The following is a 57,671-nucleotide window of genomic DNA, read 5'->3' as shown; positions in this document are numbered from 1 at the left end:
ATTCCATATCCGTTTTAACGCTTGCTGCCGAGCCTAATGTTCCAGTGCTGCCATGACAAACTTGGCAATCCTGAGCCTCAAGTGAAGGTTTGCTACCTGGTAAGGCACCGATATTCTCTCCTTGATGGGCACGGTTTAGCAGTTCGACCAGGTAATACGCCATGGAAGCTGATAGGCGATAACAGCGTTCACCTTTTTTAGCAAAGGGTAGGCCTGATGCCCTAGACCAGTTACTAATAGAAGAGTGGCACAATACGCTCATGGCTTTTGATGAACTACCAACCAGAGCCGTTTTTTCTGCGGTTGAGCCTATGCCTGCAATAAATTCAGGGGAAGATAAAGGTAGCGTTGTATTTTCATAATAACGGAATGTGTTAGCAATCACTGCGCTGTTCTGACCATTAATATCATCTAAGATATTGACTAACATACCGATAGCGTTGAGGTTTCCACATAAGGTGCCTTGGCCTGTGACCCCTGCAAAACCATAACCGGCAAGCGCGGTTGGGATAGTTTTAAACTTATCAGCATCGGCACTATTAGATTGCGCTAGCATAGTGACGACAGAGTGAAAGACTTGGTGCATACAGCCACCACCAGTCTCGTAGGCGAGTTTGGCGGTTGCCATGGGATCTAGTGGTGCGTATTTGAGTTTTTCGCCGAGCGCTAATTGATATTGACCGTCGGCATTGGTCGCCGCAAAGGCTGACGTACCCATTAATGTTGCGCCCGCTGCCGCTGTGCTGATACCGATAATACGAGTTAATGCTTGGCGTCGATTAATGCTCATCATAAATTCCTCTTTAGTAATTGCTTTTATTTATCAATCAGAAAACTGGTTTGATGAAAGCCATTCTAGGGAGCTAAAAGATAAATAATGTGATTTGCCAGAGAGGATATTTCCCTTATTAGTGAAGAAGGTGTCGTTGAATTTTTAATTGCTTTATAAGGTTGAATTTTGGGTAATAATTCGTTTTTTTAGATTGTAATTTGTGCTGACACACATTATTTGTGATATTTATGTAAATTTGTAAGCATTTATCAGCCAACGTTATTGTTTGCAAATACCATTTACATCTGTGAACTAAAGCAGATTTTTATTTTATACACCCAACCTGCGGCTTATCTCACGAAATGTAATTATTTGCCGCCTTGGGTTAACAGGATCACAGTAATCATTAGAAGCCTTGCATAGACTTAATTCCATGATTTTATAGGCTTGGGGTTTTATTTATGCAAGTGGGGAGCTGTTGGTTTGACAAAGAGCGTGGTTTGCTCGTCGAACAAGCTCGGAATGAATCTTGGCACCTTCCTCGTGCTGAGTTACAGGTGTTGACCTTATTGGTTGAACATCAAGGTAAACTGGTCTCAAAGCATGAGCTTAAGACTGGTGATGGTGAGCACCCACCGCTAACAGATACTTCACTCGCTCGCGCAGTATTTATGATCCGCTCTTTTCTTGGTCCGCAGTATGAAGGGCTGATTGAAACCGTCAAAGGCCAAGGTTATTTGCTACACAATACCCAAGGGCAGCGGTTAAAAAGCTTTCATTATCCTCGATTACAGTCACTACCTTGGTGGAGTGCGCTACTGGTTTTTGGTTTTATGCTGGCGATTTCGGGTTTTTATCTTAGCCGAATTGATCATAGTGTGCCGACTGAACCCTTGTTATCGACAGAACTTCCTTTGGCATCAGGACAACATATTCGCTTGCACCTTTACGCTAATTCTAAAACGAACAATACCTTATTGTTTGAGTTAGGCGATCGATTGGGTCAGGGACTAAGCCGCTGCGGACAGAGTGATTGGTCCGAGGTTTATTCTTCTCTTTCACATGATAAACAAGTGCTTAACATTACTTTGCGCGGCCATAAGCTCGGGCAGTCCGTTATTCGAAACTTAAAGATAAGTGATTTTAGACGCCCTAAAGAGTTTATTGATGCACAGTGGCTACAGGAGATTGGGATCTGTGGCTAAGTGGCTAAAGTGGACGATAAATCTCACGATTCTCACTGCGCTGATTGTGGCTTGCGGGGTGATTTATCTGCAATCAGTCTCAAATAAGGCGGTAATCCTCAATTGCAGCTCCGAACTTTTTGACCGTCATGCTCAACGGGTTGAAGATGGTAAATACTATCTTTTAGTCGATGTGCTGATCTCCGCGGGCAATGCACAGATTAATTATCGATATTTTAACCTCGATGGCTCCAGTGCAGGCACCATTCTGATGCAGGGCGAAGTGCAAAATATGGAGCTCAATCGTATGGCCTACAACGTGTCGGTTAAGACCAAGACAGAATCTGAGGAGGTCGATAAAAAACATTGGCCAGAGCATATGAAGTATCTGTCTTATATTAGTAGCTTACATTTTAGTGAGTCAGGCAGACATAACCTTAGCATTGAGGTGCTTGATAGTGACCCAGACCAAGACTACGCCGTGGTATTGTTTCAGCCCAGTAATACGGTTTGTGGTTGTCGAATCGTCAATAGCCGAATTTAATCAGTGAATTTAGCGCGCTTTCGGTTTAGATTGTATTTTCGATGGTGTTAATGCTGACTCTTTGGCTCCAATCATTAAGGTTTTTGTGTTTAAGATACGTGTCAAACAAGAAGAATCCCTGTCGATTAAGTTCAGCCACCAGATGGAAAAGGGCGATAATCGTCAGCTTGACCTCTATTTCTTTTTACCTAAGGAAATGGGCATAGGTGCGCACACCTTAAACGAAGAAGAATATTATCATAGCGCCATTGTTGGCCGCCGTTCTTACTATTCCGAAGGTTTGCATTTACCGCTCGTACAAGGCCGTTTTGCCAGTATGAATCGCCGCACTGTGGAAGAGTTTAGGCTGTACTTAAACTTGTTTGCCTACCAATTTGCGGTAGCGGTTGAAAACGATGTCAAAGAACTCAATCGGATTGCTGATGTTGAGCATTTTTATCTCGCGCTCGATGAGTTGTGTGAACAGATAACCCAATTGCTAAAAAAGTTTCGCCGTAATGAACCAGGCGATGCTAAATGGAAATCCTATTTTGAAAATGCGGATAACTATCTGTCTTGGTTTTGTGAGCAGCAACTGCTAAAAGTATTAGCCCACGCTACCCGTACCAGTGACTTTTCCGACATTCAAGAGCGAGTGCTGACTCTTTGTCGAAATGAATCAGCCTATCGTGATGCCAATAACTATAACTCGGCACAGACAAAACAAGATCCTAATCGAATTTCGAATAAGATGCTGTTATTACGGCGTTTGATTCAGCAAGGGGTCGTACTTAAAGAAGAGTTAAAACCGCTGGGGATCGGCCTTAAAAAGTTCACAACGGGGCTTGCCACGGCATTAGTGATGTTGGTGGTGTCGGCGCTGATTATTGAAGCGCAGGGCGTTTTTAGCGGTTTTACTATTGCCCTCGTATTGACCTTAGCGGTGATATACGGATTTAGGGAAATCTTTAAGGACGATGTGCGTAATGCTCTTTGGCGCTTTATCCAGCGTGGTCGGCCGCGGTGGAGCCGTATCTTAAGGGATACCACTAGCCAGGCTGTTATTGCTAAACAATTGGTGTGGTTGGAGTTTATGCGGCCACAGGATTTACCCGAAAAGGTAAACGAAATCCTAAAACACCGACATAGCCAGAACAAAGTCGATGCCGAGATCCTCCATTACAAAATTGCGACTCGGGTAAACCAAGGCGAGTTTCAGGCCGGCTATTCAACAATTCAAGAGCAAGTCAACTTTAGTTTTGTGCCGTTTGCCCGCTACTTAGAGCGGGGCAAAGCCAAGATTTACAAGGAGCTTGAGGGCAAAATCAGCCATGAGTCGGTCGAGCGTCGTTACCAGGTTAATCTGATTTTAGTGCTACGTGATGGCCGTGAAGAGCCGGAATATGCTCGCTATAAAATCACGATGAACCGCTCTGCTATTATCGAAATCACCCAAAGCCAACTGCCAGATTCTTTTAATCCGCCCGTTAAGACGGATGGCGAGTAAAAGCCTGGCCGATATTCTGGTCGTTATTCTGTTTTGCCCGTTTGAGTGCAACCTCGGCATTGCTGAGGTATTGCTCCAGACTTTGTCCTTCTTGATAGCTAGCTATGCCGATGCTGATCCCTTCACCTAAACCGTTGCTGTTAAGTTTTTCTATGGTATTAAGGGCAAAGTGATGTGCCGCTGTTGCATCAGTATCTGGAAGTAATAACAACAGCTTACCCAGTTGCCAATGGAGTATTTGATAGTGGGTTGGTATCTCAAGTAATAGCTGAATTTCCACTTCTTGCTGGCGATTTTCGAGTTGATCGATATCGCTCATGTGGCTCAGTAATCCCTCTGGATTAATGTCCATCACGAGTAGACTCGAGTGGTTGCGGCTTTGGGGCGAAAGTGAAGCAAAATAGCGTTCTAAATCTGACAGGTGCTGCAAAATCGTGCTGCGATGTGGCACAAAACTGCGGGGTTCTGCGCCACGTTGGCCATCGATAGCTTGTTCTAAGGTACAGATGATGTAATCAATCTCACCGTCAGTCGCGACATGTCCCTTGAGGGTGGCCTGTAAACAATTTGAGTGACGTAGATTGGGTGAGCAAAGGATCTGGCCTTGCCATTGGCCTTGCATGCTGATTTGGGCAGTGATCCGTTGCCATTGATTACCTAAATCGTTAGACAGCAATGACGCTAAATCATGATTCAGATCGCCGTTGAGTTGCATGAGCTGATCAAATACTGGGTTAATTTTTATCAACTTACCATTGGCATCCGTCAGTGCGGTCGCCACCGTGGTATCACACAGCAGCTCACTTAAGAATGCTTGGTTCTGACTGTTAATAATGGCGCTGATATCTTCAAGCGTGATCAACATATGGGGTAAACCTCGCCCTAATCGCGGGGCTTGTCGTACGTTGACTCTTAGTGTTGAACCCGCTTCATTGTCGAGCGACAAGTGACCAGACCATTCTCCCAATCGGTGCACTTGTTCGAGGATTTGCGTGTGCGTTAGATCATCGAGATTTAAGGCTCGTTGCAGACTTCGATCAGTTAGTTCATCTTGGGGAACTCGAGTCGCTTCGGCCGCTTTAGGGTTGGCACTGATAATGCGCGCCTGTTCATTGGCTAATATAAAGCCTATTTCACTGTTAAACAGTGAGTTTGCAACGTCAATGCTGTATTGGCGCGAGCGATACTGTAACCGATACATGTGGCTAAGTAGAATGACCCAAGCGGCCAGTAACGTCAGAACTAAAGATGCGACGATAACGATGTTCTGCCACTGCGAAAACTTTGAGGCAATATCGTCGTTACGGATATAAGAGAGTAAAAAATATTCCCGGCGCAGCTCGGGTTGGTTAGTGAGTTCAACTTTAAGGTAAACAAACGTCGCATCTTCACCGTGAAACTGGCCAAAGTTGCTCATCGACATTTCGCGCCATAGTGCCGGATAACTTTGGCGTAAACTCGCGCCTAAGGTATCAGGAATATGGGTTAACGGTGCAAGATCGCTTACCCCTGCATAGAGTAATCCTTGGGTATCCAGTACTAACATGGGGGATTTATTGCTTGAGAAAGCAGGTTTTATCGCCTCTAACATCTGTACCATTGAATTGTAGGTTACGAGATAACCTAAAGAGCTTTGATCGGGTTTTTCTAACCAAGTCATTTGATACATGTAGGGTTCGAGCATGCCATTGAGTGGCACAAACTCTAAAGGTGAGGTGAACACTTCTTTTCCACCTAAATTACGGCTAGAACCAAGAAGGGTCGCCGGAAGTGCATCCTGACTAAAGTTAGCCGGTGTTGCAAATTTATAATTTCCCTGAGGGTCGAAGAGGGCAATCCCTAGTAGTTCGGGAATATGCTCAACGAGTTCTTGCCAACTTGCCTGTAATTTTTGCTCTGCTGCAGGAGTTGGATTTTTAAGATATTGATTGAGTAGTTCATCCTTGGCGAACAACTGAGTGCGAAACTGCTGAAAGGCAACCTTATCTGTGATCAGCGTGCCTATCGTTTGTAATTCGCTATATCTTTGAGTTGCCCATTCTTCCTGTAACCTACGCTCACCTAAGGTAATGATTAAATTAGTTAAAATGATCATACCTATCACAAGCATCGATAACTGACTCGCAACAGCCAACAGGCGTTGGTGAGACCAATGCAGCCCTTGGGTCAATGAAAGTAATGGTGCGAGTGGATGTAGGCTTGATTTGTTCTTCAGCATGGGCCGATTTTGAGTTGATGATCTGTTAATTTGGCTATGTTAACACGAATGAAATGTTACGACAGTGGCAAGTTGCTCGGTGATGGCGTTATCCCGAGCAAGAGATTCAATCTAGTGGAGAGTCAAGGAGCTTGCTAGCCGAGTGTGCCGAGTACTCTGTGTTTAAACTCGCAGCCAGTTGCGAGCACTTGCTCACGGCAAAGGTCGATATCTACTCCATCTAATCCTTCAATCGCTGAGACTTGCACTCGCTCAATATAGTGGGGTGCGAGGGCGATAAAGGCATTTACCGCGGCATAGGAGTCTGCAAGTTTAGGTCGGCAATGTTGGTTATAGGCCGCCTCATTATCGGCATTGAGTGAGATAGATAAGCCATCAACACATTCAGCCAGTTCGGGCAGGATGTTACGTCGATGCACAAGATTACCCAATCCATCGGTATTGACCCTAACTCGACCGCCACGACGTTTAATTTCCTTGGCGACGGCAAGCAGCGTTGGAAGATTCATGGTCGGCTCGCCATAGCCACAAAACACATATTCCTCAAAGTCTTCCACATTGCCTAACAGCGGGATAATTTCCTCCGGTTTGGGCTGGTGGGTTAGTGCCAATTGATATTCATGGATTTGCTTGCTGCCATTGTGTTTCGGACAAAAGATACAACGCAGAGTACAGCGGCCAGTGATGTTGAGATAACGGCTTTTACGAATGTCGTAGACCAGGGTTTCGGTTGCGCAGGTCTCATTGGTACAGACTTCTGCGGTAGTATGGCCATTGGCTAAGGTCTCAGTGGCGATGAGCGGTTCAGGTTTGGCTCTAGCAGTGTGTGAGTTTGGCATACAACGACTTTATTTGGGTCTAAGCGATAACTTAAGGTGAGTGTAACCAATGCCCACAGGGATAACTGCCACTTAGATCGCACTACGCGTTTTAGAATGACGCACTGCAAAAGCAAAAGAGAGCCTAAGCTCTCTTTTTATGGGATTCTCATAGATTACAGACGATAACTAATCCCGCTTATAGTCTGACTCATGTATGGCATCCAAGGAGATACTGTGGCTCTCGTTGATATGCAATGGAGTATCCTGTGTTTTTTTCGGACGCCACCACCAATGGTAGAAGCGGCTACCAACGCGCTTTGCATCATCAAGTATGATATACAGTAGCGGCACTAGGATTAAGGTCACCACAGTCGAGAATAGAATACCGAAGGCGAGTGAGGTCGCCATGGGGATCACTATCTGCGCCTGTAAGCTGCGCTCAAGAATAATAGGCACTAGACCGACAAAGGTGGTCAATGAGGTCAAGATAATCGCCCTAAAACGATAACATCCTGAATCGACCGCTGCTTGCCTCACCGATTGACCTTGTTCACGAGCTCGGTTAACAAAGTCAACTAAGATCAGCGAATCGTTCACCACGACCCCTGCAAGTGCAACGATACCACAAAGACTCAACACACTCATGGCAAGCCCTTGGATCAAATGCCCAAACAGGGCGCCGATAATCCCAAAAGGGATCACTGACATAATGATCAGTGGCTGGCTGTAGGATTTAAGCGGCACAGCCATCAAGGCATAAATGGTAAACAGTGCAAAGAAGAAACCTTGTATCAATCCGACCATGGCATTCTGTTCATCCAAACTGCCACCATCGAGAGCCGTTTGAATCTTAGGATATTTTGCCTGAAGTTGCGGCAAGTAATCTTTCTGGATTTCATTAACGACTTTAGAAGGTTCAACCTTGTTTTTATTCGCATTAGCGTTAATGGTTATCGCTCGTTTACCATCGACACGGGTAATAGACGCATAAGATTCACCCTTTTCGACTTCAGCAACGGTGGAGAAAGGTACCGACTTACCTTGCGGCGTTCGGATCAACATATTCTCCAGATAGCCAACTGTACGGCGCTGTTCTAAGGGATAGCGAACCATGACTTTGATTTCTTCTTTATTACGTAAAATACGTTGTGCTTCATAACCGTAGAAGCCGTAACGGACTTGGCGTGCTAAATCGGATAAGGTTAAACCTAATGCTTCCGCCTCGGGGCGGATTTTTAAACGGATCTCATGGCTGCCCGAGGAAAAGTTATCGGCGATATCATACACTCCCTCGTAGGTCGCTAGCTTTTGCTTAAGTTCGCGAGCCGCAGCTGATAATTCTTCTAAATCGCTTGAGGTTAATCTAAAAGAAATATCGCCACCACCGCCGCCACCGTTACCTCTAGCGTTAAAGTCGAGTTTCTTGACTGACAATAACTCGGGCAATTGTTCACGCCACTCGGTAGCAATGGTTTCACCGTCGACATTCCGATCTTCACCCTTAGTTAGTTCGGCAAAAATAAAGGCAGAGGTGCGCGAGCTCATGTTGATAAAGCTGTGTTTCACTACTTCGCTGCCGTTATCTTTCTCCATTTTGGCGTTCATTTTGTACAGGGCTTCTTCAATCTCCTGTACCACTTTAAGGGTGTTTTGTTCTGAGCTTCCCTCATCCATTTCTAATTGAACTTGGATAAAGTCGGAAGGAATATCAGGGAAGAACACCCAGCGCACTTTCCCGCTTGCCACTAAAGCGACAGACAAAATCAGCACACCTATAAAGACTGCTACTACGTTATAGCGATGCTGGATACAGCGCTCGAGGAAGTTGCGGTAACTGTGGTGAATAAAGTGTTGAACACGATTGTTAAATTTTTCTTTAAAGCGCCCAAAGAAACCCGTAGGTTCCCCTGGCTTTTTAAACTTCATATGGGCCAAGTGTGCTGGGAGAATAAATTTAGATTCAACCAGTGAAAATGCCAGGCACATGATGACGATCATGCCGATGGATTTCCAAATAATTCCCATCGGACCTGAGACCATTAGCATAGGGATAAAGGCGGCGATGGTGGTTAATACCCCAAAGGTGGCGGGCATGGCGACCTTTTGCGCACCGCGGATCACATTGTCAATCGAATGTCCGTGGCGTTCGACCTCACTGTAAGCGCTTTCCCCTATAACAATTGCGTCATCGACCACTATCCCCAAGACCAAAATAAAGGCAAACAGTGTCAGCATGTTGATGGTCATGGAGAAAGGTTCAAGCGGCATGATCAGCATTGTACCGAGGAAGCACACGGGGATGCCCATCATCACCCAGAAAGCGAGTTTAAGATCGAGGAACAACGCCAAAATCACAAACACTAACAGTGCGCCATAAAACATGTTCGACATCATCATGTTTAAACGGCCCTTGAGGTAGTGAGTTAAGTCGCCCCAAGTATCCAATTGAGCATTCGCAGGTAGGGTTGCACGACGTTTCTCGACGTAGTCTTTTACCTGCTGAGCAATATCGAGGGCATTTTGATCGTTGACGCTGGTGACTTCGATAATCGCGGCGGGTTTGCCGTTAAAACGGGTGTACTCTAGACGCTCTTCAAAATCGTCCTTAATGGTGGCAACTTGCGGTAACATCACCCGGCTACCGTCGGCACGGGTAGTGACAACGATATTGGCAAAATCATCGCCCGTATAGGCTTGACCTTTAGTGCGCAGCAGAATGTCGCCATCTTCGGCGCGTATCGAGCCGCCTGGTAAGTCGATGGAGGAGTTTTGTACCGCCGTTGCGACTTGTGAGAAAGTTAAGCCGTATTCCCGCAGCTTATCTTCCGAGACTTCGATACCGATTTCATAGTCGCGAACTCCCGTGACTTTAGCACGGGTTACGGCGGGGAGCTGGGTCAAATCATCACGCACCGATTTGGCTAGCTCCTTCATATCGTGCAGTGACATATCTCCGTACACCGACACCCAAATCACGTTGTTTTCGGGCTCGATTTTAAAGATTTGTGGTTTTTCGATGTTCACCGGGAAGGTGGAAATCGCATCCAGTCGTAACTTGGCTTCATCGAGTACGATTTGGACGTCGTAGTCGTCTTCCACTTCTACCGTGATTGAGCCAACACCTTCACTGGCAACCGAGGTGACTTTTTTAATGCCGTTGATATCTTGAATGGCTTCTTCAATCTTGATGTTGATGCCTTCTTCGATTTCCTGTGGCGCAGCACCTGGGTAAGCAACGGTAATACTCAATAAATTCAGGTTGAAAGAGGGAAATACCTCTTTATTGATCAGCACTGTGCTAAACATCCCGCCAATCAGCAGTGCCCACATTAACAGGTTAGCTGCCACGCTATTACGGGCAAACCAAGCTAAGATCCCTTTTTGCGTATCCATTATTTTACTCCAGTGGCCGCAAGACTCGACTCAGGAGCATCTTCCTTAGGCGTCTGCACTGGTTTTGTTTCTTCGCCTATCACTTTGACTAATTGGCCATTGGCCATGTTATTAAAGTGAGTGATAGCAACCCGCTCACCGGTTTTTAAGCTGTCCTTGATAAATACGTTTTCAAGATCGCTACGCACGACATTCACATGGCGCATTTCGACGATATTGTTATTGTTAATCAAGGCGACATGCTCATTGCGTACCACATGGCGAGGTAGTTTGACTATGCCATCGACGGTGCGGCCCTTAATCACGGCGTTGACAAAACTGCCGTATTTCAGTGGTAAACTGCCTTGGGTTTTGTGCTCTCGCAGGTAAGGATCTTTTATCTCGGCGACGAGGTAAACCATGCGGTTATCGGCATCAATCACCCCTTCGCTGCGGATGATATTGCCTATCCAGGTATTTTCCTTGCCTGCCAATGAGGCGCTCAAGGTGACTTGGGTATCGGGATTATCGACGGATTCCAAATAGGCCAAATCATCGTTAGAGATAGGTAGGCGAATTTCCGCAATGCGGGTGTCATACAGTTCACCAAGATTTGTACCTAGGGTAACGTATTGTCCTAAGTCGACATTTCTTGCCTTGATAATGCCATCAAAGGGCGCACGAATAACGGTACGTTCTAAGTTACGCTGGGCGCGAGCTAAAGCCGCCTGCGCATATTTAACGTTAGCTTGTTCTTTTTTCAATTGAGGTATGCGCAAACCGAGTTCAGGCGGCAATCCTTTGTCGTAACCCTTAAACTCAATTTTGGCAACTTCGCCGCGGGCGATTTCCTCATTGAGTGCTGCGGTTGCTTGAGCCAATGTCGCTTCGGCTTGCATTAAGTCGGCTTCATAATCTGAAGGTTCGATCTGGGCAAGTTGGTCGCCTTTTTTCACTATGCCACCGGCAACAAATTGAGGTGAAATCGTCAGCATCCGCCCTTGGACTTCAGTCACCAGTTGCGTTTTATATTTGGGCGTGACAACACCGTAGGAGGGTAAGTTAAGCGAAACCGTTTGTTGCTCAACCCGGGTGACATCCACTATCGGGATCGGCATTTCTTCGGGTTTCTGCTCAGGTGTCTCCTTGGTTTTCATCAGCAAACCAGCGCCAACAATAAAGAGCAGTAAGATAAAAAAAGGAGATAATCTCCTTAGTAAGGTTTTGATCATATGATTGTTACATCCGTGCTAAATCGCTTAATGCGCCTAAAGTATCAGAGTCAGGCTGCGCAATAAATTTATTTTTGTAAATAAAATGTGTCTAAAGATGATGCTATCGAGTTTGTGTCCTGTTACCGCGTCGGTTTAGTTTGCTGAGGATACAATTGCGTAGGAGTAGAGTGTTTTTTGTCATATAGGGTTCCACCCCGTACAAAAATATTTGCTAGGTCAATGAGCATAAAAAAAGCCGCAATTTTGCGGCTTTTAGGCGGAAGTAAGTATCAGCTTATTCCAAGATTAGAAAACCTAGGACTGTTTTTTGCGGGCAATTTTGCTAGCTTTTTTTGCCGCTTCTTTTTTGCTGGTTTTTTTCGCCGCTTCTTTGGCTTTTAATTTTGCCTTTTTCTTGGATGGAACTCGCGCCTCTTTGTGCTTAGGACGTAATTCCTCAATGATTCGGCGTTTAAGGGGTTGCTCAATATAACGCTCAATCTTACCAACGATGCGCATATCATGGGCCTCAGCCAGAGAAATTGCCGTACCTTTGGCACCCGCGCGGCCAGTACGACCAATACGGTGGATGTAGGTATCGGCTGAACGTGGCATATCGAAGTTAATCACGTGGGTGATATCATCAATATCGATACCGCGGGCAGCCACATCGGTCGCCAGCAATACATTCACTTCGCCCTTAGTAAAACGACTTAAGGCTTGGAAACGTTTCTTCTGTTCCATATCTCCGCGCATAAAAGCACAAGGGATGCCGGCTTGGAGTAACTGACCTTCGAGGCTAGAGACCACATCGCGAGTCTTCACGAATACGATGGCGCGTTTTACTTCTTCCTGTTTTAACAAATGGCAAAGCAGGGCAAATTTATGGTCTTTATCATCGGCGAGATGGATCCATTGGTGGATCTTGGCTTTCTCTTTGCGCGGTGCATCAACATCGATTTCGATAGGATCATTAAGCACTTCGCGGGCAAAGCGGATAACACCACTGCCTTCAAGGGTGGCTGAAAACAGCATATTCTGCTTGCGGCCTTGGGCTTCGAGTGCAATGGCTTTTACCACGGCTGAGAATCCCATATCGAGCATACGGTCAGCTTCATCGATGATCAGTATGTCGACGGATTCTGCACTGAATTTACCTTTATCTAAATATTCCATCAGGCGACCCGGTGTCGCGACCAGAATATCGATATTGCCCTTTAGCGCTTCTTCTTGAGGTGCATAGGGCACTCCACCCGTGATAATGGCAATATTTAGCCCTTGGTCTGTGGCTAAATGGCAGGCATAGCGGTGAATTTGGCTCGCCAATTCACGGGTTGGGGTAAGAATTAATACACGCGCTTGACCCGAGTAACGACGCGGGAAGTCGATTAGATGTTGTAGCGCGGGTAATAAGAAACTGGCGGTTTTACCTGTACCCGTCGGGGCGCGCGCCAAAATATCCCGTTGCTCTAAAGCATGCGGCAACGTTTCTTGTTGGATTGTGGTGGGCGTATTGTGCCCCATGGCTTTAAGTGACTCTAATAAGCTAGGGTCAAGCTGGAAATCTTCAAATTGCATGCGCAGCGTCTCGACGAATAATAGCCCAGCATTATAAAGCTTATGCCTGTTAACTTAAATAACTTAATCCCAATGGCTTCGCTTTTCGGTGACGGAGTTGATAGAAAGGCCTCTTTTACTCTGAACCCCACAGATAAATTCGCAGTGATAATGTGATTTGTCGCATTTTGAGGCAGACAATTGGTAAAACTTGTATAAGATAAAAGTGATTTTTGTAACAAATGTCTGGCGTTTATTCAGAGTGTTGGATGGATTGTATCCGCGTGGTTTGGCGTTTAAGCAATAAATCGATGCCATTTATAGACCATACTCATCATTTTATGGCCCCTAAGCGTTAGCCCTACTTGAATTGGCAAAACATTTCGGCGTGATTCTATTTATCTAATATGGGCTTGAATATTATGATTTTTAATTGGTTATCATCTTTTTTTACTTCATCTCAAGATAGCCTGTTACTCAATGTTTATTACGACCCTTTATTGGTCACTATTTCTATTTTTATTGCTATTTTTTCTGCCTTTATGGCGTTTCAAGTTGCGACACAAGCTGCACGAACCCAATCTAAATCGCGACAGCAAATTATGTTATTCACTGGCAGTCTTGTCCTCGGTGGGGGCGTATGGTCAATGCATTTTATTGGCATGCTGGCCTTTAATTTATGCACTCCAGTTTCTTATCAGTTTGGTCTTACTGCCTTATCGGTGTTACCCAGTATTGCGGCCTCGTGGGTGGCGCTTAGCCTACTATCTCAACCACGTATTCGGTTTCCCCAAGTATTGATTGGCGGTGTTTTAGTGGGTGTCGGTATTGGGGTAATGCATTATGTGGGGATGGCTGCCATGGATATGGCGCCATTATTGCGTTACGACCCTCTAATATTTGCTCTGTCGATTATCGTTGCGGTGATTTTAGCCATTATTGCACTTTGGGTTCGTACCGGACTGAATCAGTTTATCTCATCCAGCATGAGCACTATTACGAGTAATTTTATTGCCAGTATCGTGATGGGATTGGCTATTGCAGGTATGCATTACACGGGTATGGCGGCGGCGCGTTTTGTTAAACCCGCTGGACTAGAGCTTAGCGAACAAACGTCTGAAATTTCGTTTTATCTTGCGCTCGGGGTATCGATTATTACCGTCGTCATTATCTGCTTAGTGCTGATTGTGAATGTGATCTTTAAATATAAAGATCTGTCTTTACTCGCTAAATCAAACGAAGATCGAATGCTGGCTATGATGGATACCGCAGTGGATGGCATTATCACCATCGATGGTCAAGGTATTATCGTTAGCGTAAACCAAGCGGTGACGCGTATCTTGGGGTGGCCCTCGACAGAGTTACTTGGTAGCAATGTCAAAAAAATTGTGCCTGCCTCCATTCGCCCCCAGCATGATAGTTATATCGCTCAATATGTTAAAACCCGTGAGGCACAGATTATTGGTACGGGGCGAGAGGTGCTGGCGCAGCATAAAAATGGCCATTTAGTGCCCGTCCGCCTCGGTATTGGGCATATGATGCAAGGCAAATCCCATTACTTTGTCGGTTTTATTTCCGATCTCAGCCAGCGAAATGAGATGGAGCAAGAGCTGAAAAATAATGAGGCAAAGCTGAGATCGTTGATCAGTAATATCCCCGGGGTGGCCTATCGCTGTATGAATACTCAAGGCTGGCCCATGGTTTACATCAGCGATGCGGTATTTAATATCACGGGATACCCAGCTTCAGATTTTGAGCTTCCTAACGCTAAACGTTTATTCTCTTCGCTTTATTATCCCGATGATGTCGATACTATTTACGCACAAGCACAGCCACCAACCTTTTCAATGGAATACCGTATTATCCGTGCCGATGGTGAGGTGCGTTGGCTGTTTGAGCATGGAAATTATATTTTTGATGAGCAAAATCCAGACGGGTGGATTGATGGTTTTATCATGGATATTACTGAACGTAAGGTAATGGAGCAGGATCTGGTGGCCGCGAAGAATACTGCGGAACAAGCTGCCGCCGCTCGCTCAGCCTTCTTGGCCAATATGAGCCATGAGATCCGTACCCCAATGAATGCCATCATAGGTTTTAGCGATATTTTGTTAGAGTCATCCTTGGATTATGAGCAACAAAAGCAATTATCAACCATTAATCGTTCGGCCAAATCATTATTGCATTTACTCAATGATGTTTTAGACAGTGCCAAACTCGACAAAGGCAAGCTGGAACTTGAAACTCGGGTTTTCTCTTTAACGGCTGAAATCGACACTGTGATCTCAACCTTGTGGTTACAGGCCCAAAAGCAGCATTTATTACTGGAAGTGGATATCGCGCCAACGATGGGAACCCACTTTATGGGGTCGCCTGAGCGGATACGCCAAGTGCTGCTCAACTTAATAGGTAATGCTGTTAAATTCACCGCTGAAGGAAAAGTGACCGTAAGAGTTTTCTCTCCGTTAGACAATCAAGTGACATTTGAAGTTATCGATACTGGGATTGGCATGTCGCCAGAGCAGCTTGAGCGAGTGTTTGATGCCTTTTCCCAGGCGGATGCCTCTATGAGCCGTAAATACGGTGGTACTGGCTTAGGTACTACTATCAGCAAACAATTAGTAGAGTTAATGGGCGGGCATATTGAGGTTGAAAGCCGCTTAGGTTTGGGCAGTACCTTCCGATTTACAATTCCTCTCATTCAAAGTGTTGAAAACTTGACTCTACCGAGTTATGACAAGGTGTCACTGCCTCCATTAACAATACTGGTAGTTGATGATATTCAACAAAATATTGATCTGCTTTCAGTATATTTAACTCGACATGGACATCGAGTGATTACTGCCCGTGATGGTGAGCAGGCTCTATTACGAATGCAAAGGCATGATATTGATATCACCTTAATTGACTTACAGATGCCAGTAATGGATGGCTTAACCGCAGCAAGGCGTAGACGCCAACAGGAGCTTGAATCCGGGTTAACCTACATGCCGATGATTGCGTTAACAGCGAGTGTGCTTGAGCAGGATAAACTCGAGACACAACAAGTAGGAATGGATGGTTTTGCTAATAAACCCATTGATTTTTATTTATTAAATGTCGAAATCGCCCGCGTATTAAACCTTGAACTGTCCACACAGTCATTCAATAAAAATGAGCCCGATCTCAATGCCATCATCGATGAGCAAAGAGGGATACAACTCTGGGGAAGTAAAGCAAAGTTTATCCAAGAATTAGAAAAGTTTATCGCTCAATGGCCCGAAAAGTCTCGGCAGCTTGAGCAGGCAATTAACCAATCGGATCGGGATGCGATTGTCCAGCAAGGTCATGGATTAAAAGGCATTTCTGGCAATTTAGGCTTATTCCGTTGCATGGCCTTGTTTGCGGCATTAGAGCAAATGGCTGACTCAGAGCCACAGGTTTTAGTGGCTAGACAGCAGTTATTCAATGAACTTGAATCAACCATAGTGCAGATCACTCGTTATGTGCAGCAACTCGCTCACTATAAAGACGTGCAGATATCTACTCCTCAGACTGATCCAAACCAAGCTTTACCGCATATTGATGCTTTAATTGCGGCAGTACAACACCACTCCTTTGAAGAAGCTGATTTAACCGCCATTGAAAATCTATCGGTCCATCAACCCATGGTAAACACCATTGTTGATGCCCTCGATAATTTTGATTTTGATATTGCCCATACTGAATTAGTTAAGTTGCGGCTTGTCATTAGCTCACATAAGGAATAGCTATGCAGATTGCGACTGACGATAAGAAGACCTTATTACTGGTAGACGATGAGCCAGTTAATTTGCGGGTTTTGAAACAAATATTGCATCAAGACTATCGTTTGATTTTTGCTAAAAGTGGTGAAGAAGCATTGCATCTTGCCAAGGTTGAGCTGCCGGCTTTAATTTTACTCGACATCATGATGCCTGATATGACGGGTTTAGAAGTATGCCAAGCACTTAAAAGCATGCCTGAAACCCTGCCGATTCCAGTGATCTTTGTGACTGCGCTTAACGACGAGCATGATGAGGCGGCAGGTTTTGATGTAGGTGGCGTTGATTACATAGTCAAACCTGTGTCACCAACCATAGTTAAGGCTCGCGTTAAAACCCATCTCTCCCTTGTGCAGGCAGATGAATTACGTCGAACACGTCTGCAAGTTATTCAACGCTTAGGTCGCGCCGCCGAATATAAGGACAACGAAACCGGCACCCATGTAATGCGCATGAGCCACTATGCTCAAATCTTGGCGTTGGCCTATGGTCTTAGTGAGGCACAGGCGGATGACTTATTACATGCAGCACCTATGCATGATATTGGTAAGATTGGTATTCCCGATAGCATTATGCTTAAGCCTGCTAAACTCACCAAAGACGAGTTTGCTATTATGAAAACTCACCCCCATATCGGTGCTGAAATTATCGGTGAAGCCGATTCTGAGTTGTTACGGTTAGCAAAATCAGTGGCACTTACCCATCACGAAAAATGGGATGGTACGGGTTATCCAAATGGCCTAAAGGGAAAAGACATCCCGCTTGAGGGGCGCATCGTTGCCCTTGCTGATGTGTTTGATGCGCTCACTAGCAAACGTCCTTACAAAGAAGCTTGGTCGATTGCAGAAACGATGGCGTATCTTCATGAACAGAGTGGCTCCCATTTTGACCCTGAATTAGTGCAGTTATTTACCGAAAATTTAGATAAAGTGATTGAAATTAAAAATAAATGGATAGATAAGTAGCCATTGGTTTATCAGGTGCCTAACTAGCATGCCTATAGCTTAAGATAGAAATCCTTTGTCAGTTCGACCATTTGATTCGTGTAACTTCCCTCTAATCCACGGATGGTGAATATGGTTTGTAGGCACTGGCTCCCCTGTGTTTTAGTCAATAACAGCAAAATGCGATTGGCGGCTTTATTCTCCACACTTTTAACCTGTACCTCTTGCCTGAGATAAAGTGCGAACTGATTTAGGCAGACTTTAAAGCGTATAAGACTTTGAATCGGCAATATAAGACTTGCAGAACCCTCAGGTGATAAGCATTGGGAGATTGCTTTTAGCAATGGCTCAAATCCTAATGTATCGGTATGGCGCGCCATCGCTCTATGCTGGTCGTTCGCCTTGGGGCCATGTTCGAAGTAAGGCGGGTTGCAGATGATATGGTCAAAATATCCGTAATACTGAGTTTGCTGGCAAAAGTCTTGAATATCGCTATGGATAATACTGAGCCTGTCCGCCCAAGGACTTTGCACCATATTGAATTGGCATGCGGCGGCGGCTTTTTCCTCAAGCTCCACCGCGGTGATCTGCCCAAGGCTTCGCTGCGCCGCCATTAAACTCAATAATCCACTTCCGGCCCCTATATCTAGAATGTGTTTTGCCTGAGCAAGCGGTGCCCATGCGCCTAATATCACGCCGTCGGTGCTAACGGGCATGCCACAATTAAGATCATCAATGTGGAATTGTTTAAAGGTAAAAGCCATGAAAACTCATTTATCCGATGAATAAGGGAATGCGATTTAAGATCGTGGCTATTTTAAAGGGCGAGTTGTGCTTTCGCTAAGATTTTTATGGTTATGAGTCGGGCGCATTGATGTTTAAAGATTCGTCCTGAAACGCCAACATGCCCTAATCGCTCTATTCTTCCTATGAGATCGCGTTTTTGTATTTTTGTGCTGTTTTGAGTCTAAGTTCACTTAATTGGCGGTTTAATTTATTACCTTGGTAACTCATTGTTAGCAGTTAATTAGCATTGGAACGCTTTTTTCGATAAAAACTATCTTACCTGTTGTATTGATTTTTGAATTCTGATATTAGTTTCGCCCCCATTTTTAATCAATTTTATGATTAACGGATAGGTGAACGGGTTTTTAGGTGAATAAATCGGCAATGAAGCCAATTTTTAGTTCATTTTTGTTTATAAACTCAGCAGATATCGCACATATTTACCACGGAATTGTGTAAACATAGATTTGCACTCCGGATGGGCTTTGTTTTAGCTATGGCTAATCGACACATAATCACTTAAGTTTATTAAAAACAATAAGACAAGATGGGGCTTTCCGTGCAAGACAATCAGATGAGTATTGGGGATACATTAGGCTTAGGTTTTATGACCTTCGCGTTTTTTTTGGGGGCGGGTAACTTAATTTTTCCTCCCTTTGCGGGGATGTTAGCTGGGGAGAACATGCTCCTTGCAATGCTAGGGTTTCTCATCACTGCCGTAGGTTTACCTTTGGTCGGGCTCATTGCTGTTGCTAAGGCTCAAGGTAAGGTTATGGCGATGTTGCCTGTGTTTGCGGCAACGGCATTAGCCATTGCGATTTATATCATCATCGGGCCTGCATTTGCTGCGCCGCGTACCGGTCTAGTGGCCTATGAAATCGGTGCTAAGCCCTTTATTGATAACACCACAGCAACCATTATGCTTGGCAGTTTATCGCTTAATCTGTCGCAACTAATTTATACCTTGTGCTTCTTTACTGTGACTATGCTGCTGGCATTGTTCCCCGGGAAATTACTCGACAGCGTCGGTAAAGTATTAACCCCTATCCTATTGTTATTACTAGTAGGTTTAGCCTTGTCTGTGGTGTTTTTACCCGCTTCTGATGTTGGTGCGGCCGTAGGTGATTACAAGAACCATCCGCTGACTAAAGGTATCCTTGAAGGCTATAACACTATGGATACTTTGGCATCTTTGATGTTCGGTATGTTGATTATCGATCTGCTGCGTAAAAAGGGCATCGAGCAGCCTAGCGCACAGACTAAGTACCTTATTCGCGCTGCCTTTATTGCCGCAGCGGGTCTTGCCTTTGTTTATGTGTCATTGTTCTTTTTAGGTGCCACGGCGGGTGATATTGCCGCAGGTGCTAAAAATGGCGGTGAAATTTTAACTAACTATGTGACCCGTGAGTTTGGCAATTTAGGCACTGTGTTGTTATCGGCAGTGGTAACGCTAGCCTGTTTAACTACGGCGGTGGGATTAGTGAGTGCATGCTCTGAGTTTTTCAATGAGCTAATGCCAAAGCTGTCTTATCGTTTTCTGGTGATTATATTAAGCGCTATCTGTGCTGTGATTGCGAACGTTGGGCTGTCACAACTGATTAATATCAGTATTCCGGTATTAATGACGGTTTACCCTGTGGCTATTGCACTGGTCGCGGTAACCTTTTTAACTGAATATTTCCCTCGTCCGCAGTTTGCTCACCGTGCGACCCTGTCTGTGGCACTCCTGTTTGGCATCTTTGACGGTATGAAGGTTGCCGCAAAAAGCCTCACGGGTGAAGACGGTAAAGGCGTGACTGAAGCGGCGCAAAGCTTTATCGATCTGGTCAGTGGTATGTCTCCCACCCTGTCTCTCCTACCGCTGTATGAAGAGGGAATGGCGTGGTTATTGCCAACCTTAGTTGTCATTGTGCTGTGTTTAATGATTCGCGGTGGCGGTGCAAAAGCAGTCACTGCCGCCTAAATAAAGGCGACTGCCAGTCGCGGAGAAATTAAGTTAATATCAACGGCGTATCTACCATACGCCGTTTTTTATGGAGTTTTCGTGGCTAAAACCTATCAGTGTGATCCGCTTATTGATGCATTTCTTGATGATCTTTGGTCTAGTAAGGGCTTAAGTGATAATACCTTGAGTGCCTATCGCACCGATTTACGCCATTTTGATCGCTATCTGCAAAGCCAAGGATTGGGTTTGTGCGATGTGGGTCAAGCTGACGTTCGTGCTTACTTAGCTTATCGGGTCGAGCAACAATTTGCCCGCACTAGTAGTGCACGTTTGCTGAGTAGTTTACGGCGTTTTTACACATATTTATTGCAGACCAAACAGATTGCAGGCGATCCCATGGCACTGATTGAATCGCCTAAGTTAAGTCGGCATTTACCTGATTCTCTAAGCGAGTCACAGGTTGATAGGTTACTGGCTGAGCCCAATGTGGACGACCCCGTTGAATGCCGTGATAAAGCTATGCTTGAGTTGTTATATGCCACCGGACTGCGGGTGAGCGAGCTGGTGGGATTAACCATGGAGCAGATGAGCCTTCGCCAAGGCTTAGTGCGGATTGTGGGGAAGGGCGGTAAAGAGCGTTTAGTGCCAATGGGTGAGGTAGCAATAACCGCCGTAGAACATTATTTAACTTCGGCGCGGCATGAACTCTTAGGCTATGTTCAATCTGACGTGGTGTTCCCTTCAAAGCGCTCGCAGATGATGACGCGGCAAACCTTTTGGCATCGTATTAAGCTCTACGCGAGCCGAGCTGGAATTGAAACTGAACTTTCACCCCATACCTTGCGTCATGCCTTCGCCACCCATTTACTCAACCATGGCGCCGATCTTAGGGTTGTACAATTACTTTTAGGTCACAGTGACTTATCGACAACTCAAATCTATACCCATGTGGCCCGAGCGAGATTACAAGAGTTACATCAGCAGCATCATCCACGGGGATAGGCTTTGTGGATCACAAAACCGTGAATGGTTGAATTTAGTTACAGTATAAATTTGCATTCTATTTGGCTTGTCTGTAACTTTTTGCCCCCATACAGGGTCTATTAACCTGACCCATATGTCGCAGTAGCGATTTACTTAATAGGAAGTCCCCATGAAGTTGACCCGAGCATTATCTTTAGTTTTCGCGCTTGTTGTTGCGCCTCTGGCCAGCGCCGCAACGGCGACCACTCCAGACACTGCTGCGATTAAGCAAAAACTCAGTGAAATGTTAGATGTTGAAGTGATTTCAATGCAGGATTCGCCCATCGAAGGTTTATATCAAGCGATGACTAATCGCGGCGTGCTCTATATCAGCCGTGATGGCTCAAAAATGTTCCACGGTAATTTATACGATCTTGATAAAGGGATGAAAAACCTGACAGAAGCGGCACTTGCAGGCCCACGTTTGGCGATGATGAAACCGCTTGAAGATCATATGTTGGTGTATAAAGCGAAAGATGAAAAACACGTTGTAACTGTGTTTACTGATGTGAGCTGTGGTTATTGCCGCAAGTTACATAGCCAAATGGCTGAGTATAACAAGTTGGGTATTACCGTACGTTACTTAGCCTTCCCACGTGCGGGTGTGCCATCTGCCAATGCCGATGAAATGCAGGCCATTTGGTGTGCTAAGGATCCATTAAAAGCCATGACAGAAGCCAAGGCGGGTAAAAAAGTCTCTGCCGCGACCTGTGATGCTAAAATCGCCGAACAATATGAATTAGGTACCAGCTTTGGTGTTAACGGCACGCCTGCTATCGTGTTAGAAGATGGCAATATGATCCCAGGATATCAACCACCTGCGGATTTATTACGTACTTTAGAAGCGCGCCAATAGTCGCAATTCGGCTAAACTTATCCCATTAAAGGTGAGCCTAAAGCTCACCTTTTTGTTATCTTAGCCCCATGATTGTTTAAGAGTTTGTTCCCTTGATCCATAAAATAATCCGTCGTCCAACCGTTGATGATAGCCATTTACCCGCTCACCTTCCGCCGCTGTTAAGACAGCTCTATGCTCGCCGTGGAGTCATGTCCGCCGAATGCGAACTGGTACTTAAGGGCTTGTTAAGGCCCGATACCATGAAGGGCTTAGATCACGCCGCCAAGTTGATTGCCGATGCGATGCAGCTTGATCAGTCGATTCTGATCGTTGGCGATTTTGATGCCGATGGCGCCACTTCGACAAGTGTGTGTATCCTCGCGCTACGAATGATGGGCGCGAGTAAAGTCGATTATCTGATCCCCAATCGCTTTGACTACGGTTATGGCCTGAGTCCTGAGATTGTCGCCGTGGCGGCAACCAAACAGGCAGAATTACTTATTACTGTTGATAACGGTATTTCCTCCATTGAAGGCGTAGCTGCCGCCAAGGCCTTTGGCATGCAGGTGGTGATCACCGACCATCACTTACCCGGCCATGAGTTACCGGCGGCCGATGCCATAGTGAATCCCAATCAGCCCGGTTGTCAGTTTGCCAGTAAATCCATCGCTGGCGTCGGGGTCGCCTTTTATCTGATGACGGCGCTTAGGGCAGAACTGCGCGCTCGTCACTGGTATCAAGCTCGCGGTATTGCCGAGCCTAACCTTGGCACTCTGCTGGATATTGTCGCCCTTGGCACTGTGGCCGACGTGGTATCGCTCGATGCCAACAATCGTATTCTGGTCGAGGCGGGATTGCAGCGGGTACGCAGTGGCCGTTGCCGTGTGGGCATTACTGCTCTACTTGAAGTCGCAAAACGTAATCCAGCTCGGATTGTCGCCTCGGACTTTGGCTTTGCCGTAGGGCCAAGGCTCAATGCCGCCGGCAGGCTGGATGAAATGGCGCTCGGGGTCGAAACCCTGCTGTGCGAAGACATCATGTATGCAAGGCGGATGGCGGCAGAGCTCGATAGCCTCAACCAAGAGCGACGCGAGCTTGAGGTGGGGATGCAGCAAGAGGCGCTGAAAAGTCTTGAATATCTAAAGCTTAATGAAGAACAGCTCCCATGGGGTATCGCCCTTTTTCAAGAGGATTGGCACCAAGGGGTTATTGGTATTCTGGCCTCGCGAATTAAAGATAAATACCACAGACCCGTTATCGCCTTTGCCGACGCGGGTAATGGCGAAATTAAAGGTTCGGCGCGCTCCATCAAAGGTTTGCATATGCGCGATCTGCTTGAGTTAGTTAACTCCCGCCATCCTGGGCTGATTTGTAAATTTGGCGGCCATGCGATGGCGGCAGGTTTAACCTTAAAGTCCGGTGGCTTTGCAACCTTTGCCAAAGCCTACGATGATGCAGTTCGTGAACTGTTAAAGCCTGAGCAGCTAACGGGCGAGCTTTGGTCCGATGGCGAGTTAACCCCAACCGAGTTAACGCTTGAAATTGCCCAGTTGCTTCGCAATGCAGGGCCTTGGGGGCAATCCTTCGAAGAGCCGTTATTTGATGGTTATTTTAAGATCATCCAGCAGCGGATTGTGGGGGAGCGCCACCTTAAATTAGTGCTTGAAACCCCATGCGGCACTGTGATGCTAGACGCGATTGCCTTTAATGTGGATTTGCACACTTGGCCCGATGCGACAATTCAGCATGCGCGCATTGTCTATAAGCTCGATGTGAACGAATATCGCGGTAATTTCACCCTACAGTTGATGGTCGAGCAAATCGAGCCAATGTGATCCGCGCTGATAGCGGGTAAATAGAGGTGAAAAGGAATTTTAGATTGAAGTCATTATCAGACAAAAAGATTCGTCAGTTACTTAAGCGTTTTGCTTGGATATATGCGGTTTGCCTTTGTATTCCCTGGATTTCGGCGGTTTTGACTACAAAGGCTCAGGGCCAAACCTTGATTATTGGCATTTGGCCCGCGGCCTCATTATTTTATTTTCTTGCTTATCGCCACTTGGCTAAGTCCTTTCGATTTGAGATCAATCGCCATCTTGCTTTTAGCTATCACGGTGGTGGTTCCTTTGCTGGAGCCATGTATTCATTAGCAAAAGTGGTGTTATTAGGCATGGTATTGATGATATTTATGAGTGCAAAACATACCTAGATTAAACGGTATTTAACGCTATATTGGAGCGACAAATGGAATATCGAGTCAGCAGTGAGCTATCGGAAATGGATTTTGATGTTATCCATGGTTTTATTTCCAACAGTTATTGGGCGCAGGGCATGCCTGCTGCGCTGCTGCAAAAGGCGCTTAGCAACAGTTTATGTTTTGGAGTATTTGATAAGGATAATCAACAGCTTGCTTTTGCGCGACTGATTACCGATAAAGCCACCTTTGCCTACCTTGCCGATGTGTTTGTCCTCGAATCCCACCGCGGCTTAGGGTTAAGTAAGATGATGATGGCAGCAATTATGGAACATCCTGATCTGCAAGGATTAAGACGCATAATGCTCGCCACCCGCGATGCCCATGGACTTTATGCGCAATTTGGTTTTGGCGCTGTGGATCATCCTGAAACACTAATGCAAATTCGGTTTGAGAATCCTTATCAATAAAATAGCCAGCGTAAGCTGGCTATTTTATTGGGCGGTTAATTATTAAAGATTAAGCCGCTTTAGTCGCTGTGGTTTTGGTTTCGGTACTGTCATCGCTATGGCGAATTAAGTAATCAAATGCACCCAGTGAGGCATTGGCACCGCTACCCATGGCGATGATGATTTGCTTGTAAGGTGAGTTAGTCACGTCACCTGCGGCAAATACGCCTGGTACAGAGGTTTGGCCGCGCTCATCGACAATGATTTCGCCGCGAGGAGTCAAATCCACAGTGCCTTTTAACCATTCAGCGTTTGGCACTAAACCGATTTGTACGAAGATCCCTGCCAGCGCGATATGGTGGCTTTCACCCGTTGCACGGTCGGTGTAGTTTAGGCCATTCACCCGAGTACCATCGCCTGTCACTTCTGTGGTCATCGCCTGAGTAATGATTTTGATATTACCCATAGAGGCCGCTTTACGTTGCAGCACATCATCGGCGCGCAGTTTGCTGTCGAACTCGAGTACTGTGACATGCTCAACGATGTTGGCTAAGTCGATGGCCGCTTCGATACCTGAGTTACCGCCACCGATAACCGCTACACGTTTGCCTTTAAATAATGGGCCGTCACAGTGTGGGCAGTAGGCTACGCCTTTACCGCGGTATTCTTTCTCGCCGGGGACGTTCATTTCGCGCCAGCGGGCACCGGTTGCCAGTAGTATGGTACGGCTGCGCAGTTTCGCGCCGCTTGCCAGTTCGAGTTCGAATAAACCATCGCTCGCCAGTTTAACGGCTTTTTGGTTATCCATGATATCGACTTCGTAGTCACGCACATGTGCTTCAAGGTTTGCCACTAGTTTTGGACCTTCAGTCGCTTTAACCGATATAAAGTTTTCGATACCAACGGTTTCTGCGACTTGGCCACCGAATTTATCGGCCACCACTCCAGTACGTAGACCTTTACGGGCAGCGTAAATTGCTGCCGCAGCGCCAGCAGGGCCGCCGCCAACGACTAAGACTTCGTATGGGGCTTTTTGGCTAAGTTCTTCCGCTTTACGGCTTGCCGCGCCAGTATCGAGTTTATTTAAAATCTCACCAATGCTGATACGACCCGCGGCAAACACTTCGCCGTTTAAGTACACAGAAGGTACGGCCATAATGTTACGGTTCGCCACTTCATCTTGGAACAGGGCGCCGTCGATCATCACGTTGGTGATGTTCGGGTTGATCGCGGCCATCATATTCAGCGCCTGAATCACATCAGGGCAGTTTTGGCAGGTGAGTGACACATAGGTTTCAAACTCATATTTGCCGGGCAGATTACGGATCTGCTCAATGATGTCGTCGCTGAGTTTGATTGGGTGTCCACCCGTGTGCAGCAGGGCTAACACGAGTGAAGTAAATTCGTGACCCATAGGCAGACCAGCAAAGCTAATCTGAGTATTGAGTTCTGGGTTTACCACTGTCATCGCTGGCGTGCGTTGGCCTTGAGCTTCTTTAAGGCTCACGAACGTTGAAAGGCTAACGATGTCATTGGCTAAGCTTTTTAATTCTTGAGACTTCTTGCTTTCATCTGCTGACACGACAAGTTCAACTGGTCTCTTGAGGTTTTGCAGATAGGTTTGCAGTTGATTTTTTAAATTCGCATCTAACATGATGACTCCAAATCAGCGTAAAAATTGAAAAATATTGAAAAACGCGAGGGGTGCCAATCTGACTCATGCAGGGGGGAGTCAGATTGGCGGGGTTGACCTTTAGGCGAGATTAGATTTTGCCAACGAGGTCTAAAGATGGTGCTAGGGTTTCGTCACCTGGTTGCCATTTAGCTGGGCAAACTTCACCATCGTGAGTCGCAACGTATTGAGCCGCTTGGATCTTACGAACCAGTTCTTGAGCGCTACGGCCGATACCTAAGTCATGGATTTCAGCAACTTTCACTTGGCCTTCTGGGTTGATCACGAAGGTACCACGTAGTGCTAAACCTTCTTCTTCGATCATCACACCGAAGTTACGGCTGATCACACCAGTAGGGTCTGCCAGCATTGGGAAGTTGATCTTCTTAATAGTGTCAGAAGTATCGTGCCATGCTTTGTGAGTGAAGTGAGTGTCAGTCGATACTGAGTAAACTTCAACGCCCATTGATTGTAACTTAGCGTAGTGATCCGCCATGTCGCCTAATTCAGTTGGGCAAACGAAAGTGAAGTCTGCTGGATAGAAGAATACAACTGACCATTTACCTAACAGATCTTGTTCTGTTACAGGCACGAACTCACCATTGTGGTAAGCAGTGGCTTTGAATGGTTTGATGGTGCTGTTGATAATTGATTGAGTCATTTTATGCTTCCATTTAGTTGATTATGGTGAATTTAGTGACGGGCATTAGCTTGTTCCCCCGTCGATGAGAAGTATATTACTGACCTAACGACGATAAATATAACGGATAAAAACTATCATCCTAATCGATTTTATCGAATTTATTGGGTTTGATATGATGGATTAATCGATTTTTCAGCACTGGCGTGTCTTAGCGGCTAATCGATTGTTTAATTTGGTTATGTAGCGTTAGGGAAGGGTAATAAAAAAGGGATATCGACGATATCCCTTTAAACATAAAAACGGTTGCAACAAGCTACTGAAGTTCTAGGTTCTAGGTTCTAGGTTCTAGGTTCTAGGTTCTAGGTTCTAGTTTTGCGCCTTAGGCTGAGTTAACCACGTGCTGAGCAGGCGCACACCATAGCCTGTGGCACCTGCGGGCACAACGGCGGTATCGGTGGCAGTTAAGGCATTACCAGCGATATCGAGGTGAGCCCAAGGTTGCTCACCCGCAAAGCGTTTGAGGAACATGGCGGCTGCTGATGCTCCCGCGCTGCCTTCTTTACCGGTATTCTTTAAGTCGGCGATGGTGGATTTTAGCTCGTCGTCGTAGGCTTGATCTAACGGCAAGCGCCAGACTTTTTCACCCACCTGTTGACCCGCAAAGGTGAGTTGCTGCACTAGCGGCTCTGAATCGGTAAATAACCCCGCATAAACGGTGCCTAGCGCACTGACTTTTGAGCCTGTAAGGGTGGCAACATCAATGATGACCGATGGGCGGTAGTTTTCACGGGCATACCAGAGACCATCGGCGAGCACTAAACGGCCTTCGGCATCGGTGTTGAGCACTTCAACCGTAAGGCCTTGGGCGGTTTTAATCACATCGCCTGGGATCATCGCATGGCCCGATACCATGTTTTCAGCCATGGGCATAATGGCGACAAGGTTAACTGGCGCCTTTTGAATCGCCATCGCCTTGACTGTACCGAGTACAGTTGCCGCGCCCGCCATATCGGACTTCATCCGCGCGATGGAAGTGCCTGTTGCTTTAATGTTGTAACCGCCAGAGTCGAAAGTAATACCTTTACCGACGAGGGCGATAGGTGCTTCTTTGCTGCCGGGCCAGTGGGCGACAACCAGCTTAGGTGGGCGCTCACTGCCTTTACCTACGGCCGCTAAGGCTCCAAGATTTAAGCGTTCAATATCTTTGGCTTCGAGTACTGTGACTTTTACGCCGAGGGCTTTGAGTTTACGCGCCTCGTTAGCAAAGCTTTCGGGATACATATTTCCCGCTGGGGCATTGGTAAGATCGCGAGCTAAAAACACACCTGCTTCGATAGCTTGCAGATTCTTATGATGTTTTTGGTTTTTGCTTAAGTCATCAACGCCGATTTGATAGTTCTTCTCGGCGCGATTGCTGGTTTTAAATTGAGTGTAGCGGTAGCTGCGCAGCTCAATGCCGTGGGCGAGCTCTGAACCAAAGAGAGGTGCGTTACTGAGGCCTTGGGTCAGCACGCGTACCGTGGCTTGTGGCACGGTTTCAAGTTTGGCGGCAATGTTGCCACCTAAGGTATTGATTTCACCAGGTGTTAGGGTTTTAGCATCGCCAATCCCAACCAGTAATACTCGTTTTGCGTCGATTTCGCTCGGGACTAAAATCTCTAAAATTTCTCCGCGTTTACCCGAAAAACTATTATCAGCTACCGCAAGATTGAGTTGATCCTGAGTCGACTGGGGCAAAAAATCGAGACTATAGGTTGTTGAATCAGTACTTTGGAACAGTACTAAGGTATCTGAATTAAGTGAATTACGAGTGTCAAAACTAAAGGTTTCGGCGTTAGCATTGAGAGAGTTAAGGCACGCCAGAGCCATAACGCTTAACAAAAATTTATTCTTATTTTTCATGGTGACAACTCATATCTGTGGAGAGTGAGAAGCATAGCAAAGCTGAGTCTTAGGGTTAACTAATTTACGCCATTTGACTGAGATTAATCTTAAATCCAAGGGCCAAAACGTGTTAGTGAACGCTCAAGGGCAAAATCCAATTGCTGTGACAGGCTTTGGGCTTGGCTCTTAAGTGCGCTGGCGCCAAGTGATTGCGGTATTTGGCTAGCAAAAATCACCCAGTTTCCGCCACTGGTGAGGCAGGCATGTACGTGGGCAAAATGGTGCTGCAAATCGGCGAGTAACTCCCGATTTTGGCTATGTTCCTTCCAGCAGTTCAGCACTAAATAGCCATCGGGTTTAATCCGTTGAGTACATTGCTCAAGGAAGGTCGCCGAGAGTTGCCCGGTGTTAACTCCTTTGGCGCTGTAGATATCAGCAAAAATCACATCGACTTTTTTATGCTCGGCCGATGCCATAAAGACGAGGGCATCATCATTGATAACATTCAGCTTTTTACCTATTGGGAGTTGGAAGTAACGCTTGGCCAGTTCGATAACCGTGGGACGAAGCTCTACTGCGGTTAGCTTGATGGCTGCGTCAAATCGGCGCAGCACATGGATAAGTGCACCGCCACCCAGACCCAATACTATCGCACTTTTGGGTTTACAAAATAACAGAACCAGCATCATGCCCTGTACATAGGTATGCTGTGGAATATGGGGAGCGGTTTTTAGGATTTTGCTTTGTTCATCGTTGTCACCGAAGGAGAGCACGCGCGAATCACCATAGTCGAGCACGCGGATAGGCCCGAATGTATCGTGAGTTTCGTGTAACAAAATTGCGTCGGCCATGGTCATTATTACTCTATTTGCGTTGAGCTGATTTGCGTGCAGGTATAAAAAAGTTAGAATTCAGCTGGTTTCGTTTTTTAAGTGGCTATTATGACAAATCAAATCCTGCTTGCCTGTATTTATCTTGTGGTGTTTATCTTTTTGCAGCGAGCATTAACTCAATGGGTGAAAAAACTCTCATTAATGAAGCAGGTGAGTGCGGCCCGTACCAGCCTGGTCACGCGGTTTATTTCCTATGTGATGTTTTTTATCACTTTGTCGTTAATGGCGGTGTCACTTGGATTAGGTTATCAAGATGTGTCGCTGTTTGTTTCCTCCGCGTTTGCGGTGATGGGTGTCGCCTTAGTCGCTCAATGGTCGATCTTGAGCAACTTAACGGCTGGTGTGCTGATTTTTTTCGTGTTCCCGTATCGGATTGGTGAACGTATTCGGGTGGTGGATAAGGATGAAGATATCAGTGGAGTGATTATTGAAATCGCGCTGTTTCATGTACTTATCCTCAGGGATAATGGCGATACTATCACCTATCCCAACAACTTGATGCTGCAGAAGGCGGTGTTAAAGCTGGCCGATCAGTCACCGCTTGCCGAGCGTCAAGCGTTGCAGGATGGCAAAAAGAAACTCGACCTCGAGTAATCATTCTCCTGTATGTGCGCCATCACTGTACATTTATTAGCAAACTGTTGTCGGCGCACTCGCAAGCACTTAGTTTTATTATCTTGGCGTTAGCTTTCGTTGCTTAATCTGTTTTATATAACAAAATCAGTGTTATTGATTACATTTCCCTCCATTTGTTTACCTTAGATTGTGCCCTGTTGCACGGTTTAGTGCCCACGAATCCGTAGAATCCGCGCTTTTGTTTTTACCTAATGGATCTAATTTAATGAAATCTAAACTTTTAGCTGTGACGATTGGCACGCTACTCGCGACCCAGTTAACCGGTTGTATGGGACAAATGGGTTTAAGTCAAATGGTGACTAAGGGAAATTTAAGTGCGGTGGATAACCGTTATGGTCGTGCAGGCTTGTTTATGCTGTTAAGCCCAGTGTATGGCATCGCGGCGACAGGCGATCTGTTCATCTTTAATACCATTGAGTTTTGGACTGGCAAGAATCCGATTACCGATAAATCACCCGCTGTGGTTGATATGCCAGTTGAGGCGATTTTTAAGATTAATCCACACGTGAGTGATGAGCTTAGATCTGCGCCAGTGAAGCTGACTCAAGCGCAAATTGCCTACCCCGATGAGCATACGGTCACTATGACGTTAGCCTACGAAGACGGTAGCACCCAGTTATTATCGGGCCGTAAAGTTGGCGAAGATGTGGACTTTTTCCTCGATGGTGCTTTTATCACGCGAGTGAGTAACCAAGAACTTGTTGCTTATAGCCAAAGCCGTTTACATGCGCCAGCAACACCTGCTGCTTAAGCTTTTGAATTATCCAACCCATAAAATGGTTTAGATTTATGGGTTGGATAATAACAATATTATCGCAGTACCCTCTGGAAAAACGCCACAGCTTGCTGATACATCTGCAGTGCTAGCGCGGGATCGTAGCGCTCGCCCTCATCACGCATAAAGGCATGCTGAGCATTCACCTCAAGCCAACTGAAGTTGCGGTTTTTAGCCATCAACTGTTGGTGGATCAATACCCGCCCCTCGGGCGATACATGGGGATCTTGCTTACCAAACACTAACACTAATTCCCCTTGAATATCGCCTGTGCGACTCAGCGAGTCATTGCCATAGGCACAGGGTAGGGTATTGGAATGTATGTCGGTGGGATAGAGGCAAAACGCGCCCAAAATCTCGGGATTGAGTGCTGCGCGGTAGGCTAAGTGGCCGCCAATACACACGCCCATACTGCCGACTTTTCCGGTGCAATAACTCTGCTGACGGGCAAAATCGATAAGGGCTTGGGTGTCGCTGTCGTGCTGCTCTAAGGGCTTGGCAAATTTATCGGCATTGCCTTTGTCTTTACCCATCTCATCGTAGGCCAGCACTGTGCCTATCGGATTAAGCTCGTGAAATACCTCTGGCACTAACACCACAAAACCATGGCCTGCGAGTATTGTTGCGGTGCGGGCGATGGGCGCGGTTTGCTGAAATATCTCAGAGTAAAAAATGATACAGGGGAATTGCCCGGTGGCATCTGGGCGGTAGAGGTAAGTACGCATTAGCCCTGAAGGCGTGGAGATATCCTGAGTTTCCTGAGTGACTAACATATTGAGATTCTCTCTGTGAGGCTTCAAACGTTGAAGCCTCACTTTAGCAGTCAGGTATTAATCTGTCAGTTAAAACAGTTCATTACCACAGCGTCCGCCCGCGAGCACGGCTTTCACATTGCTCAGCGTTGTGTTGGCGATCGCGCCCAATGCTTCTTCGGTAAGGAAGGCTTGGTGACCGGTAAAAATCACGTTGTGACAGGCGGATAAGCGACGGAAAACATCGTCCTGAATGATTTGGTTCGACTTATCCTCGAAAAACAGTTCTTTTTCGTTTTCATACACATCTAACCCTAAGGAGCCAATTTGGCCGAGCTTTAAGGCTTCCATCGCATCGAAGGCATTGAGCAGACCGCCGCGGCTAGTGTTGATCACCATGACGCCGGGTTTCATCTTGGCAAAACTTTCTTTATTCAGCAGATGGTGGTTATCGGCGGTTAATGGGCAATGCAGGCTGATAATATCGCTGGTGGCGTAAATGGTATCGAGATCTAAATATTCCACATTGAGCGCTTCTACCGCAGGATTTGGGTAGGGGTCAAAGGCAATCACTTTACAGCCAAAACCGAGCAATACCTTAATGGTGGCGACCCCAATCTTACCAGTACCAATTACACCAACAGTTTTGCCAAACATGTTAAAGCCGACTAACCCCTCGAGTGAAAAGTTAGCATCACGGGTGCGTTGGTAGGCTTTGTGGATTTTGCGGTTTAGGGTCAGCATTAAGGCGACCGTGTGCTCGGCTACGGATTCGGGGGAATAGGCGGGCACGTTGACCACTTGCATACCTAAACGTTTTGCGGCGACTAAATCGACATTGTTAAAGCCTGCACAGCGCATGGCGATGATTTTTGTGCCGCCGTTAGCGAGTTCGACCAACACTTCTTCACAGAGAGAGTCGTTAACAAAGGCGCATACCACCTCAAAACCTTCGGCAAGCTTTACCGTTTGCATGCAGAGACGATAATCGAAATACTCAATTTGCGCACCAAATGCGGCATTAGTACGGTTAAAATGCTGCATGTCATAATGTTTTGCGCTAAAAAATCCAATTCTCATTTCAATCACCTAAGGGTTACATTGTTACTGGCACTGAGTGTATGTGACTCGGCGACATTTGTCCTCTGGTGATGAATTTACCCCGTAAAAAGAGTGAGCTTAGTCATCAATTGCTCAAAAAAGCATAAAAAAAGCGAGCCCCTGACGGCTCGCTTGTGTCGATAAGCTTGAGTGTTCAAGCTTGGCTCTCATGGTCGTGCTATGTGAGCCTAAGGTTAGTCCATTAACCTAGAAAGAATTGATATTAGTGATCTTTCGCGAATTTAGCGGCTGATGCACCTGCGATACGGCCATAGGTCACGATATCAGAGATAGCGTTACCACCTAAGCGGTTAGCACCATGCACACCACCAGTGACTTCGCCCGCAGCGTATAAACCTTCAATAGGTTTACCAGTTTTTTCACTCTTCACTTCGGCTTTAGTATCAATCACGATACCGCCCATAGTGTGGTGAACCGCTGGCGCGATTTCTAAGGCATAGAAAGGTGCGACAACTAACTCACGTGGTAAATCAGGACGTTCGAATTGAGTATCTTTACCTGATTTCACGAAACCATTATAAGCAGTCACTGTTTTTGCCAGTTCAGCTGCTGGTATATCGAGTTGTTTCGCTAACTCTTCGATGGTTTTACCTTCTTTAACGATGTTCAAGTGAACATAACCTTCGATGGCTTTCAAGCTCTTACGGATAGAGTCATCGAATACGAGGTAAGCACTTTCACCTTTTTGTTTCAGGATCGCAGCAGATGCTTTGTCACGGGTAGTGATTTCGTTCATGAAGCGGTCACCATCACGGTTAACCACGATCGCACCGTTACCACGTACGGCTTCGGTGATCATCACACCGCCGGCTGGTGAGTAAGTTGGGTGAGCTTGGATGTATTCTAAGTCACGTGTTGCTGCGCCAGCTTGCAGAGCGACGTCTAAGCCGTCACCGGTAGCACCTGGGTGGTTAGTTGCTTTAAAGCCTTTTAATTTAGGATCGTACTTAGCAACGCGGTCGTTGTTTTTCGCGAAACCACCAGCAGCAATGACTACCGCATCGGCTTTGATTACATAGTAACCAGTGTATTCACCTTTCACTAGAACGCCGGTCACTTTACCGCTCGCATCCTCAAGGATACGTACAACACGGCTGTTTAAACGAATATCAGTACCACGTTTAATGGCGTTGTCCCACAGTACTTGTGCAACGTGAGCACCAACACCTGCACCACCCGTTGGGCGGTGGCTACGGTTAACGCTTGCGCCACCCATACGGCCTACGTCAGTCATGTCGGCACCCATAGAGGTTAACCAATCAATAGAGTCTGAAGAGTTGTTGGCCAGGACTTTCACTAATTCAGGATCGTTAATGTTACGACCACCTTTCATGGTGTCGTCGATCATGATTTGTTTCTTATCTTGGATACCTAACTTAGCTTGTGGCTTAGTTTCTGCGGCGTTCATACCACCAGCAGCCAGTTTAGTGTTACCACCTGGGATAGGTTCTTTTTCTAACAGGATCACTTTTGCGCCAGCGTCACGGGCTGAAACGGCAGCAGCAAGACCTGCACCACCAGAGCCGATAACGACAACGTCAGTTGTTTCTTTCACGCCTGCGGCAATGGCTTTATCTTGAGCCGCTTTGTCTGCATCAACAGGAACAAACTTACGTTCCCACTTGCCGCCAAATGGCATATCAAAGCCGAAGCTATGGCAAGCATCACAGTAGGTTACTGATTTTTCGTGGCCTTTGTGGCAGCTGGTACAAGCGATTTCACCGATTAAGTGAGATTTGTGCGGAGAAACTTTATCTTTTGGCGCTGCAGCAGCCAGTTCTTTTAGATCACCGTGGCAGCTAACACATTGGCCATTTTCATGAGTCAGGTTGTCGTTGGTTACGCCACCTTTGTCTGATACGTGGCAGCTATCGCAGCCACCCATTTCACCGTGAAAATCGGCTAGTACTTCTGGTGCAGCATAGGCTGTGCCAGCCATTGCACCAGAGATCAGCATGGCTAGTGCTGTTTTTTGAATCTTTCTTGTGAACATAATTGTTCCTCCGCCGTACATTTCATCTACTTAATAAGGGTTATTCATCATGGCGTGATATTTATATTTTACGTGGCTCACGCGCTTTTAGAGTATTCTCCATGAACAAAGTTACCACTATCTAAAGAGGTATATGCGTACTTAGGTCACATAACGATTGTTACAGTGAGAATTACATAATTGAAATGTGCAATATGGCTGAAAATATTACTGAAATTGAAGTTAATCACTTAGAGAATACGGTATAACTTGCGTGAGTTAACATATTTTGGTGGGCTTAATTATAATTTAATAATTGTTTTTTAGCGTGGGTATAGTCAGCTTTTTGTTGTTATGGCTTTGATTTTAATGGCTTATTTTTGATTTTGCTCTTGGTCGTGAATGTGCGAGAATTTATAATGTGAGTATTCTATAAATAATTAAATTCCACCAGTGTTTTTTGAATAAATATATTATATTTTTCCAAAATGTTATTTAAGTGGTGTTGAGGGGTTAAATTTATGCCTAGGCAGCAGATTTCTGAAAAACGTTTTTGGGTACAGCGACTTAGTAAAACAGCCTTAAGGGCTTTACATATATTAGGCATTGCAGGTGCGGGTGGAGGGATATTATTAAACATTGATAAATCCCTTTGGTTAAATTATTGGTATCTCGCCATGAGCACCGGCAGCATATTAATGTTGTGGGAAATTATGCGGGATTGGCGTTGGTTAATTCAACTTAAGGGTGTGTTAACCCTTGGAAAATTAGGTTTGCTTTGTCTGTTTATCCCCCTTGCCAATTACAAGCCAGAGTTGTTTATCTTGGTGTTATTTTTATCTGTGATAGTCTCTCATGGCCCGTCTGGACTCAGACACTATTCGATAGTGCATCGCAAACAGATAGACACTAAAAAAGAGATAAAGGGATGACACACGCTACACTCTGCACAGCTTCGAGCTTAATTACTCAGTTTCAATGGCTCGAGCTTGCAGGGCTTAAGGTATTGGATTTAGCCTGTGGCTCTGGGCGAAATGGATTGTGGTTTCTGAATCAAAGCTGTGAAGTGACCTTTATCGACCAGGATTTGAGTACATTGGTCAAGCTAACACACGACAAAGCACATCAATGGCAGTGGAATTTAGAAGATGGCAGCGCCCCTCTGTTACCCCAAGACACTTTTGATATAGTGCTAGTCTTTAATTACTTACATCGGCCACTGTTCCCGCAAATTGCCGCTAGCCTTAAGCACGGTGGACTCATTGTCTATGAGACTTTTACGTGGCAACAGGCGGAAATTGGCCGCCCTCGCAATCCCGATTTTTTACTCAAAGAACACGAACTACAATCCGTATTTGCTAACTGGCAACCTTTGCATTACTTTGAAGGGCGGTTAAGCGATGCTGTTACGGGTATTGAAAGTGCTAAGGCGCAGTTGATCGCGCGAAAACCGCTCCAGTGATCCCATTTGGGGTCAACTGCCACCATAAGTATTAAATAAGTGTAAGAGGCCAAGGATGTTTCCGTATCCAGAGCAGTATCGTGTTGCCATGCCACCAATAACCACGGCGCTAATGGTGGCGTGGGCCCTGTTAAGCCACAGCTTGTTAGCCGATGCTAGCCCTTTTGCCTTGTATCCACTGTTTACCTTGTTTCCAGCTGTTATTGGGTTGCATTTATATTTGATTTGGCTTGCCAAAGGGATGAGTCGACTCGACCAATGTTTTTATGCCTTGGTGCATATTCCTCTGGCCTTTGTTGTGTGGACTTTCACTATTATGCATGTGAATGGTAATGCCTTTTCTTAAGCTTGATTGGTTCCCCTCAGCATCAGTGCATTAAAAATTGTAAATAAAAACGCCCCGAACTTCGGGGCGTTTTTTGGTTACACATTGAGCTAGGATTAGGCCGTAGTGTTGATATTGTGGCCGGTATTTCCCACGGGTTGAGGTGTTGCAGCGTTAATTAAATCAACGGCAATTTGACCTTCTGCCTTTTGCTGCTCTTTGGCTAACTGCGCCACTTTAACGCCAACGGCACCGTTTTCTAAGTTGGGCGTGATAGCTTGGGTGTTCAGTGAAATAGACATAACTAACCTCAATTGTAAGCTGAGTCTTTGTATCGGCAAGCTCAGGTTTTACTTTAGTCCGTTATCCCAAGTTTGCCAATCCAAAGCCGAGCGTTAATGCTTATACTGCCTTGTTGGCTTTTGCCGTCAGTAACTTGCGACTTAGCACTATGATGAAGGTGAGCCCTAAAGAGCCTAGGATTAACCCCAGTGCCAGCCCAACACTCTGTAGCGCAGTGGGATCAATCACTAGCGCAACCCCCATACCAAACATCATCACACCCGACATCAGCTTGAGTGCTTGGCCTTCTTTTTCGGTCAGTTTACGTTTGCCTAAGGTCGCACTAAATACAATCACAATAATTGCCAGCGGGATCACATAGACAATGTTGTATAAAACCAGATACATATAGCGCTCAATCTCAGGCAGGTTATGCATGGATAGTACGCTGGTATAAATCATTGGGAAGCCTGCGGTGCAGAGCAGTTCGTAGGCATTGGCTAAAATCGCCAGTACAGTCGATCCCAGAATTAAGGCGCCTAAACTACTGGAATTAGAGAGTTTCCCCATGCGTTTGATCAGGCTCGTACGGTTTTCAGCTGACATTGAGAGGGTGACTTCTCCTTTAGTAAAGAAGTAGTCTTTTACGTTAATGGTGCCTGCGAGCAAGGCTAAGACCCCGGCCGCTAAGATGATCATTCCACCATCACTACCTGCTCCTAGCAGTTTGAAGATATTCAGCCATGCCGTCATAAACAGGAAATAAATAAAGCCAGAGAAGAACACGAAGATACCGCCGACTAACAGCATACGGCTACGGCTCTTCGCATTAACCATAATCGACAGTAAAAACAGCAATACGAAGAAGGCGCAAGGGTTAAAGGCATCGACGCCAGCAAGTACTAAGGTCAGCAGCGGGAGTGACATCGTCTCGGGAGTGACCACTCCGACAAGTGGTAATTCAACGGGTTGTACTTCAGCTTGGTCGGTACTTGCCAAGCTAGTTGCATCGCAGGTGCCTTCACCTGAGTCGGTTCCGCAAGTGCCAAACAGAGGTTCACTATTGGTCGGTGCAGTTGACGCAGCTCCCTTTGTTGGCATATCCGCTTCGCTTAGCTGACCACCTAAGGATAAGTAACAATTCTTCAAACGATTAACGAGGAACTCGCCAGTAACCGCTTCGCTGGAATAACCGATAATGGCTTTTTCGCAGCTCGCCATATAAGGAACTGAGCGGGCTTCTGTGGCGGTTTTGGCGGCAATATTTTGCCAAATATCCTGTACGCCAGGTGCCGAAACCATATGGGATTCAAGTTCTATCCACGGATATTTTTGCGGTAGTGAATCAATAAAAGGGTGAGCTTGTGCGCAGTGTGGACAGGTTTTCGACCAAAAAAAGTAGAGTTTAATCTTAAGCTCACCTTGGGCGTTGACGTAATGCCACGTTTGATCGGAAGTATTTGGGGTGTCGGCCCAACTAGGTGCACTGAGCATTGCTAATGCGAGAGAGCATAGCAGAGCGAATTGGGTTAAGTATTTAGTCATAGTGCCTCCACAATTGTGGACAAGATGTGTTTTAAATGGATTTCTGACTATTACTCTACTGAATTCAATCCTTTTGATTAAATTAAGCATTAAGAAATGTTAGTTAACTCGCGATTAACTGGTTTTTGGGAAGTGAGGCAGGTTTACTGTTGGGGAAATAAGCTGCGAATAACTGAAAAGCACCCCAAGGTGCTTTCAGTCTATGGTTAAGCGCTTAGTTTAACGCTGTACCATTAACACTCAGTTTTACATCGATATTATTACGTGTAGCGTTAGAATATGGACACACTTGATGGGCATGTTGTACTAAGGCTTCGGCTTCAGCTTGCGGCAGGTCAAGATTGACTTCTAGGGCGACAGTTAAGGCAAAACCTCCCGCATCATTGGCACCAATGCCAACCACAGCACTGACAGGCGCTTCAGTAATGGCCACTTTGCCGATTTTGGCAACGTGCAGAACCGCATTAGAGAAACAAGCCGCATAACCTGCTGCAAACAGTTGCTCAGGGTTAGTTGCTAATCCACTTCCGCCCATTGCTTTTGGATAGGCGAGTGCTACATCGAGTAACCCATCATCGGTACTGACTTGGCCTTGACGACCTGCTCTGGCGGTTGCTCGGGTTTCATACAATGTTTTCATGTTTAGATCCTCAGTGTTTAAATGGTTAATTTAAGTTGCGTGCAATTTAATTGTGATAAACTATAGTTCGATCTTTAGTGTGAATGCAAGTATATTGTGCGCAATATATTTAAGTTTTTTGGAATGACTATGCCAAGCTCTGAGTTAACTTCAATGGAAAAGGCGTTAGAAATGTCTGAAACCACCAATACAGACAATGTGTTATGCCTAGAGAATCAAGTTTGTTTTTCTCTATACAGTGCAGCAAATGCCATGGTGCGTGCCTATCGTCCTATGCTTGATAAGCTAGATTTAACCTATCCCCAATATTTGGTCATGCTAGTGTTGTGGCAGGAGCAGGGGATTAGCGTGAAGACCTTAGGAGATAAATTGTTCCTCGATTCGGGTACATTGACGCCGTTACTTAAACGTTTAGAGTCGAAGGGATTAGTGAGTCGCGGTCGTAGCGAACAGGATGAAAGAGTTCGGGTACTCAGTTTAACTTCTGCTGGTCAGGCGTTAAAGCGACAGGCTAGTGAGATCCCGCATTTAATGCGCTGTAAAATTGGGGCTGAAATTGATGATCTTAAAGCGCTAAAAGCCATGTGTGATAAAGCATTGGCACAGTTGCACAGTGTAGATTAGGTATCTCTGTTCGAAATAATTGGGATACGTTAGCCAGAAGCACATCAGGATGGATAAAACCTCTATGAGTTCATTCGATATTGCTATTATCGGTGGTGGCATCAGCGGTGTCGGCATTGCCCAATATGCCGCAGCGGCAGGGTATTCAACTTTACTTATTGAAAAAGGTGAGATTGGCGGCCAAACCTCAGCCAATTCCAGTAAGCTTATCCACGGTGGCCTACGTTACCTTGAGAGTGGGCAAGTTAATCTCGTGCGTAAGTCACTGCTTGAACGGCGTAATTTACTGGATCTGGCGCCTAGCTTAGTCAAACCCGTTCCTTTCTACATTCCCGTCTATCAGGACAGTCAACGCAATCCGTTGACGATACGTGCTGGGCTGAGTTTATATGCATTGTTGAGTGAATTTGACCCGCTTGGGCGTTTTGTCTCTATTCCCGCGGTGCATTGGCATCGTTTTAACGGGCTTAAACTCACTGGGTTAAAAGCGGTATTCCAATACTGGGATGCACAAACCGACGATAAATTACTCACTCAAGCAGTGGCGCGAAGCGCTCAAGCACTTGGCGCGCATATCTATGCCGAGGCAGAGTTTTTGCAGCTCAATCATTTACGGGAGCATATTGAGCTTAGCTTTCGCCATTGCGGCCAAGTACAACAAATTGATGCCAAGCTCGTGATAAACGCCGCTGGCCCTTGGGTTAATCAGGTATTAGCTAACGTTGAGCCGCCTCTTGCGGGTGTTGAAATCGATTGGGTGCAGGGAGCGCATTTATTGCTCGACTTGCCTGCACCAGAGGGGATTTTATATTTAGAATCCTGCTTCGATAAGCGGGTGATTTTTGTGATGCCTTGGTATGGACAAATGCTCATTGGCACCACTGAAACAGTGCTGACATCCATCGATACCCCTCCCCAAGTAACGGAATCTGAAACTCATTACCTCTTAGGTATTTATCGTCATTACTTTCCACTTTCCCCATCGATTGAGGAGCTTAAGGCTAAGATAGTGCAAACCTATTGCGGCGTGCGAGTGCTACCTAAACAGGCTAGTTCCGCTTTTGAGCGGCCTCGGGATACCTTAATGCAAACCTCAGTTTCGCATCCAAGGCTGCTGAGTTTATATGGTGGCAAACTCACGACCTTTAGAAGCACTTCTGCTGAAGTAATTGAATGGATTGAACAAAAGTTAGGAAAACGTCCACCAATCGCCGATGTAGACAGCCTCAGATTAACTTAATTCTGTCTAACATTGGGCGTGATGCTGTGGTTGAAGATGATCTTTCGGCATAAAAACGCTAAAGTGTGGCGCTTTTTAACTGAGGCCGTTACGGTATTTGTTATGCTTCAGTTGTTATCTCAATTTCACTCGCCATCTCAATAGATAAGATAGACGGGAACTGCTGTGGGTACGATGCTGTGAGTACATTAGTGCAATGTGGGTATTTTGAACAAGGCCAATGCCAATCCTGTCGTCATATTAAGCTCCCTATGTCGATGCAATTAGCGGCGAAAACCCAAGAATTACAGCAATTGTTAGCCCCATTTGTTGAGCATACTCATACCCAATTTTTGCCGCCCGTAGTGGGTGAAGACCAAGGTTTTCGTAACAAGGCGAAAATGGTGGTGCTGGGCGCGGCTCATGCGCCTGTACTGGGGATTGTCAGTCCAAGCGGTGAGGCGGTGAGTCTCTGTGACTGCCTCTTGTATCCTGCTGATATGCAAGCCTTACTTCACCGTTTAGAGCGTTTTGTGCAGCAGGCAGGTATTCCGCCTTACCGTGTCGATAAGGCCAAGGGCGAGCTTAAATTTATCCTACTGACGCGCAGCCAAGTGCGCGGCGAATATATGCTGCGTTTTGTGCTGCGCTCATCCGATGCCATTGCCCGTATTGAACGGGAATTACCCGCGTTGCTGGCCGAATATCCGCAGATCAAAGTCGTTTCAGTCAATTTGCAGCCTATTCATATGGCCATCTTGGAGGGTGAGGAGGAGATTTTCCTGACCGAAAATACTCGCCTCGAAGAGCGCTTTAACGATGTGCCTTTGTTTATTCGTCCCAAGAGCTTTTTTCAAACCAACCCGCAGGTGGCGGCAAAGTTGTATCAAACCGCCCGTGAGTGGGTCGCTGACTTTGCGCCAGCTTCCCTTTGGGACTTATTTTGTGGTGTGGGCGGTTTTGGTTTGCACTGTGCCTCCAAAGATATCCCATTAACTGGGATTGAAATCGAAGCCGAGGCAATTGCTTGCGCGAAGATGTCGGCGCAAATGATGGGGCTGAATAACGTGCAGTTTATGGCGCTCGACTCCACCGATTTTGCCAAGGGTGATGCGGCGCAAACAAAGCCCGATTTGATTATTGTTAATCCGCCGCGTCGTGGGATTGGTGAGTCCCTGTGTCACGCCTTAAGTGAATTTGCCCCTAGGGCGATGTTGTATTCCAGTTGTAATCCCAAAACCCTTGCTAAAGATCTCGCTCATATCCGTGGCTATCGGTTAACTAAGGTGCAGTTGTTCGATCTCTTTCCCCATTCGGATCATTTCGAAGTCTTAGCCATGTTGGTAAAAGATTAAGCGATCTAAATGAATGATCTCCTGAGTAGTAGATCGCTATAGTCAATTTAGAAGTCGATAAAAAGGAATTTTGCTCATTTTACCTTTGGTTGAGTATTTTTGTGTCTTGCTGATTTAGCTTTCATTAAACTGTCTTTTTAGTGACATAATCTTGTTCACTTTATGCGTCGAAGGGCAAAGTTTATGCTACAGATATTCTTACGTTTTTTTTCTCTTGGTCTGATGAGCTTTGGTGGGCCAGCGGCGCATATTGGTTATTTTCGCCAGACCTTTGTCAACGAACTCGCCTGGCTTGATGATAAACGTTATGCCAGTTTTGTAGCATTAAGCCAATTTATGCCGGGGCCGGGATCGAGTCAGGTGGGGTTTGCCATTGGTTATCATCGTGGTGGGCTTTTAGGGGCGATAGCCGCCTTTGCTGGATTTACCTTGCCTTCCTTCGTGCTGATGTATTTACTCGCTGTGACGACTGCCGCCTGGTTAGGTAACGAGTACATGCAAGGCATAGTGCATGGCTTAAAACTGCTGGCCGTCGTGGTTGTCGCAGATGCGGTATTGGCGATGTTTAAGCAATTTTGTCAACGGCAAACGGCGCGTTTACTCATGCTCGGTAGTGCCGCTGCGATACTCATTCTGCCTTTCTTATGGACACAAATCACCTTACTGTTGCTTGCTGCCATTTTAGGTATGTCATTCCTGAGTGCGACTGAGACCGAGTCCAGTAAAAATGAACCGATTAGGTTAAATTACCTGAGCTTAGGATTATTCTTTGTCTTATTTGTGGCGAGTTTTTTTGCCTTAAATCTGGGGATTGAAGCCGGGATTTTTGGTGAGTTTTTTCGTGTCGGGAGTTTAGTCTTTGGTGGCGGCCATGTGGTGCTGCCACTGCTTGAAACCGCTGTGGGTGATACGATGAGCGGCGATCGTTTTCTCACCGGATACGCCTTTGCACAAGCCGTGCCTGGGCCTATGTTTACCTTTGCCACCTTCCTTGGTGCCGAGATGATGCTAGACAATCCCTTTGTCGGTGCGGCCATCGCAACTGTAGCAATATTCTTACCGGGATTTTTATTGATGCTGGTGGGCTTAAAAAGTTGGCATGCGATTGCCGCAAGGCCCAAGATTGCCGGCATGCTCTCGGGCATAAATGCCTGTGTGGTGGGATTATTGGCGGCTGCGCTGTACCAACCTGTATTTACCCAAGGGGTGTTATCTGCGGTGGATATGGCTGTTGTCTTGTTTGGTTTTGGTGCATTAAAACTCTTTAAACCGCAGATGTTGTTACTGGTCTTAGGTTTTAGCCTATGTGGCATAGGACTGATATTATTAGCTTAAAATCAGTTGAGTATAATTTTTATCCTCTATAGAAAATTTTGTTAACCCAAGCGCTAAGTGGATGCACCTTTTTGGCTATACTTCGACCATATAAAAAATATAAATTACATCACTCTGGAGTAAGCAAGCATGTCGAATTTAAGCCTGCGTAATAAATTACTGCTGTTATCTTTGTTTCCCCTCATCTTGACCTTATTAGTATTAATGACCGTTTCCTACTATGTCGAACAGGAATCTCTCGCGGAAGAGGTTGTGACCTTTAGAACAAAATTAGTGGGCGAACGTAAACAACAAATTAAAGAAGCGACCGAAATTGCCGCGGGAATTGTGCAATACCAATTGTCCTTAAAGGAGCAAGGTAATGTGAATCAAGCATTGCGAGATATTCGTTTTGGCAGTGCGGGTTACTTCTTTATGTATGATTCTCAAGGTAAAAATATATTCCATGCTTTATTACCTAATTTAGAAGGTCAAAACAAAATCGATATGACCGACCCGCGCGGCACCAAGATTATTGTTGGTTTGCTGGATGCGGCGAAACGGGGTGATGGTAACTTTTCTTACTATTATCAGAAGCCTAATACCAATGAGCAAATTGAGAAGATAAGCTACGTGATGATGGTTCCAGGTACAGACTGGATGTTAGGAACTGGCGCTTATATTGATGATATTGAAGCCGTAGTTGAAGATTATCGTCAAACTGTGACTGAACAGATGGCTGAGAAATCGTTTATGATCCTCCTAATCGCCATTGTGTTAACCGGGATTACGGCGTTTATCATTATGGTCGCCGCCCATCGAATGGTCGTGCCGATCAAAAATATGGCTGATAATCTTAATGATATTGCTAAGGGTGAAGGGGATTTAACTAAGCGCTTAATGGTTAAAGGTGAAGACGAGATTGCTCAATTAGGTCAAGCCTTTAACTTGTTTGTCGATAAGCTACAAAACATTATCGGTGATGTGGCGAATGCGACCGCCAAAGTCAAAATGGCTGCCAATGCGATTCATGACCAAACGAAAGTGATGTCACACCAACTGCTCAGTCACAACAATGAGACTGACCAAGTCGTTACCGCGATTACTGAAATGTCATCTACCGCGAGTGAAGTCGCGCAAAACACCACCCAAGTGGCCGAAGCTACTCAAGCGGCGACAGGTGATGTAGCTAACGCTCAGCGCTGTGTCGATGCATCATTAGAAGAAATTGCTGGATTGATGGCGCAAATCAATAATGCCGCGGGCAGTATCAAATCGTTGAGTGAACAATCGCAGAAGATTAACAGCGTATTGTCGGTGATTGGTGGCATTGCCGAGCAAACCAATTTGCTCGCTCTTAACGCAGCCATTGAAGCCGCCCGAGCCGGTGAACAGGGACGGGGTTTTGCCGTGGTAGCCGATGAGGTACGTAACTTAGCCAGCCGAACTCAGGCAAGTACCTTAGAAATTAATGAAATGCTATCTGAGCTGCATAAGCTGGTCTCGCAGGCGGTGAAAACCATGGACGAGAGTCAGCAGAGTTGTGTGCGCTCCGTTGAATCTTCCCGTGCTATTTCTGAAAGCTTAGGTTCGGTTACCTCGGCGGTAACGGCAATTAACGATATGAGTACCCAAATTGCCACCGCGGCGACTGAGCAAAGCTCTGTGACCGAGGAAATTAACCGTAACGTTTATGCTATCCAAGAAATCGTGAATGAGCTGCTGCATTCCAGTGAAGATGCGGCAAGGGTGAGTCAGACTGTGTCGCAGGAAGGGACCAATCTTGGCAAGTTAGTTGGGCAGTTTAAAATTTAATACTGATTAATTATTGAGTTATAAAATAAAACGGGAGATAACATCTCCCGTTTTTTATATCCATTTATTGAGTCGTATCCCCAAATATCTGTTTAGGCTGGTTCGATAACCCGCTTAGTCACCTTTTCAACTCTTACTGCGCAAACCTTATATTCAGGGATATAAGCCACGGGATCTAAGGCATTGATGGTGAGTTTGTTCGCTGCGGCTTCGACAAAATGGAACGGCAAGAACAGTACACCGGCTTGGGCGCGTTTAGTCACAAAGGCATCTATCTCAATCTCGCCGCGGCGGGTGATAAGGCTAATTTTGTCGCCATTATTTATCCCGAGTTGCTCGGCATCATAGACTGAAATCATCACTTTAGGTGCGCCGAGTAAATCCAGTCCCGGTGTTTTACGGGTGAGTGTACCTGTGTGGAATTGTTCTAAGAGCCGCCCCGTTGATAGCGTCAGTGGGTACTCGTTGCAGGGCATTTCGGCGGGAAGACGATAACTGACGGGCGTAAATAAGCCTAAACCGCGGGTGAATTGACTCTGGTGCATAATCGGTGTTCCCGGATGATTTTCATCCGGACAGGGCCATTGAATACCCTGAGGCACTTTACCCTCTGCACTTGTGGTTAATCTTTCCCAACGAATACCGCGATACTGGGGTGTTAATACATTGATTTCAGTCCAAATAGCCTCTTCATCTTTGTAATCCCAGTTTGCGCCCATGGCATTAGCCAGCGCTTGTACGATCTGCCAATCGGGTAAGGCTTCCCCCGGTGAGGCAAGCGCTTGCTCGAGTCGCTGCACCCGGCGCTCAGTATTGGTAAAGTGACCGCATTTTTCTACAAAAGCGGCGGCGGGCAAGACCACATGGGCAAGCTCGGCCGTCTCGGTTAAAAAGATATCCTGCACTACCAGAAACTCGATTTGACTCAGTGCATTAAGCACATGAGCTTGATCGGGATCGCTCAGCACTGGATTTTCACCCATCACATATAAGGCTTTGATTTTGCCCTCGGCAATGTCGTGCATCATGTGGGTTGCCGTGACGCCAATTTCCCCCGATAACGGCGTTTGCCAGTGGTTTTCGAAGCGCATTCTGGCATGAATATCCGTGACCTTTTGATAGCCTGTGAAGTAGTTGGGTAATGCACCCATATCACAAGCCCCTTGCACATTACTCTGGCCGCGTAGCGGATTGATACCCGCCCCTGATACTCCGATATTGCCGCAGAGTAGTTGCAGGTTAGAAATGGCGGTGACGTTATCGTGGCCTGTCGTATGCTGAGTGATGCCCATGGCGTAGTAAACTGCCGTTTTTTGTGCAGTGCCTATGGTACGCGCGATGCGGGCGATATCCTCAGCTTTAACACCTGTGATTAGGGCGGCGTTTTCGAGGGAGTAATCCTCCTTCGCTAATTCCGCATAGAGGCCCTCGATCCCTTCAGTACGCTCGGCTATATAGGCTTTATCTTGCCAATCGTGGCGAATAATTTCCGCCATAATGGCGTTTAATAGCATCACATCCGTGCCCGGTCTGTGGGCAACATAGAGTTCGGCCTTTTCTGCTATGCCTACGCGTTTAGGATCGGCCACGATTAATCGTGCGCCGTGCTGCATTACCGCCTGCTGGATTTTTGAGGCAATAATCGGATGGGCGCAGGTGGTGTCTGAACCGATGATAAAGATAACATCCGAGTCCTTAATACTTGGAATATCATTGGTCATCGCGCCACTACCAATACTCTGCTGTAAGCCCGTTACCGTCGATGAGTGGCATAGGCGGGCGCAGTGATCGATATTATTGGTACCAAGAACGCTGCGGACAAACTTTTGCAGCACAAAGTTATCTTCGTTAGTCGCTTTGGCAGAGGCGAGACTAGCGATCGCGTTGCTGCCATCTTGCTGTTTTATCTCGGTTAAGCGTTTCGCCACATAGGCGATGGCTTCGGGCCAACTACAAGGTTGTAGTTCGCCATTTTTACGTATTAATGGTGTCGTGAGGCGTTTGTCGCTGTGAATAAAATCGAAACCAAAACGCCCTTTAACACATAACATGCCTTGGTTAACAACCGAGTCTTTATTGCCTTCGATATGGCGAATGCGACTGGTGTTAGGGTCAATTTTAAGATCCAGACGACAGCCTACACCGCAGTAAGTACAAATCGTCGAGGCGGTTTTAAGTGCTGTTTTATCGCCTTGGCGTTTGTCCCGCGCATCGACCAGTGCGCCAGTGGGACACACCTGCACGCAGTTGCCACATTGTACACAGCGACTATCGGCCATGCTCGCGCTAAAGCCAACTCTCGGCGCGCGGCGCACGAGGCTTTGACTGATTTCCTGTGGCAGCGCCTGATAGGAATCTTCGGTAAATTGGATGGCGCAGTGGCCGCTCTGCTGCTGGCACACATCAACGCATTTGCCGCAGCTAATGCAACGGTTAGCATCGAATTGAATAAAGGGTGAACTCTTATCTACGCTGAAATGCCGTGCATTTTCAGTGGATAAGCTTTTGCTCTCAACACCGTAATCCGTAGCGTAATCCCTTAGTTTACAGTCGGTATTGGCCTGGCAGGCGCACTCAAGGCAACGCGCCGCCTCTTGCATAGCGGCATCTGTGGGAAAGCCCAATTCGACTTCACTGTAATTCAGCAGCCGTTGTAGTGCTGTTAATTCGGGCATTTTCAAGCGGGGCTGACGTGGCGTATGGGGATAAAGCGTTGGTGCGGCTTCTGATGTTGTTTTTGCTTGCTTAAGGGCGCTCGGAATGGTTTTTACCGAGTTAAAATCGTGGGCATGTAAATCACAGCTAAGGCCAATTTGAAGCATTTTATCAATGGCTTTTGCCGCTTTGCGGCCATCACCAATGGCGGCAACCGCGGTGGCTGGGCCGCGGCGGGCATCGCCCATCACAAACAGTTTTTCCACACCCGATGACATGGTTTGCTCACAACCAATGAGGGTGTTCCAGCGACTGAGTGCCAGCTCGCCATGGCTGAGTTGCCCCATGGGATCTTGCATAAAGCTCAGGTCTGGTGCCTGCGAGACGGCGGCGATAACAGTGTCGAAGGCTTCGGTAAAGGTTTCCCCTGTGTCCACGGGGGCGCGTCTGCCTGAAGCATCAGCTTCGCCGAGCGCCATTTTGCTGAAGGTAACCGACTGTACATGTCCATTGGCATCACTATGATTTTCAATGGGATTGGTTAAGAAGTGGAATTTTACTCCTTCAACTTCGGCCTCGTGTACTTCGTAGGCTTCGGCGGGCATTTCGGCGCGGGTACGGCGGTAGATTAAGGTAACATCGCAGCCTTCACGTACCGCTGTACGAGCACAATCGATGGCGGTATTGCCGCCGCCGATGACTGCGACTTTTTTACCCAACTTCAGTTGCTTATCGAGGCAATGAGCCTTAAGAAAATCTACTCCAAGATAACAGCCCGCCAGCTCCGAGCCTTTATAATTCATTGGCACCGCTTTTTGGGCGCCGATCGCAAGGCACACCGCATCGAAGTCGGTGACCAACTGGGCTAAGTGAACCTCATGGCCGAGTCGAGTCTGGGTATGAATGATTAAACCATTACGACACAGCAGCTCGATTTCTTTATCGAGAATCGCCTTGGGTAAACGGTATTCGGGAATACCGTAGCGCAGCCAACCGCCCGCCTTGGGCATGGCTTCAAATATCTCGACATTATGCCCTTGATTCGAAAGATAATAACCCGCACTTAAGCCCGCAGGGCCTGCGCCTATAATGGCAATTTTCTTACCCGTGTCTGCGAGGCGTGGCGGTTGATAGCTATTGCCGTGCTCGTCATCGGCTAAATCTAAATCGGCAGCGTGGCGCTTAAGTTGGCGGATGGCAATAGGGTCGTCGACGAGGCCGCGGCGGCATTCGGTTTCGCAAAACGCGGGGCAGACACGGCCAATCGACAGCGGCAGTGGCAGAGTGTCTTTAATGACTTTAATCGCTTGGGTGTGGTCACCTTGGGCAATGTGGTTGAGATAACTTTGTACATCGACCCCCGCAGGGCAGGCCTGTTGGCAGGGCGCTTCACAATCGGCAAAGTGATCACTCAAGATGGTGTTCAGTGCCGCTTGGCGCTGTTTGGTTAAAAACGCCGATTGGGTGATGACCTTCATGCCTGTTTGAGCTGGGGTTTCACAGGCTTTAACGCAGCGTAGACTGGCATCGCTATTTTCGATTTGCACCAGACAGAGGTTACAGTCCTGCTTTTCGGCATGGGCTTGCGTGTCCAATTGCCGTGAGGCGTCAGTGGGATCGCACAGGCTGGGAATAGCAATACCCGCCTTACGGGCTGCGTGTAATAGGTTATCGCTCGGCTCGGCCGAGACTATCTGATTATCGATTCGAAGTTCTATCATCCCATGGCCTTTTATATTTGTAGGGTGCTTGCTGCATGGCAGGCTTAAGGTGGATTTGAGTATAACTAGAGCGCTTTAGAAGACGCTTATGGTCGAGGGAAGTTTGATGCTAAATTGCTGCTGTCATCACAAACAGGCGTCAGACTGTGCGCTGATGAAAGTTTATTGGTGGAATACTGTGATTATCTCAGCATTTTATATGTGTTTTATCTGTATCTTGTTTAATCCTATGCAGTTTTTAGTGATTATCACTGTTTAGTAAACTTAATTTTTAATTGAATCGGGGCGTCAAGCTGGCAATTTCATGTAAGATCACAGTCTTAACTCGGCTTTGTCTGTTAATCTGCTGACCCTAACGGTGCTTTTTATGCTGATAAAATCGCAGTGAAACGCTATCACGCCCTAGGTTTACCAGCGTTGTTAGGTTAAAATGCGCGGTTGCAATTACCGTTAAGCGCCGCCTGCTTTGATGGGAAACCCATTAAAAACGGCAAAAATAAGCGAAGTTAAAAATCCATGTTTGAAGTTAATCCAGTAAAATTCAAAATTAAGGAGCTTGCCGAGCGTACGCAGCTTCTTAGGGGGTATCTTTGACTACGATGCTAAGCATGAGCGTCTAGAAGAAGTCAGCCGTGAACTTGAAAGTTCTGAGGTGTGGAACGAGCCTGAACGTGCTCAAGCCCTAGGTAAAGAGCGCGCCAGCCTCGAAGCCGTCGTAAAAACTATCGATGATATGGACTCAGGTCTAGAAGACGTTGAAGGTCTACTTGAGCTTGCCATCGAAGAAGAAGACGAAGACACCTTCAATGAAACCACCAAAGAGCTGGATTATTTAGAGAGCCGTTTGGCCGAACTCGAATTCCGCCGTATGTTCTCTGGTCCACAGGACGCCTCAAACTGTTACTTAGACATTCAGTCGGGCAGTGGTGGTACAGAAGCGCAAGATTGGGCCAACATGGTACTGCGTATGTATCTGCGTTGGGGTGAAGCCCACGGATTTAGTCCTGAGCTGATGGAAGTGACCGACGGTGACGTGGCTGGTATTAAAGGCGCGACCATTAAGTTTACCGGTGAATATGCCTTTGGTTGGTTACGTACCGAAACTGGCGTGCACCGCTTAGTGCGTAAATCACCATTTGACTCATCGGGTCGTCGCCACACGTCTTTCTGCTCGGTATTCGTTTACCCTGAGATTGATGACGATATCACCATCGATATCAACCCTGCTGACTTACGTATCGACGTATACCGCGCCTCGGGTGCTGGTGGTCAGCACGTTAACCGAACCGAATCTGCGGTACGTATTACCCACTTACCGACCAACACGGTAGTGCAGTGCCAGAACGACCGTTCACAGCACAAGAACAAAGATTCGGCGATGAAACAGTTAAAAGCCAAACTGTTCGAATTAGAAATGCATAAGCAAAATGCTGAAAAGCAAGCCGCCGAAGATGCCAAATCTGACATCGGTTGGGGCAGTCAAATTCGTTCTTATGTATTGGATGATTCCCGTATTAAAGACTTACGCACTAGCGTGGAGACGCGCAATACCCAAGCGGTACTCGATGGCGATCTGGACAAGTTTATCGAAGCCAGTTTGAAATCAGGGCTGTAATTAATTCAAAGGTATAGACGAGAAATAAGATGACTGAACAAGTACAAGATGAAAACAAACTGATTGCCGAGCGTCGTGCCAAGCTAGACAGTATTCGCCCGAACTGCAGCGCTAATGCTCACCCTAATACTTTCCGTCGCACCCACAAAGCGGCTGAGTTGCAGGAAAAATACGGTCAAAACACTAAGGAAGAACTCGAAGCCTTAGGTTTTAAAACCAGCATCGCTGGCCGTATCATGGCAAAACGTGGCCCATTCCTGGTGATCCAAGACGTGTCTGGTCGTATCCAAGCTTACGCTGAAAAGGGCGTTCAAGCGGATCTGAAAGACCGTTACCAAGGTTTGGATATCGGTGACATCATCGGCGTAACCGGTCAGTTGCACTTGTCTGGTAAAGGCGATCTGTACGTGAACATGGAAGAGTATCAACTGCTGACTAAAGCACTGCGTCCTCTGCCAGAAAAATTCCACGGCCTGACCGACCAAGAAACCCGTTACCGCCAACGTTATGTGGACTTAATCGTTAACGAAGAATCTCGTCAAGCCTTCGTTATGCGTTCTAAAGTGGTTGCAGCTATCCGTAACTTCATGATCAAAAAAGAGTTCATGGAAGTTGAAACCCCAATGATGCACGTGATCCCAGGCGGCGCTTCAGCCCGTCCATTTATCACTCACCACAATGCGTTGGACATGCCAATGTACCTGCGTATCGCGCCAGAGTTATACCTCAAGCGCTTAGTGGTCGGTGGTTTTGAGCGCGTGTTCGAAATCAACCGTAACTTCCGTAACGAAGGTCTGTCGCCACGCCATAACCCAGAATTCACTATGATGGAATTCTATATGGCCTATGCAGACTACAAAGATCTGATGGACTTAACCGAAGAACTGTTAAGCTCAATCGCGATTGAACTGTTAGGTAGCGCGCAAATGCCATATGGCGAGCACACTGTTGATTTCGGTGGCCCATATGCCCGTTTAAGCATGTTAGAAGCGATTCAGAAATACAATCCTGACAACGCGACTATCCAAGCCATGACCTACGAGCAAGTGAAAGATCTTGAATTCATGCGTGAACTGGCGATCAGCCTAGGCATCAAGATCGAGAAGTTCTGGACCTGTGGTCAGTTATTAGAAGAAATCTTCGGTGAAACTGCTGAATGGCAGCTAATGCAACCGACTTTCATCACAGGCTACCCAGCGGACATTTCGCCACTGGCACGTCGTAACGATGACAATCACTTCATCACCGACCGTTTTGAATTCTTCATCGGTGGCCGTGAAGTCGCTAACGGTTTCAGCGAGTTAAACGATGCTGAAGATCAAGATAGCCGCTTTAAAGCGCAGGTTGACGCCAAAGACGCGGGTGACGACGAAGCCATGTTCTACGATGCAGACTACATCACTGCACTGGAACACGGTTTACCACCAACAGCAGGTCAAGGTATCGGTATCGACCGTTTAGTGATGTTATTTACTAACACTCACACTATCCGTGACGTGATCCTATTCCCTGCAATGCGCCCACAAGCCTAAGTGCGGTATTGGGTTGCAGATAAAACCTGCGACCCAATGGCATTGGATGAATATAAAAAACCAGCCATTTGGCTGGTTTTTTTATGGATGTAATGTAAAAGTGAGCAATAACTATTTTGCTAGTTTACATTCTTGAACGTTTTTCATGCCTTCGGTATCTGAGACGGCTTTTAGTCCTGCACCACCCACAAATACACCCATCTTGATATATTGCTCGAAGAAGTAGTTTTTACCCCCTTCTGTTTTCACTGTTAAATCATTTTCGCTGAATTCAGATTCGGTCGATAACTTTTGCTCACCGGGATCAACTTCTTTGTAAAAATAAACTTTGTTTGCTGACTCACCAATTAGATTGCCGTTAATGTAGATATTTTTCTTTAGTGCTTGTCCAGCAAAGCTATTACGGTAAACATAGATACCGCTTTTATTGTCAGCCGGTTTTTGGAATGTTTTTAATTTGGCATCTTCTTCCTGTGATGCCATCGGCACTGAAGCACAACCAGTCAGAAATAGGCAAACAGCTAACATGGGGGTAAGTAGTTTTTTTAACATCATCAATCCCTAATTTAAAAATGATAACAAGCCTGTGGAGTCGGCTCTCTATATCCATTAATACTGATTAGCTCGGTATTAACTCCTGTTTTCAAGGAAAGGGGGTGTGCGGGGGATGAACAGAAAAAACATCATCCTGACACAAGCCTACGTGATTTCATATGGCAAATGATTAGTAAAAAGTGCTATTTAATCAGTAAGCTAAACCTACTATCCTTGATGTTGCGCAATATAGCTTAACTTGTATCGGCCCGCTATCTGTTTGTCATTTAAAGTGTGATTTTGTTGCGCTAGCTGTTGGTTTTTGTGATGAGCTTCGTTGGCAATATTTCATTTTTCACTATTGAGGTGTTTTAAACTCATTAATGTTATGGCTATAGAGCTTGAGGAAATTAAGAAAGGGAGCTCTATCTTCCATTCGGATCCTTTGCTAAGGCTTTTATCGAAATGGCGGCTCGTCTGCACATCAATGAATAGATGATTAATAATCTCGATAATCCAAATGTATTTGGTTTATCATTCTGAATATTAAATTTTTTTTAGCTTTTATGATTGCCGATTTACGATTGTTTGTTAATAGGCACTTTTACTCTGATGTGTTTGTTGGCTCAAAATTAAGATTTTTCTCATAAAGTGAGTGTAAAAAGTGCTGATATTGCTGATAAAAGTCGTGTTCAGTTCTATTCCTTTCGGCATATACCTCTTATACTTAGCCTCAACCCTGTGCCGTAGCACATTCGACTTATTAACGACTCAGTGAATTCTACATGAAGATCCCTTCTCTGCTTGGTAGTTTTATCTTGGTATGCAGCAGTTTAACTGTTGCCGCGACAGCGCATTCAGCCGATTCGGCCTCTGTCACTACAAAAAGCACCGCCACTAAAGCAACTTCTGCTAAAAAAGCCCCTGCTAAGCAGGAGGTGGCAGCTAATAGTGCATTAGTCGTTGATCTTAAAACTAATGAAATTCTCTATTCCAGTAATCCCGATGCCGTAAGGCCCATTGCCTCCGTGACTAAGCTAATGACCGCGATGGTGACCTTAGATGCTAAGTTACCTATGGATGAAAAGCTTACTATCAATATCAATGATACTAAGGAAATGCGCGGCGTATATTCGCGGGTGCGTATTGGCAGTGAAATTAGCCGTAAAGAAATGTTATTGCTGACATTAATGTCATCTGAAAACCGTGCCGCCGCAAGTCTTGCCCACCATTATCCCGGTGGCCATAAAGCTTTTATTAAAGCGATGAATGCTAAGGCGAAAGCCCTAGGGATGAAAAACACTCGCTATGTAGAGCCGACTGGATTGTCAGAGAAGAACGTCTCGAGCGCGCGGGATTTGGTGGTGTTACTAAAGGCTAGCGAAGGCTATCCCATGTTAGGTCAGTTAAGCTCGACCGAAAAGAAAACCGTAACCTTTGGCAAACCAAAGTACAGCCTCGATTTTAGAAATACCAATCGCTTGGTTTATAAAGATAACTGGAATATCCATCTCACTAAAACGGGCTTTACCAATGAAGCAGGGCACTGCTTAGTGATGCGTACCGAAATGGCCAAACGCCAAGTGGCCTTTGTTGTGCTCGATGCCTATGGTAAGTATACCCATATGGCCGATGCTAACCGTTTACGTACTTGGTTAGAAACAGGCAAAGTCACTCCGATCCCCGCGGATGCTAAGCAATATAAGAAGCAGCGCAATCAGCAGCAATTTGCTAAGGTCAGCGAGACCTAAGGCAGGCGTTTCCTGCTTATCCATGTCCCGTCACAGGGTATGTTGACCGTTTTTAGGCCAGAATCGTTCTGGCCTTTTTATTGTCATTTTTCTAGCACTTGTGTTGTAGATGATTGATAGGCTTAACTAAAAGTCAATTAATCACCCCGTAGAGGGTGCGTTGCGTGGCGATACACCGTATTATTGGCAGGTTTTTTCTCTCAAGGATGATATGCGTGTGGCGTTAGTCTTAAAAAAACTCCAGTTGATCTATGTGCCCTTTATACTGCTCTGCCTGATATTTGTCTCAGGCTACAGCTTGCTCCATTGGTTGTTGATTATCGAGTTCCAACTGCTGAGCATTGACGAATCGATTATCAATTTCTGGCTGCCGCTGATATTGCCTTGGCCCTTGCTGTTTTTCTACTTAAGACCTCGGCTTAAGTTATTCCGCTTTACCAAGAGTAATAGCCGTTTTATCTATTTTGTGATTGCCGTGCTGTTGCTAGCCGTGCCCACTATCGTGGCGCAGGAATACCTTAATAGCGCAACGGGCAAGTTGACTCAACTCGAGTCCATCAATGCACTATTACACCAGCCGCAAACCAAGTATTACCAATTAAATCAGTTTTATATCGATAAAAAACATATAGGAGTGCAGCGCAATATTGAGCCGATTGGCAAGGGTAATAGTGAGCTGCGTATGAGCCTGTATATTGCGATGCCGATATTTGCTAAACGTAACGAGAGTTGGTTGGTTGGTGCTAAAGCCTTGGCATGGTATGGCAAAGTTTATGAGAAAACGATCAGTAATAGACTCGAACCGCAGCAGAAAGAAGCGCTATTTCAAGAGTTTATTCATCAGAGCCAGCAGGATTTTAATGCCTTTAAGCCTGAAGACTTTGTCTATCTTGACCGTATCGGCCCGTCGACCCGCTACACTCAGCTACTGACCGCTGCTCAAAAAAGCTCAGTGTATTTCGATGGTTATCAAACCGTCTTGATGCCAGTGAATAAGCCCTTCGAGGCGCGTAATGGCCATAAATTAGCGTGGATTATCGCCTGGTTAAGCTTTGCGGCCATTGTGTGGTTACTGATGAGCTTGATGCTAAAGCTGGATGAGACACAGGCGTCTAAGGCTTTGGTGGCGCAGCTAAGTATAGAAAAACCTAAGGCAGAGCTTTATAGCTTTTTGGCTGAATTTAAACCTCGGCAGGGTTTTGTTATCACACCAATCTTACTTTATATCAACGCCTTGATATTTATGTTGATGGCTTTTGCCTGCCAGCACTTTATCGCCTTTCCAAACAGTCTGTTGCTCGATTGGGGCGCAAACCTTCGCCAGTTGGTTTTGGATCAACAAGTTTGGCGGTTGATCTGCAATGTGTTTTTACATGGCGGCTTGATGCATTTGGTTTTTAACTTATACGGACTGTTTTTTGCGGGGATGTTTTTGGAGCCGCTGCTGGGTAAATGGCGTTTACTCGGGGTCTATTTATGTTGTGGTTTAGTGGCGAGCATTGCCAGTATTAGCTGGTATGAGGCGACGTTCAGTATCGGTGCCTCGGGCGCCATTATGGGATTATTTGGGGTGTTGATCATGTGGATTTGGTTGGGCTTATTGCCCTTGGCGGACAATATGCCACTTGCTCTGAATCTGACCCTATTTGTTACTGCAAGTCTTGTGATGGGGCTCTTTGGCGGCGTGGATAATGCCGCGCATCTTGGCGGTTTGGGCTGTGGATTATTGCTTGGGAGCCTGCTACGGCCAAATAAGATGCAACCGCAGGCCAATAAAAAGCCGAGGTAAATCCTCGGCTAATGG

The 57,671-nt window shown here is 46.2% G+C and carries 44 protein-coding genes (1 of these 44 running past the window's edge); 25 read left to right on the top strand and 19 right to left on the bottom strand.

What is annotated here, in order from left to right; translation table 11 throughout:
* A protein-coding gene (locus KXJ80_RS19360) for a cytochrome c3 family protein (RefSeq protein WP_037414755.1) crosses the window boundary here: on the bottom strand, positions 1-790 show its 5' portion. The gene continues 32 nt to the left of window position 1, outside the view; 790 of the gene's 822 nt are visible here — the first part of the coding sequence; its start codon is at positions 788-790; the stop codon falls past the left edge of the window.
* A gap of 443 nt (positions 791-1,233) precedes the next feature.
* Here KXJ80_RS19360 and KXJ80_RS19355 point away from each other — a divergent pair, with 443 nt between their 5' ends.
* The 3 genes from KXJ80_RS19355 to KXJ80_RS19345 all read left to right on the top strand — a co-directional run bounded on the left by KXJ80_RS19355 (position 1,234) and on the right by KXJ80_RS19345 (position 3,986).
* Positions 1,234-1,977: a winged helix-turn-helix domain-containing protein gene (locus KXJ80_RS19355; protein ID WP_069453440.1), complete on the top strand. Its 744-nt coding sequence runs from the start codon at positions 1,234-1,236 to the stop codon at positions 1,975-1,977.
* On the top strand, positions 1,970-2,500 hold the full coding sequence (locus KXJ80_RS19350) for a hypothetical protein (protein ID WP_037414709.1): 531 nt from the start codon (positions 1,970-1,972) through the stop codon (positions 2,498-2,500). The genes KXJ80_RS19355 and KXJ80_RS19350 overlap by 8 nt, the downstream gene beginning before the upstream one ends.
* Positions 2,501-2,585: 85 nt before the next feature.
* The gene (locus KXJ80_RS19345; RefSeq protein ID WP_069455325.1) at positions 2,586-3,986 is read left to right on the top strand and encodes a hypothetical protein; all 1,401 of its coding nucleotides are present in this window, start codon (positions 2,586-2,588) and stop codon (positions 3,984-3,986) included.
* On the opposite strand, the gene KXJ80_RS19340 is transcribed toward KXJ80_RS19345, so the two are convergent.
* The 5 genes from KXJ80_RS19340 to srmB all read right to left on the bottom strand — a co-directional run bounded on the left by KXJ80_RS19340 (position 3,967) and on the right by srmB (position 13,189).
* Positions 3,967-6,204: a PAS domain-containing protein gene (locus KXJ80_RS19340; RefSeq protein WP_259474493.1), complete on the bottom strand. Its 2,238-nt coding sequence runs from the start codon at positions 6,202-6,204 to the stop codon at positions 3,967-3,969. The genes KXJ80_RS19345 and KXJ80_RS19340 overlap by 20 nt on opposite strands.
* A gap of 134 nt (positions 6,205-6,338) precedes the next feature.
* Positions 6,339-7,043 carry a TatD family nuclease-associated radical SAM protein gene (locus KXJ80_RS19335; RefSeq protein WP_099456938.1) on the bottom strand — a complete coding sequence of 235 codons (705 nt, stop codon included), beginning with the start codon at positions 7,041-7,043 and terminating at the stop codon, positions 6,339-6,341.
* Between the two features lie 168 nt (positions 7,044-7,211).
* Positions 7,212-10,418, bottom strand: coding sequence for an efflux RND transporter permease subunit (locus KXJ80_RS19330; RefSeq protein WP_259474492.1), 3,207 nt, complete (start codon positions 10,416-10,418; stop codon positions 7,212-7,214).
* A complete protein-coding gene (locus KXJ80_RS19325) occupies positions 10,418-11,629 on the bottom strand; it encodes an efflux RND transporter periplasmic adaptor subunit (RefSeq protein WP_099456936.1) in 1,212 nt (403 codons plus the stop codon). Before KXJ80_RS19325 ends, KXJ80_RS19330 begins: the two co-directional genes overlap by 1 nt.
* Positions 11,630-11,926: 297 nt before the next feature.
* A complete protein-coding gene (gene srmB / locus KXJ80_RS19320) occupies positions 11,927-13,189 on the bottom strand; it encodes an ATP-dependent RNA helicase SrmB (protein WP_099456935.1) in 1,263 nt (420 codons plus the stop codon).
* Positions 13,190-13,575: 386 nt separating this feature from the next.
* Here srmB and KXJ80_RS19315 point away from each other — a divergent pair, with 386 nt between their 5' ends.
* Together KXJ80_RS19315 and KXJ80_RS19310 are read left to right on the top strand one after the other, a co-directional pair.
* Positions 13,576-16,917 carry an MHYT domain-containing protein gene (locus KXJ80_RS19315; protein WP_099456934.1) on the top strand — a complete coding sequence of 1,114 codons (3,342 nt, stop codon included), beginning with the start codon at positions 13,576-13,578 and terminating at the stop codon, positions 16,915-16,917.
* Between the two features lie 2 nt (positions 16,918-16,919).
* A complete protein-coding gene (locus KXJ80_RS19310; RefSeq protein WP_047535039.1) occupies positions 16,920-17,915 on the top strand; it encodes a response regulator in 996 nt (331 codons plus the stop codon).
* Between the two features lie 32 nt (positions 17,916-17,947).
* Here KXJ80_RS19310 and KXJ80_RS19305 read toward each other — a convergent pair whose 3' ends face one another.
* Positions 17,948-18,658 carry a tRNA1(Val) (adenine(37)-N6)-methyltransferase gene (locus KXJ80_RS19305; protein WP_099456933.1) on the bottom strand — a complete coding sequence of 237 codons (711 nt, stop codon included), beginning with the start codon at positions 18,656-18,658 and terminating at the stop codon, positions 17,948-17,950.
* Positions 18,659-19,227: 569 nt separating this feature from the next.
* On the opposite strand from KXJ80_RS19305, the gene brnQ reads away from it, so the two are divergent.
* From brnQ to KXJ80_RS19275, 6 genes are all read left to right on the top strand, one after another.
* Positions 19,228-20,643, top strand: coding sequence for a branched-chain amino acid transport system II carrier protein (brnQ, locus tag KXJ80_RS19300; protein ID WP_069453432.1), 1,416 nt, complete (start codon positions 19,228-19,230; stop codon positions 20,641-20,643).
* Between the two features lie 81 nt (positions 20,644-20,724).
* On the top strand, positions 20,725-21,627 hold the full coding sequence (gene xerD, locus KXJ80_RS19295) for a site-specific tyrosine recombinase XerD (protein ID WP_037430831.1): 903 nt from the start codon (positions 20,725-20,727) through the stop codon (positions 21,625-21,627).
* A 151-nt stretch (positions 21,628-21,778) separates the two neighbouring features.
* Positions 21,779-22,504: a bifunctional protein-disulfide isomerase/oxidoreductase DsbC gene (dsbC, locus tag KXJ80_RS19290; protein WP_037414691.1), complete on the top strand. Its 726-nt coding sequence runs from the start codon at positions 21,779-21,781 to the stop codon at positions 22,502-22,504.
* A 92-nt stretch (positions 22,505-22,596) separates the two neighbouring features.
* Complete coding sequence (gene recJ, locus KXJ80_RS19285; RefSeq protein WP_259474491.1) at positions 22,597-24,321, top strand: single-stranded-DNA-specific exonuclease RecJ; 1,725 nt, start codon at positions 22,597-22,599, stop codon at positions 24,319-24,321.
* 44 nt (positions 24,322-24,365) lie between these two features.
* The gene (locus KXJ80_RS19280) at positions 24,366-24,695 is read left to right on the top strand and encodes a hypothetical protein (RefSeq protein ID WP_069453429.1); all 330 of its coding nucleotides are present in this window, start codon (positions 24,366-24,368) and stop codon (positions 24,693-24,695) included.
* Positions 24,696-24,730: 35 nt separating this feature from the next.
* Complete coding sequence (locus KXJ80_RS19275) at positions 24,731-25,150, top strand: GNAT family N-acetyltransferase (RefSeq protein WP_218737313.1); 420 nt, start codon at positions 24,731-24,733, stop codon at positions 25,148-25,150.
* 49 nt (positions 25,151-25,199) lie between these two features.
* Here KXJ80_RS19275 and ahpF read toward each other — a convergent pair whose 3' ends face one another.
* From ahpF to KXJ80_RS19255, 4 genes are all read right to left on the bottom strand, one after another.
* Positions 25,200-26,783: an alkyl hydroperoxide reductase subunit F gene (gene ahpF, locus KXJ80_RS19270; protein ID WP_259474490.1), complete on the bottom strand. Its 1,584-nt coding sequence runs from the start codon at positions 26,781-26,783 to the stop codon at positions 25,200-25,202.
* A 109-nt stretch (positions 26,784-26,892) separates the two neighbouring features.
* Complete coding sequence (gene ahpC / locus KXJ80_RS19265; RefSeq protein ID WP_011621596.1) at positions 26,893-27,462, bottom strand: alkyl hydroperoxide reductase subunit C; 570 nt, start codon at positions 27,460-27,462, stop codon at positions 26,893-26,895.
* A gap of 348 nt (positions 27,463-27,810) precedes the next feature.
* Positions 27,811-29,346 (bottom strand): leucyl aminopeptidase, encoded by a 1,536-nt coding sequence (locus tag KXJ80_RS19260; protein ID WP_047538251.1) that lies wholly within the window; start codon positions 29,344-29,346, stop codon positions 27,811-27,813.
* Between the two features lie 89 nt (positions 29,347-29,435).
* Positions 29,436-30,179 carry a spermidine synthase gene (locus tag KXJ80_RS19255; protein WP_050991411.1) on the bottom strand — a complete coding sequence of 248 codons (744 nt, stop codon included), beginning with the start codon at positions 30,177-30,179 and terminating at the stop codon, positions 29,436-29,438.
* 90 nt (positions 30,180-30,269) lie between these two features.
* On the opposite strand from KXJ80_RS19255, the gene KXJ80_RS19250 reads away from it, so the two are divergent.
* Together KXJ80_RS19250 and KXJ80_RS19245 are read left to right on the top strand one after the other, a co-directional pair.
* Positions 30,270-30,815: a mechanosensitive ion channel family protein gene (locus KXJ80_RS19250; RefSeq protein ID WP_037414676.1), complete on the top strand. Its 546-nt coding sequence runs from the start codon at positions 30,270-30,272 to the stop codon at positions 30,813-30,815.
* Between the two features lie 247 nt (positions 30,816-31,062).
* Positions 31,063-31,608 (top strand): DUF3332 domain-containing protein, encoded by a 546-nt coding sequence (locus KXJ80_RS19245; RefSeq protein WP_037414674.1) that lies wholly within the window; start codon positions 31,063-31,065, stop codon positions 31,606-31,608.
* Positions 31,609-31,667: 59 nt separating this feature from the next.
* Here KXJ80_RS19245 and KXJ80_RS19240 read toward each other — a convergent pair whose 3' ends face one another.
* The 3 genes from KXJ80_RS19240 to fccA all read right to left on the bottom strand — a co-directional run bounded on the left by KXJ80_RS19240 (position 31,668) and on the right by fccA (position 35,499).
* Complete coding sequence (locus KXJ80_RS19240; protein ID WP_218737311.1) at positions 31,668-32,405, bottom strand: dienelactone hydrolase family protein; 738 nt, start codon at positions 32,403-32,405, stop codon at positions 31,668-31,670.
* Positions 32,406-32,474: 69 nt separating this feature from the next.
* Complete coding sequence (gene ldhA, locus KXJ80_RS19235) at positions 32,475-33,464, bottom strand: lactate dehydrogenase LdhA (RefSeq protein WP_055647423.1); 990 nt, start codon at positions 33,462-33,464, stop codon at positions 32,475-32,477.
* A gap of 244 nt (positions 33,465-33,708) precedes the next feature.
* Entirely contained in the window at positions 33,709-35,499 is a 1,791-nt protein-coding gene (gene fccA, locus KXJ80_RS19230; RefSeq protein ID WP_099456928.1) for a fumarate reductase flavoprotein subunit FccA, read from the bottom strand.
* A gap of 500 nt (positions 35,500-35,999) precedes the next feature.
* Here fccA and KXJ80_RS19225 point away from each other — a divergent pair, with 500 nt between their 5' ends.
* From KXJ80_RS19225 to KXJ80_RS19215, 3 genes are read left to right on the top strand one after another with little or no spacing between them, the layout of a single operon-like run.
* Positions 36,000-36,410, top strand: a complete 411-nt coding sequence (locus KXJ80_RS19225; protein ID WP_047538262.1) for a hypothetical protein — start codon at positions 36,000-36,002, stop codon at positions 36,408-36,410.
* A complete protein-coding gene (locus KXJ80_RS19220) occupies positions 36,407-36,940 on the top strand; it encodes a class I SAM-dependent methyltransferase (protein WP_099456926.1) in 534 nt (177 codons plus the stop codon). Before KXJ80_RS19225 ends, KXJ80_RS19220 begins: the two co-directional genes overlap by 4 nt.
* Positions 36,941-36,995: 55 nt before the next feature.
* A complete protein-coding gene (locus KXJ80_RS19215; RefSeq protein WP_037414668.1) occupies positions 36,996-37,286 on the top strand; it encodes a hypothetical protein in 291 nt (96 codons plus the stop codon).
* Positions 37,287-37,381: 95 nt separating this feature from the next.
* Here KXJ80_RS19215 and KXJ80_RS19210 read toward each other — a convergent pair whose 3' ends face one another.
* The 3 genes from KXJ80_RS19210 to ohr all read right to left on the bottom strand — a co-directional run bounded on the left by KXJ80_RS19210 (position 37,382) and on the right by ohr (position 39,732).
* Positions 37,382-37,567, bottom strand: a complete 186-nt coding sequence (locus KXJ80_RS19210) for a hypothetical protein (RefSeq protein ID WP_011621607.1) — start codon at positions 37,565-37,567, stop codon at positions 37,382-37,384.
* A gap of 100 nt (positions 37,568-37,667) precedes the next feature.
* Positions 37,668-39,092, bottom strand: a complete 1,425-nt coding sequence (locus KXJ80_RS19205; protein WP_099456925.1) for a cytochrome C biosynthesis protein — start codon at positions 39,090-39,092, stop codon at positions 37,668-37,670.
* A gap of 214 nt (positions 39,093-39,306) precedes the next feature.
* Entirely contained in the window at positions 39,307-39,732 is a 426-nt protein-coding gene (gene ohr / locus KXJ80_RS19200) for an organic hydroperoxide reductase Ohr (RefSeq protein ID WP_069453421.1), read from the bottom strand.
* A 129-nt stretch (positions 39,733-39,861) separates the two neighbouring features.
* Here ohr and ohrR point away from each other — a divergent pair, with 129 nt between their 5' ends.
* The 5 genes from ohrR (at position 39,862) to KXJ80_RS19175 (ending at position 46,059) form a co-directional block, all read left to right on the top strand.
* Complete coding sequence (ohrR, locus tag KXJ80_RS19195; RefSeq protein WP_099456924.1) at positions 39,862-40,356, top strand: transcriptional regulator OhrR; 495 nt, start codon at positions 39,862-39,864, stop codon at positions 40,354-40,356.
* A 64-nt stretch (positions 40,357-40,420) separates the two neighbouring features.
* Positions 40,421-41,596: a glycerol-3-phosphate dehydrogenase/oxidase gene (locus KXJ80_RS19190; RefSeq protein ID WP_055647426.1), complete on the top strand. Its 1,176-nt coding sequence runs from the start codon at positions 40,421-40,423 to the stop codon at positions 41,594-41,596.
* A gap of 179 nt (positions 41,597-41,775) precedes the next feature.
* Entirely contained in the window at positions 41,776-42,930 is a 1,155-nt protein-coding gene (rlmC, locus tag KXJ80_RS19185) for a 23S rRNA (uracil(747)-C(5))-methyltransferase RlmC (protein WP_259474489.1), read from the top strand.
* A gap of 183 nt (positions 42,931-43,113) precedes the next feature.
* The gene (gene chrA / locus KXJ80_RS19180) at positions 43,114-44,265 is read left to right on the top strand and encodes a chromate efflux transporter (RefSeq protein ID WP_218737305.1); all 1,152 of its coding nucleotides are present in this window, start codon (positions 43,114-43,116) and stop codon (positions 44,263-44,265) included.
* A 129-nt stretch (positions 44,266-44,394) separates the two neighbouring features.
* Complete coding sequence (locus KXJ80_RS19175) at positions 44,395-46,059, top strand: methyl-accepting chemotaxis protein (protein ID WP_218737304.1); 1,665 nt, start codon at positions 44,395-44,397, stop codon at positions 46,057-46,059.
* 92 nt (positions 46,060-46,151) lie between these two features.
* On the opposite strand, the gene fdhF is transcribed toward KXJ80_RS19175, so the two are convergent.
* The gene (gene fdhF / locus KXJ80_RS19170) at positions 46,152-50,435 is read right to left on the bottom strand and encodes a formate dehydrogenase subunit alpha (protein ID WP_218737303.1); all 4,284 of its coding nucleotides are present in this window, start codon (positions 50,433-50,435) and stop codon (positions 46,152-46,154) included.
* 516 nt (positions 50,436-50,951) lie between these two features.
* Here fdhF and prfB point away from each other — a divergent pair.
* Both prfB and lysS read left to right on the top strand, forming a co-directional pair.
* Positions 50,952-52,050, top strand: a protein-coding gene (gene prfB, locus KXJ80_RS19165) for a peptide chain release factor 2 (RefSeq protein ID WP_164925631.1) whose coding sequence is annotated in 2 segments (ribosomal slippage) — positions 50,952-51,026 and positions 51,028-52,050 — 1,098 coding nt in all. Because the reading frame shifts where the segments join, the coding sequence is not laid out codon by codon here.
* Between the two features lie 29 nt (positions 52,051-52,079).
* The gene (gene lysS / locus KXJ80_RS19160; protein WP_218737302.1) at positions 52,080-53,582 is read left to right on the top strand and encodes a lysine--tRNA ligase; all 1,503 of its coding nucleotides are present in this window, start codon (positions 52,080-52,082) and stop codon (positions 53,580-53,582) included.
* A gap of 111 nt (positions 53,583-53,693) precedes the next feature.
* On the opposite strand, the gene KXJ80_RS19155 is transcribed toward lysS, so the two are convergent.
* Complete coding sequence (locus KXJ80_RS19155) at positions 53,694-54,134, bottom strand: DUF2846 domain-containing protein (RefSeq protein ID WP_047538285.1); 441 nt, start codon at positions 54,132-54,134, stop codon at positions 53,694-53,696.
* A gap of 767 nt (positions 54,135-54,901) precedes the next feature.
* Here KXJ80_RS19155 and pbpG point away from each other — a divergent pair.
* Positions 54,902-55,867, top strand: a complete 966-nt coding sequence (gene pbpG, locus KXJ80_RS19150; protein ID WP_037414829.1) for a D-alanyl-D-alanine endopeptidase — start codon at positions 54,902-54,904, stop codon at positions 55,865-55,867.
* Between the two features lie 211 nt (positions 55,868-56,078).
* Entirely contained in the window at positions 56,079-57,656 is a 1,578-nt protein-coding gene (locus KXJ80_RS19145; RefSeq protein ID WP_218737300.1) for a rhomboid family intramembrane serine protease, read from the top strand.
* Positions 57,657-57,671: the final 15 nt, after the last annotated feature.

This window comes from Shewanella xiamenensis (assembly GCF_024971755.1).
Taxonomy (GTDB): domain Bacteria; phylum Pseudomonadota; class Gammaproteobacteria; order Enterobacterales; family Shewanellaceae; genus Shewanella; species Shewanella xiamenensis.
This window is presented reverse-complemented; position numbering and strand designations above follow the sequence as displayed.

Coding starts and splice junctions, on each gene's coding strand:
- KXJ80_RS19355 (WP_069453440.1), top strand. CDS start 1,234: ATGCAAGTGGGGAGCTGTTGGTTTGACAAAGAGCGTGGTTTGCTCGTC.
- KXJ80_RS19340 (WP_259474493.1), bottom strand. CDS start 6,204: ATGCTGAAGAACAAATCAAGCCTACATCCACTCGCACCATTACTTTCA.
- KXJ80_RS19335 (WP_099456938.1), bottom strand. CDS start 7,043: ATGCCAAACTCACACACTGCTAGAGCCAAACCTGAACCGCTCATCGCC.
- KXJ80_RS19330 (WP_259474492.1), bottom strand. CDS start 10,418: ATGGATACGCAAAAAGGGATCTTAGCTTGGTTTGCCCGTAATAGCGTG.
- KXJ80_RS19325 (WP_099456936.1), bottom strand. CDS start 11,629: ATGATCAAAACCTTACTAAGGAGATTATCTCCTTTTTTTATCTTACTG.
- srmB (WP_099456935.1), bottom strand. CDS start 13,189: ATGCAATTTGAAGATTTCCAGCTTGACCCTAGCTTATTAGAGTCACTT.
- KXJ80_RS19315 (WP_099456934.1), top strand. CDS start 13,576: ATGGGCTTGAATATTATGATTTTTAATTGGTTATCATCTTTTTTTACT.
- KXJ80_RS19310 (WP_047535039.1), top strand. CDS start 16,920: ATGCAGATTGCGACTGACGATAAGAAGACCTTATTACTGGTAGACGAT.
- KXJ80_RS19305 (WP_099456933.1), bottom strand. CDS start 18,658: ATGGCTTTTACCTTTAAACAATTCCACATTGATGATCTTAATTGTGGC.
- brnQ (WP_069453432.1), top strand. CDS start 19,228: ATGGGGCTTTCCGTGCAAGACAATCAGATGAGTATTGGGGATACATTA.
- dsbC (WP_037414691.1), top strand. CDS start 21,779: ATGAAGTTGACCCGAGCATTATCTTTAGTTTTCGCGCTTGTTGTTGCG.
- KXJ80_RS19275 (WP_218737313.1), top strand. CDS start 24,731: ATGGAATATCGAGTCAGCAGTGAGCTATCGGAAATGGATTTTGATGTT.
- ahpF (WP_259474490.1), bottom strand. CDS start 26,783: ATGTTAGATGCGAATTTAAAAAATCAACTGCAAACCTATCTGCAAAAC.
- ahpC (WP_011621596.1), bottom strand. CDS start 27,462: ATGACTCAATCAATTATCAACAGCACCATCAAACCATTCAAAGCCACT.
- KXJ80_RS19260 (WP_047538251.1), bottom strand. CDS start 29,346: ATGAAAAATAAGAATAAATTTTTGTTAAGCGTTATGGCTCTGGCGTGC.
- KXJ80_RS19255 (WP_050991411.1), bottom strand. CDS start 30,179: ATGGCCGACGCAATTTTGTTACACGAAACTCACGATACATTCGGGCCT.
- KXJ80_RS19250 (WP_037414676.1), top strand. CDS start 30,270: ATGACAAATCAAATCCTGCTTGCCTGTATTTATCTTGTGGTGTTTATC.
- KXJ80_RS19245 (WP_037414674.1), top strand. CDS start 31,063: ATGAAATCTAAACTTTTAGCTGTGACGATTGGCACGCTACTCGCGACC.
- KXJ80_RS19240 (WP_218737311.1), bottom strand. CDS start 32,405: ATGTTAGTCACTCAGGAAACTCAGGATATCTCCACGCCTTCAGGGCTA.
- ldhA (WP_055647423.1), bottom strand. CDS start 33,464: ATGAGAATTGGATTTTTTAGCGCAAAACATTATGACATGCAGCATTTT.
- fccA (WP_099456928.1), bottom strand. CDS start 35,499: ATGTTCACAAGAAAGATTCAAAAAACAGCACTAGCCATGCTGATCTCT.
- KXJ80_RS19225 (WP_047538262.1), top strand. CDS start 36,000: ATGCCTAGGCAGCAGATTTCTGAAAAACGTTTTTGGGTACAGCGACTT.
- KXJ80_RS19220 (WP_099456926.1), top strand. CDS start 36,407: ATGACACACGCTACACTCTGCACAGCTTCGAGCTTAATTACTCAGTTT.
- KXJ80_RS19215 (WP_037414668.1), top strand. CDS start 36,996: ATGTTTCCGTATCCAGAGCAGTATCGTGTTGCCATGCCACCAATAACC.
- KXJ80_RS19210 (WP_011621607.1), bottom strand. CDS start 37,567: ATGTCTATTTCACTGAACACCCAAGCTATCACGCCCAACTTAGAAAAC.
- KXJ80_RS19205 (WP_099456925.1), bottom strand. CDS start 39,092: ATGACTAAATACTTAACCCAATTCGCTCTGCTATGCTCTCTCGCATTA.
- ohr (WP_069453421.1), bottom strand. CDS start 39,732: ATGAAAACATTGTATGAAACCCGAGCAACCGCCAGAGCAGGTCGTCAA.
- ohrR (WP_099456924.1), top strand. CDS start 39,862: ATGCCAAGCTCTGAGTTAACTTCAATGGAAAAGGCGTTAGAAATGTCT.
- KXJ80_RS19190 (WP_055647426.1), top strand. CDS start 40,421: ATGAGTTCATTCGATATTGCTATTATCGGTGGTGGCATCAGCGGTGTC.
- chrA (WP_218737305.1), top strand. CDS start 43,114: ATGCTACAGATATTCTTACGTTTTTTTTCTCTTGGTCTGATGAGCTTT.
- KXJ80_RS19175 (WP_218737304.1), top strand. CDS start 44,395: ATGTCGAATTTAAGCCTGCGTAATAAATTACTGCTGTTATCTTTGTTT.
- fdhF (WP_218737303.1), bottom strand. CDS start 50,435: ATGATAGAACTTCGAATCGATAATCAGATAGTCTCGGCCGAGCCGAGC.
- lysS (WP_218737302.1), top strand. CDS start 52,080: ATGACTGAACAAGTACAAGATGAAAACAAACTGATTGCCGAGCGTCGT.
- KXJ80_RS19155 (WP_047538285.1), bottom strand. CDS start 54,134: ATGTTAAAAAAACTACTTACCCCCATGTTAGCTGTTTGCCTATTTCTG.
- pbpG (WP_037414829.1), top strand. CDS start 54,902: ATGAAGATCCCTTCTCTGCTTGGTAGTTTTATCTTGGTATGCAGCAGT.
- KXJ80_RS19145 (WP_218737300.1), top strand. CDS start 56,079: ATGCGTGTGGCGTTAGTCTTAAAAAAACTCCAGTTGATCTATGTGCCC.